51 protein-coding genes and 1 riboswitch (1 of these 52 running past the window's edge) are annotated in these 57671 nt (G+C 56.0%); of the genes, 22 read left to right on the top strand and 29 right to left on the bottom strand.

Annotated features, from left to right (window positions below; all coding sequences use genetic code 11):
* The 3 genes in view from glnD to PHD76_05020 are tightly spaced (at most 33 nt apart) and all read left to right on the top strand, a layout consistent with a single transcriptional unit that may run on beyond the window.
* Positions 1 to 138: the 3' end of a [protein-PII] uridylyltransferase gene (gene glnD / locus PHD76_05030; GenBank protein MDD5261195.1), read on the top strand. 2628 nt of this gene lie to the left of the window's left edge; 138 of the gene's 2766 nt are visible here — the last part of the coding sequence; its start codon lies beyond the left edge, outside the window; the stop codon is at positions 136 to 138.
* A 17-nt stretch (positions 139 to 155) separates the two neighbouring features.
* A complete protein-coding gene (locus PHD76_05025) occupies positions 156 to 1826 on the top strand; it encodes a GAF domain-containing protein (GenBank protein MDD5261194.1) in 1671 nt (556 codons plus the stop codon).
* Positions 1827 to 1859: 33 nt separating this feature from the next.
* Entirely contained in the window at positions 1860 to 3590 is a 1731-nt protein-coding gene (locus PHD76_05020; protein ID MDD5261193.1) for a sialate O-acetylesterase, read from the top strand.
* Positions 3591 to 3953: 363 nt separating this feature from the next.
* Here PHD76_05020 and PHD76_05015 read toward each other — a convergent pair whose 3' ends face one another.
* Positions 3954 to 5702, bottom strand: a complete 1749-nt coding sequence (locus PHD76_05015) for a tetratricopeptide repeat protein (protein ID MDD5261192.1) — start codon at positions 5700 to 5702, stop codon at positions 3954 to 3956.
* A 220-nt stretch (positions 5703 to 5922) separates the two neighbouring features.
* On the opposite strand from PHD76_05015, the gene PHD76_05010 reads away from it, so the two are divergent.
* The 4 genes from PHD76_05010 (at position 5923) to PHD76_04995 (ending at position 10558) form a co-directional block, all read left to right on the top strand.
* Positions 5923 to 6477: an HNH endonuclease gene (locus tag PHD76_05010; GenBank protein ID MDD5261191.1), complete on the top strand. Its 555-nt coding sequence runs from the start codon at positions 5923 to 5925 to the stop codon at positions 6475 to 6477.
* A 60-nt stretch (positions 6478 to 6537) separates the two neighbouring features.
* Entirely contained in the window at positions 6538 to 7761 is a 1224-nt protein-coding gene (gene nifS, locus PHD76_05005) for a cysteine desulfurase NifS (GenBank protein MDD5261190.1), read from the top strand.
* A gap of 13 nt (positions 7762 to 7774) precedes the next feature.
* Positions 7775 to 8956, top strand: a complete 1182-nt coding sequence (locus PHD76_05000; GenBank protein MDD5261189.1) for an aminotransferase class V-fold PLP-dependent enzyme — start codon at positions 7775 to 7777, stop codon at positions 8954 to 8956.
* A 273-nt stretch (positions 8957 to 9229) separates the two neighbouring features.
* Positions 9230 to 10558 carry a hemolysin family protein gene (locus PHD76_04995; GenBank protein MDD5261188.1) on the top strand — a complete coding sequence of 443 codons (1329 nt, stop codon included), beginning with the start codon at positions 9230 to 9232 and terminating at the stop codon, positions 10556 to 10558.
* On the opposite strand, the gene PHD76_04990 is transcribed toward PHD76_04995, so the two are convergent.
* The 5 genes from PHD76_04990 to PHD76_04970 all read right to left on the bottom strand — a co-directional run bounded on the left by PHD76_04990 (position 10559) and on the right by PHD76_04970 (position 14010).
* Positions 10559 to 10726 (bottom strand): DUF86 domain-containing protein, encoded by a 168-nt coding sequence (locus tag PHD76_04990; GenBank protein ID MDD5261187.1) that lies wholly within the window; start codon positions 10724 to 10726, stop codon positions 10559 to 10561. It lies immediately after the preceding gene.
* A 17-nt stretch (positions 10727 to 10743) separates the two neighbouring features.
* A complete protein-coding gene (locus PHD76_04985; GenBank protein ID MDD5261186.1) occupies positions 10744 to 10902 on the bottom strand; it encodes a hypothetical protein in 159 nt (52 codons plus the stop codon).
* Positions 10889 to 11200 (bottom strand): nucleotidyltransferase domain-containing protein, encoded by a 312-nt coding sequence (locus PHD76_04980; protein ID MDD5261185.1) that lies wholly within the window; start codon positions 11198 to 11200, stop codon positions 10889 to 10891. The genes PHD76_04985 and PHD76_04980 overlap by 14 nt, the downstream gene beginning before the upstream one ends.
* 120 nt (positions 11201 to 11320) lie before the next feature.
* A complete protein-coding gene (locus PHD76_04975) occupies positions 11321 to 11686 on the bottom strand; it encodes a GxxExxY protein (protein ID MDD5261184.1) in 366 nt (121 codons plus the stop codon).
* A gap of 299 nt (positions 11687 to 11985) precedes the next feature.
* A complete protein-coding gene (locus tag PHD76_04970; protein ID MDD5261183.1) occupies positions 11986 to 14010 on the bottom strand; it encodes a TonB-dependent receptor in 2025 nt (674 codons plus the stop codon).
* A gap of 128 nt (positions 14011 to 14138) precedes the next feature.
* A riboswitch (cobalamin riboswitch) is annotated at positions 14139 to 14380 on the bottom strand.
* A 105-nt stretch (positions 14381 to 14485) separates the two neighbouring features.
* Between PHD76_04970 and PHD76_04965 the strand changes: the two genes are divergently transcribed.
* On the top strand, positions 14486 to 15523 hold the full coding sequence (locus PHD76_04965; GenBank protein MDD5261182.1) for an aspartate-semialdehyde dehydrogenase: 1038 nt from the start codon (positions 14486 to 14488) through the stop codon (positions 15521 to 15523).
* Between the two features lie 25 nt (positions 15524 to 15548).
* Here PHD76_04965 and PHD76_04960 read toward each other — a convergent pair whose 3' ends face one another.
* From PHD76_04960 to PHD76_04950, 3 genes are all read right to left on the bottom strand, one after another.
* Entirely contained in the window at positions 15549 to 15722 is a 174-nt protein-coding gene (locus PHD76_04960; GenBank protein MDD5261181.1) for a hypothetical protein, read from the bottom strand.
* Positions 15723 to 15761: 39 nt separating this feature from the next.
* A complete protein-coding gene (locus tag PHD76_04955; protein ID MDD5261180.1) occupies positions 15762 to 16517 on the bottom strand; it encodes a hypothetical protein in 756 nt (251 codons plus the stop codon).
* 200 nt (positions 16518 to 16717) lie between these two features.
* Complete coding sequence (locus tag PHD76_04950; GenBank protein MDD5261179.1) at positions 16718 to 17167, bottom strand: NYN domain-containing protein; 450 nt, start codon at positions 17165 to 17167, stop codon at positions 16718 to 16720.
* A gap of 74 nt (positions 17168 to 17241) precedes the next feature.
* Here PHD76_04950 and PHD76_04945 point away from each other — a divergent pair, with 74 nt between their 5' ends.
* From PHD76_04945 to hisH, 5 genes are all read left to right on the top strand, one after another.
* Positions 17242 to 17823 (top strand): hypothetical protein, encoded by a 582-nt coding sequence (locus PHD76_04945; protein ID MDD5261178.1) that lies wholly within the window; start codon positions 17242 to 17244, stop codon positions 17821 to 17823.
* 9 nt (positions 17824 to 17832) lie between these two features.
* Complete coding sequence (locus PHD76_04940; protein ID MDD5261177.1) at positions 17833 to 18279, top strand: metallophosphoesterase family protein; 447 nt, start codon at positions 17833 to 17835, stop codon at positions 18277 to 18279.
* A 165-nt stretch (positions 18280 to 18444) separates the two neighbouring features.
* Positions 18445 to 19710, top strand: coding sequence for a histidinol dehydrogenase (hisD, locus tag PHD76_04935; GenBank protein ID MDD5261176.1), 1266 nt, complete (start codon positions 18445 to 18447; stop codon positions 19708 to 19710).
* Positions 19711 to 19774: 64 nt separating this feature from the next.
* Positions 19775 to 20359, top strand: a complete 585-nt coding sequence (hisB, locus tag PHD76_04930; protein MDD5261175.1) for an imidazoleglycerol-phosphate dehydratase HisB — start codon at positions 19775 to 19777, stop codon at positions 20357 to 20359.
* 63 nt (positions 20360 to 20422) lie between these two features.
* A complete protein-coding gene (gene hisH / locus PHD76_04925; protein ID MDD5261174.1) occupies positions 20423 to 21064 on the top strand; it encodes an imidazole glycerol phosphate synthase subunit HisH in 642 nt (213 codons plus the stop codon).
* Between the two features lie 248 nt (positions 21065 to 21312).
* On the opposite strand, the gene PHD76_04920 is transcribed toward hisH, so the two are convergent.
* The 3 genes from PHD76_04920 to PHD76_04910 all read right to left on the bottom strand — a co-directional run bounded on the left by PHD76_04920 (position 21313) and on the right by PHD76_04910 (position 23509).
* Complete coding sequence (locus PHD76_04920) at positions 21313 to 22194, bottom strand: nucleoside hydrolase (protein ID MDD5261173.1); 882 nt, start codon at positions 22192 to 22194, stop codon at positions 21313 to 21315.
* Positions 22195 to 22265: 71 nt separating this feature from the next.
* Positions 22266 to 23201: an energy-coupling factor ABC transporter permease gene (locus PHD76_04915; protein MDD5261172.1), complete on the bottom strand. Its 936-nt coding sequence runs from the start codon at positions 23199 to 23201 to the stop codon at positions 22266 to 22268.
* Between the two features lie 128 nt (positions 23202 to 23329).
* The gene (locus PHD76_04910; protein MDD5261171.1) at positions 23330 to 23509 is read right to left on the bottom strand and encodes a hypothetical protein; all 180 of its coding nucleotides are present in this window, start codon (positions 23507 to 23509) and stop codon (positions 23330 to 23332) included.
* A gap of 91 nt (positions 23510 to 23600) precedes the next feature.
* Between PHD76_04910 and PHD76_04905 the strand changes: the two genes are divergently transcribed.
* The 3 genes from PHD76_04905 to PHD76_04895 all read left to right on the top strand — a co-directional run bounded on the left by PHD76_04905 (position 23601) and on the right by PHD76_04895 (position 28237).
* The gene (locus tag PHD76_04905; GenBank protein MDD5261170.1) at positions 23601 to 24653 is read left to right on the top strand and encodes an SAM-dependent methyltransferase; all 1053 of its coding nucleotides are present in this window, start codon (positions 23601 to 23603) and stop codon (positions 24651 to 24653) included.
* Positions 24654 to 24813: 160 nt separating this feature from the next.
* A complete protein-coding gene (locus PHD76_04900) occupies positions 24814 to 27000 on the top strand; it encodes a sodium-translocating pyrophosphatase (protein MDD5261169.1) in 2187 nt (728 codons plus the stop codon).
* A gap of 40 nt (positions 27001 to 27040) precedes the next feature.
* Positions 27041 to 28237, top strand: coding sequence for a metallophosphoesterase (locus tag PHD76_04895; GenBank protein MDD5261168.1), 1197 nt, complete (start codon positions 27041 to 27043; stop codon positions 28235 to 28237).
* Positions 28238 to 28256: 19 nt separating this feature from the next.
* Here PHD76_04895 and PHD76_04890 read toward each other — a convergent pair whose 3' ends face one another.
* Together PHD76_04890 and PHD76_04885 are read right to left on the bottom strand one after the other, a co-directional pair.
* Complete coding sequence (locus PHD76_04890) at positions 28257 to 28784, bottom strand: hypothetical protein (protein MDD5261167.1); 528 nt, start codon at positions 28782 to 28784, stop codon at positions 28257 to 28259.
* 154 nt (positions 28785 to 28938) lie between these two features.
* A complete protein-coding gene (locus tag PHD76_04885; GenBank protein ID MDD5261166.1) occupies positions 28939 to 29871 on the bottom strand; it encodes a class I SAM-dependent methyltransferase in 933 nt (310 codons plus the stop codon).
* Between the two features lie 686 nt (positions 29872 to 30557).
* On the opposite strand from PHD76_04885, the gene PHD76_04880 reads away from it, so the two are divergent.
* Both PHD76_04880 and PHD76_04875 read left to right on the top strand, forming a co-directional pair.
* The gene (locus tag PHD76_04880; GenBank protein ID MDD5261165.1) at positions 30558 to 33410 is read left to right on the top strand and encodes a PD-(D/E)XK nuclease family protein; all 2853 of its coding nucleotides are present in this window, start codon (positions 30558 to 30560) and stop codon (positions 33408 to 33410) included.
* Positions 33407 to 36451 (top strand): UvrD-helicase domain-containing protein, encoded by a 3045-nt coding sequence (locus tag PHD76_04875; GenBank protein ID MDD5261164.1) that lies wholly within the window; start codon positions 33407 to 33409, stop codon positions 36449 to 36451. The genes PHD76_04880 and PHD76_04875 overlap by 4 nt, the downstream gene beginning before the upstream one ends.
* Positions 36452 to 37076: 625 nt before the next feature.
* Here PHD76_04875 and PHD76_04870 read toward each other — a convergent pair.
* The 12 genes from PHD76_04870 to PHD76_04815 form a co-directional block, all read right to left on the bottom strand.
* A complete protein-coding gene (locus PHD76_04870; GenBank protein ID MDD5261163.1) occupies positions 37077 to 38177 on the bottom strand; it encodes a serine hydrolase in 1101 nt (366 codons plus the stop codon).
* 281 nt (positions 38178 to 38458) lie between these two features.
* Positions 38459 to 38914, bottom strand: a complete 456-nt coding sequence (locus PHD76_04865; GenBank protein MDD5261162.1) for a tRNA (cytidine(34)-2'-O)-methyltransferase — start codon at positions 38912 to 38914, stop codon at positions 38459 to 38461.
* Positions 38907 to 39674 carry a tRNA pseudouridine(38-40) synthase TruA gene (gene truA / locus PHD76_04860; protein ID MDD5261161.1) on the bottom strand — a complete coding sequence of 256 codons (768 nt, stop codon included), beginning with the start codon at positions 39672 to 39674 and terminating at the stop codon, positions 38907 to 38909. The genes PHD76_04865 and truA overlap by 8 nt, the downstream gene beginning before the upstream one ends.
* 218 nt (positions 39675 to 39892) lie before the next feature.
* Positions 39893 to 40564: an acyloxyacyl hydrolase gene (locus PHD76_04855; GenBank protein ID MDD5261160.1), complete on the bottom strand. Its 672-nt coding sequence runs from the start codon at positions 40562 to 40564 to the stop codon at positions 39893 to 39895.
* Between the two features lie 13 nt (positions 40565 to 40577).
* Positions 40578 to 41000: a Holliday junction resolvase RuvX gene (gene ruvX, locus PHD76_04850; protein ID MDD5261159.1), complete on the bottom strand. Its 423-nt coding sequence runs from the start codon at positions 40998 to 41000 to the stop codon at positions 40578 to 40580.
* Complete coding sequence (trpA, locus tag PHD76_04845) at positions 40997 to 41791, bottom strand: tryptophan synthase subunit alpha (GenBank protein MDD5261158.1); 795 nt, start codon at positions 41789 to 41791, stop codon at positions 40997 to 40999. The genes ruvX and trpA overlap by 4 nt, the downstream gene beginning before the upstream one ends.
* A 30-nt stretch (positions 41792 to 41821) precedes the next feature.
* A complete protein-coding gene (locus PHD76_04840; protein MDD5261157.1) occupies positions 41822 to 43258 on the bottom strand; it encodes an ATP-binding protein in 1437 nt (478 codons plus the stop codon).
* 79 nt (positions 43259 to 43337) lie between these two features.
* On the bottom strand, positions 43338 to 44138 hold the full coding sequence (locus PHD76_04835) for a type III pantothenate kinase (protein ID MDD5261156.1): 801 nt from the start codon (positions 44136 to 44138) through the stop codon (positions 43338 to 43340).
* 7 nt (positions 44139 to 44145) lie between these two features.
* On the bottom strand, positions 44146 to 45108 hold the full coding sequence (locus PHD76_04830; GenBank protein ID MDD5261155.1) for a biotin--[acetyl-CoA-carboxylase] ligase: 963 nt from the start codon (positions 45106 to 45108) through the stop codon (positions 44146 to 44148).
* A gap of 124 nt (positions 45109 to 45232) precedes the next feature.
* Positions 45233 to 47179, bottom strand: a complete 1947-nt coding sequence (locus PHD76_04825) for an SUMF1/EgtB/PvdO family nonheme iron enzyme (GenBank protein ID MDD5261154.1) — start codon at positions 47177 to 47179, stop codon at positions 45233 to 45235.
* Positions 47176 to 47892 (bottom strand): nickel pincer cofactor biosynthesis protein LarB, encoded by a 717-nt coding sequence (larB, locus tag PHD76_04820; GenBank protein MDD5261153.1) that lies wholly within the window; start codon positions 47890 to 47892, stop codon positions 47176 to 47178. Before larB ends, PHD76_04825 begins: the two co-directional genes overlap by 4 nt.
* A 36-nt stretch (positions 47893 to 47928) precedes the next feature.
* Entirely contained in the window at positions 47929 to 49305 is a 1377-nt protein-coding gene (locus PHD76_04815; GenBank protein ID MDD5261152.1) for a glycine--tRNA ligase, read from the bottom strand.
* 202 nt (positions 49306 to 49507) lie between these two features.
* Here PHD76_04815 and PHD76_04810 point away from each other — a divergent pair, with 202 nt between their 5' ends.
* The 4 genes from PHD76_04810 (at position 49508) to PHD76_04795 (ending at position 55560) form a co-directional block, all read left to right on the top strand.
* A complete protein-coding gene (locus PHD76_04810; protein MDD5261151.1) occupies positions 49508 to 51820 on the top strand; it encodes an AsmA-like C-terminal region-containing protein in 2313 nt (770 codons plus the stop codon).
* Positions 51821 to 51960: 140 nt separating this feature from the next.
* On the top strand, positions 51961 to 53181 hold the full coding sequence (locus tag PHD76_04805) for a class I SAM-dependent methyltransferase (GenBank protein ID MDD5261150.1): 1221 nt from the start codon (positions 51961 to 51963) through the stop codon (positions 53179 to 53181).
* A gap of 694 nt (positions 53182 to 53875) precedes the next feature.
* On the top strand, positions 53876 to 54940 hold the full coding sequence (locus PHD76_04800) for a TIGR02597 family protein (protein ID MDD5261149.1): 1065 nt from the start codon (positions 53876 to 53878) through the stop codon (positions 54938 to 54940).
* Positions 54941 to 54966: 26 nt separating this feature from the next.
* Complete coding sequence (locus PHD76_04795; protein ID MDD5261148.1) at positions 54967 to 55560, top strand: hypothetical protein; 594 nt, start codon at positions 54967 to 54969, stop codon at positions 55558 to 55560.
* Positions 55561 to 55645: 85 nt separating this feature from the next.
* On the opposite strand, the gene PHD76_04790 is transcribed toward PHD76_04795, so the two are convergent.
* From PHD76_04790 to PHD76_04780, 3 genes are all read right to left on the bottom strand, one after another.
* Positions 55646 to 55831 (bottom strand): hypothetical protein, encoded by a 186-nt coding sequence (locus PHD76_04790; protein MDD5261147.1) that lies wholly within the window; start codon positions 55829 to 55831, stop codon positions 55646 to 55648.
* Complete coding sequence (locus tag PHD76_04785) at positions 55828 to 56463, bottom strand: lysophospholipid acyltransferase family protein (GenBank protein MDD5261146.1); 636 nt, start codon at positions 56461 to 56463, stop codon at positions 55828 to 55830. Before PHD76_04785 ends, PHD76_04790 begins: the two co-directional genes overlap by 4 nt.
* Positions 56460 to 57671 (bottom strand): MFS transporter (locus PHD76_04780; GenBank protein MDD5261145.1); only part of this gene is annotated, 1212 nt, incomplete at its 5' end. The genes PHD76_04780 and PHD76_04785, both read right to left, overlap by 4 nt.

Here is a 57671-nt window from a genome sequence, read left to right as displayed (position 1 = left end):
GCCCGGATCACAACGGAGAAAGGCGCCGCGCTGGATGCGTTTTACCTGACCGATGTGGTCGGACGGAAATTGATTGACGTGGAACAGCAGCGAAATGTCCTCCGGGCGGTGAAACGGGCCCTTTGGACCGAGGAATAAGGAATCGGGTCGCAAACATGAAAAATGCGCTTCCCAACAAGAATTTGGAAGTTTTGCTTAACCCGCAAAATCTGCTGTGCCGGGTGCTGGATATGTCGGTCAAACTGGTCTCAGCCGACCGGGGTTCACTCATGCTGTTGAATCCAAATACCGGTTCCCTGGACATCGAGGCATCCGTTGGACTGAGCGCCATGGCAAAGCGCACCAAATTGCGGATTGGAGAGGGTATTACCGGCTGGGTGGCCAGCACGGGGCTGCCGTATCGGACGGGCAATGTACATGAGGAAAAGCGTTACGTCGAATTGGATTCCAAGATCCAGTCCGAGCTGGCCGTCCCTCTGGATCTCAAGGGGCAGGTGATCGGGATTCTCAACGTCGATAGTACACGTCGGGACGCCTTTACGCAGGAGCATGAGAAGCTGTTGCTCCAGCTCGCAAGGGACGCATCTGACTGGATCCGCATGGCCTGGGAAATCAACCAGCTCCGCGTCAAGGGCGAGCAACTGGAGACCCTGGTCGACATGGGCCAGGTCATCATTTCGGAGGAGCATCCGGAAAGTGTTCTCCAGAGCATTGCCAGGGATGCCTGCCGCCTGATGAAAGCCAGGCTGTGTTCGCTGATGTTGCTTTCGGAAAACGGGGAAGAACTTGTTTTGAAAGCCTGGGAAGGCGCTTCAAAGGCCTACGTCAGAAAGCCCAACCTGCTGGTTTCGGAATCATTGTTAGGCGTGGTCGTCAAGCGCCAGAAACCCCTGACGGTTTTGAACGTGCAGGCGCACGAGCGCTTTCAGCACATGGAACTGGCGCGGCGCGAACGGCTGTTCTCGCTGCTTTCGGTTCCGCTGATTTTTGAGGGCCGCTCGCTTGGGGTCCTTTCTGTTTATACCGAGCAACTGCACCGTTTTTCCAACGAGGAAATCCGGCTCTTGAGCGCCATGGCGGGATTGTCTGCCGTGGCCATTGCCAAGGTCCGCTTGCTTGAGCGTGTGGTGCAGGTCGAGGAAGACCTGCGCGCCTCGGAACGGCTATCGGCGCTGGGCTGGCTGGCTGCGGAGATCGCCCATGAAATCCGGAATCCGTTGACCGTTGTGCAGATGCTGTTTCATTCCATGCTGAGCGAGATGAAGCTGGAGGGAGGCCTCGCGCGTGATGCGGCCTTGATTGAAACCAAAATGAAACAAATGAACCGCATTCTGGACCAGGTTCTTACGTTTGCGAGGTCTTCGGAGCCGTCTATGGAGGAAATTGACGCCACAAGTTTGTTGGCGGATGTCGCACTCCTGATCCGCCACACATTGGCTGAACGCAGGATCGAGATAAAAATGCAGATGTCGTCCGGGCCGTTGCGCATCCGGGGTGATCGCGCGCAATTGGAGCAGGCGATCCTGAATTTGGTTCTCAACGCATGCCAGGCAATGCCGGAGGGCGGCATTTTGACGTTGTCCGCGCGCTATGTCCGGTCCGGCAAACAGCGGATGGTGGGGGTGGGGGTCCGCGACACGGGCGAGGGAATGAGCCGGAAACGACAGGAGGAATTGTTCCAGCCTTTTCTCAGCCATAAAAAAGGCGGCACGGGTCTGGGGCTGGCGCTGGTGTACAAGACCGTGGAAAACCATCAGGGCAGGATTTCGGTCAAATCGAAGCTCGGCCAGGGCACGCTTTTTCAGATGACATTTGCGGCGGCGTAGATGTAACTTTTACAACAATCACCCGCAAAAAATATGATCTCCCGTTTTATCAAACTTTTCTTATCAATCAGCAGTGTCTTTTTATTTGCGAATCTTCAGCCGACAACCGCGGAAGTCAAAATGCCGGCGATCTTTGGGGACCACATGGTGCTCCAGCAGGAAGCCAAAATTCCGGTCTGGGGTTGGGCTGCGCCGGGGGAAAACGTAAAAGTCACGTTGGGCGCGCAGACGGCAACGGCCACCGCCGACGCCAACGGCGACTGGCGTGTCGATCTCGCGCCGTTGCCTGCGAACGGGACAGTGGCGGCGCCGCAGGTTCTGACGATTGCGGGTGCCAATACCCTGACTTTTCAGGATGTTCTTGTTGGCGATGTTTGGATCGCTTCCGGCCAGTCCAACATGGAATTCGGCCTGGCTCATCTTGGACAGCCTGATGTCATCGCCAAAGCCGATGAACCGCAACTGCGGCTTTTCACCGTACCCAAGGCCTTCTACGCGACTCCACAAAAGGATATCGGTCCTGTTCCCGCGGACAGTTTGTTGGGCAAGTGGCAGGTTTGTACGCCGGAGACCGTGGCCAAGGATGGCAGTTGGCAGGGTTTTTCGGCCGTTGCCTACTTTTTTGGCCGTGAGATCCAGCATTCAATCGGGCGTCCCGTCGGCTTGATCAGCACATCCTGGGGCGGGACTCCCGCACAGTCCTGGACGAGTTTGGATGGATTGCAAAAAGATGCCGTGCTTGCGCATTACGTGGAAGCTTGCCAAAAAAATGCCGTCAACTTCCCGCAGGCGTACTCTGATTTTTTAAAGCAGGCGGCCGAATATGAGGAGGCGAAAAAATTGTGGGACCAGGAAGTGGGCGATCCGCTGAAGCTTCAGATGGAGGCCTGGGCCAAACAATCCGCTGAAGCCGCTGCCAACAGCAAGCCAGAGCCGCCAAAGCCGGCTGCTTCACGCCCGGCGCCGAAGCCGCCGGTCGCCCCGGGTGGCGGGGCGTATGGGCCTACCAACCTATACAACGCCATGATCGCCCCTCTCGTGCCCTACGCAATCAAGGGCGCCATTTGGTACCAGGGCGAAGCCAACGCGGGAAGCAAGCAGAGCGGCGAAGAATACGCCATTCTTTTCCCGCGGATGATCAACGACTGGCGCGAGAAATGGAGCCAGGGCGAGTTTCCCTTTCTCTTTGTGCAACTGGCAAATTTCACGGCGCCGGCCAAGCTGCCTTGCGAAGGGACATGGCCCTGGCTGCGTGAAGCGCAGACCAAGACACTGGCTCTGCCCAATACCGGCATGGCCGTCACCATCGACATCGGAAACACAACCGACATTCATCCGAAGGACAAACTTGATGTCGGCCTTCGCCTTGCGCTCGCGGCCAGGCATATTGCGTATGGGCAGGACCTGGTTTATTCAGGCCCGATCTACGATTCCATGAAGGTTGAGGGCAACAAGATCATCATCAGTTTCACGAATGTCGGCGGTGGCCTGAAAATTGGCGGGCCTCCCTGGAGCCAAAAGATACCGGCTGAATTGACCGGCTTTGCGATTGCCGGGGATGACAAGAATTGGCTTTGGGCCAGGGCCGAGATTGATGGCGACAAAGTGGTCGTAACGAGCGATCAAGTTCCCGCGCCGGTGGCTGTCCGTTACGGTTGGGCAAATTCCCCGCCTGTTGATCTGTACAACAAGGAAGGTCTGCCTGCTTCCCCCTTCCGGACGGATACCTGGCAGGACGCTCCGCCCGCACCTGCGCCGAAGTAGGGCCGTCACGACCTGCGGCGCTGCAAGCGAGTGTTCAGTTGCAAGATTGAATCATGAACAGATCCTGAAATCCGTTTTGCGCCAAGATCGCAAAGCCCGCCAGGCAAGGCGGGTTCTCTCACGGAGCCACACAGCCACAGAGGGAAACTGTTCTTGGTTCTTAACTGCCGGACTCTCGCGGATATCTCTTAGCGTCTTCGTGTGAAAACGTGGTTTTTGCATCACGTGGCGTTTCTTTGCGATCTTGGCGCGAGGAATGTGTTGCTTGCGGAGAACACAAACCCCCTTTTCTTCCCCCTTATCAGGGGGATCTTTCAAACAAAGGACGCCGACGCGTGGGTAAACAATAGTTTGTTCCCCTTGTCAGGGCTTTTCGGGTTTTTCCTTGGAGTAAACCAGTTTCTCCAATTGCGGGTCGCGCGGAACGCCGAGTTCCAGAGCCCGTTCGTAATGGCGGCGGGCGAGCTCGCGGGAGGGCGGGCGTTGGGTCGAATAGATTACAGCCAGGTTGAAATGGGCGTCGCCATATTGGGGATCCAATTCAATCGCCTTGCGGCATTCCTGTTCCGCGGCTTCCTGCCAGCCCTTTTGCGAGGCCGAAATGCCCAGGTAATTGTGCGTCTTGGGATCGTTCGGTTCCAAGGCCACGGCGCGGGTCAGGATTTGCACGGCGTCGTCGTATTTGCCCTGTTGGTACAGGGCGATTCCCAGGATCGAATGCGAAAAGGCGTCCTGCGGGGCCTGTTTCACCGCTTTGCGGAGAAATTCTTCTGCCAGCGCGTATTTGCCCTGTTGGAAACGCACCACACCCAGGTTGGACAGGGCATACAGCGAATCGGGATAGGCATTCAAAATCGACTGATATTTGGCCGCGGCATCATCAAATTTTTGTTGTGCGAAGAGATCGTTGGCTTCCTTGGCGGTGTCCTTCAGCTCCGGCGGGACTTTCGGGCGCGTGGAATAGTCCGTTGCGCCGAGATCATCCTTTTTCATCGAAAAATTGCCGCTGTTGTCGGTTTCGAGGGCTACGGCGGCGGGTTCTTTCAACAGATCCTTTTCTTCGGGCGAGAGTTGAATAAGCGGTGAGCCGAGCAGGGTGATCTGGGTTTTGAGTTTCTCCGAATCAATGGCCAGGCCTTCGAGCTCTTCCATGGCGATGCGTTTGGCCACTTCGCGGCGGGTCTGTTCGGCCATTTCGCGTTTCAGGATATCGCGGAGGACGCTATTTTCCTTCTGCAGCGGATTATCTTTTGGAATGGCGGCCAGCTTGGCGTTGGCATCGTCCAGATTCTTCTGCGCCTCTTCCATCTTTTTCTTATATTCGTCGCTGGTCTGGCGAAGCGCCGTGTTTTCCTGCTTCGCAAGTTCAAGCTGGTCCTGGATCTTTTTCAACTGCTCCTGCATGGTGGTCAGCGACTCTGGCGAACTGCCGTTCTGCAGGTTGGAAGCCAGCGTTTCAGCGGAAACAAGTTTTTCCTTCAACTGCCTGTTTTCTTCCATCAGGGCGGTGACTTTTTCATCCGGGGTGCCTTCGCGGGCGCTCTTCACGGCGGCTTCCAATTCGGTCACCTTGGTGCGGAGAGTGGCTGCCTCGAGTTGAGCCTGTTCAAGTCGTTCTTTCGTGTCGCTGAGTTGGCTTTCCAGATCGTTGATGCGTTTTTTCAGGACGGCCGGGTCATCCGATGCATTGGAAGGATTGGTGGAAGAAGGGGTCTCAATTGTGGGCGCCAAGGCCGCAGGCGCCGGTTGAGCAGGGGCGGGAGCGGGTTGGGCAGGCGGAGTCGTTCCCAGATCGGGCGGAATGGGCGGGACGTTGTCGCTGGGATTTTCATCCTTGGCATCGGCCAGCTTTTCAATTTTATCTTTGCAATAACGGATGCGGTAATTGACGATGGTCGGTTCCCAGTCTTTCGGGAGTTTCTCCAGGCGATCCTGGCTGACGGTGTAGCGTTCGCGAGCGGAGGCCTTTTGGCCTGCAAGTTCCAGTTTTTCAGCCTCTTGAATCAGAAGGTAGATTTGCAGGTATTGATCCTGTGGCGAGGTTTCGGAAAGGACCTGTGAGGCCAAACCGGACATCAAAAGCAAGAATACGGCTAAGAGGAACCGAGTCATGGGAGGCATTTAACATATTTATGAGTAAAAACGCAATCTCTATTCAGCTAAGTTACTCACTAAAAAAAATTTAGCTTTTTGGCGATTCGGCCTGATTTTCTTCCTAAGTTGACCCCGAAAGCGACTTGTGGTAGCAATTTGCGTCCTTTTTTACCGAGGCAACCAGGTGGATACGATCTTAAATCGCCCTGTTTTAGTGTTAAACAGGCTTTGGCAGGCTGTGAGTGTTTGCACAGTGCGGCGGGCTTTTTCCCTGCTGTATCTGGGGCATGCCCAAGTGGTTAATGCGTCCAATGGCGAATATTTGACCCTGGATTTTTCCGAATGGAGCGATTTTTCCCAGCAATCCCATGACGAGGAATGCCTGCGCAGCGTGAATTTCAGGATCCGCGTCCCGCAGATTATTGTGCTTCTCATGTTTGACCGCCTGCCGCGCAAAGAGGTGAAGTTGACCCGCAATAACATTTTCGAGCGGGACAGTTTTACCTGCCAGTATTGCGCCAAGCCGTTTGAACGCAAAGACTTGAACATCGACCACGTCATGCCGCGCGACCGCGGCGGGCGGACGACTTGGGAGAATGTGGTGGCCTCCTGTGTTCCCTGCAACACCCGGAAAGGCAACCGTTTGCCCCATGAGGCGAGCATGGTTTTGTTACGCAAGCCCAAGAAGCCCAAGCTCCGGACTTTCATCAACATCCAGATCTCCACGGTCCCGCATGATTCCTGGAAGCACTTCCTTGATGTTGCTTATTGGAATGTTGAGTTAAGCGACTGATCTGATATCCTATCCCTTCAACCTGCGAACCGAAAGGCCCCGCGGGTGGAGAGTGAAATCATGACAAAGCGGAAAACCATCTATTTTGACAACAATGCCACGACGCAGATCAGCCCTTCGGTCTTCGAGGCCATGGTGCCATATCTGACGCAGTACTACGGCAATCCCTCCAGCGCATACCAAATCGGGCGCGAGGTGAATGATGCGGTGCAGCGGGCCCGCGAACAGACCGCCGCGTTGCTGGGCTGCGATGCCAGGGAAGTGATTTTTACAAGCTGCGGGACGGAGTCGGACAACACCGCGATCCTTTCCGCACTCCAGACCACCGGGCACCGGCATGTCATTACCAGCGCCACCGAACATTCGGCGGTGAAAAACCAAGCCGAGCACTTGGAACGCCTGGGCTACGGCGTCACCATTTTACCGGTGGCGGCGGACGGCACGTTGCAGGCGCGGCAGGTGGAGGAGGCGTTGCGTCCCGACACCGCGATTGTTTCGCTCATGTGGGCGAACAATGAAACCGGCGTGTTGTTTCCAGTGGAGGAGATCGGAGAACTTTGCCGCGCGCGCGGCGTACTGTTCCATACAGATGCGGTGCAGGCTGTGGGAAAAATTCCGATCCGGCTCAACGATCTGAAAATTGATTTTCTATCCGTCTCGGGACACAAGCTTCATGCGCCGAAGGGCGTGGGCGTGCTTTATGTGCGGCGCCGGGCCAAGTTTGTGCCGATGCTGCTGGGCGGGCATCAGGAGAAGGGCAAGCGCGGCGGCACGGAAAATGTGGCGTCGATTGTGGGGTTGGGTCAGGCGGCGGACGAGGCCCGGGAAAACATGAGTGACGAAGACACGCGGGTGCGCGGGCTGCGGGACAAGTTTGAGAACGCCGTGCTGTCGTCCATTCCGGGCACGCAACGGAACGGGCATGCGGAAAAGCGCCTGCCCAACACCACTAACATTTCCTTCAGCGGAGTGGAGGCTGAAGCCCTGCTGATCATGCTCGACCAGTATGGAATTTGCGCCTCGGCCGGTTCCGCATGCACGACGGGCTCGCTTGAGCCTTCGCATGTGCTGCGCGCGATGGGCGTGCCGAAGGAACTGGCGCTGACTGCCCTGCGTTTTTCCTTCAGCGTGTATAATACGGAGCAGGAAGTGGACCGCGTGCTGGCCGTCCTGCCCGGCATCGTGGCCAGGCTCAGGGCCGAAACCCCCTCGGCAGCCGTGCTCAAATCCCGGGTGGATTCGGGGGAAGACATCACAGCCGGATTGGCCGTGGACGTCCTTTGATTCCCCGCAGGCCATGAACACGCTCACCGAAGTGCTTCGCAACGAAGAGCTGCGCCGCCGACTTTTTCCGGTGGCCAAGAGCCGCGCTTTTTTCGCGCATGCGGGCGTCACGGCCTTACCTCAACCGGCTTGTGAAGCCCTGCGTTGGTTTGCGGATCAGGCCTGTGAGGACCAGCAGGAAGGTCCGGCGGTCTGGATGCGGGTGCAGCGGGCGCGCAAGACTGCGGCAAACCTGATCGGCGCGAAGGACTCCGAAATTGCGCTGCTGGGCCCCACCGCGCTGGGATTGAATCTTGTCGCAGACGGGTTGTCTTGGCAGGCGGGCGATGAGGTGATTTGTTATCAGGATGATTACCCGGCCAATGTCTATCCGTGGATCAAGCTGAGAGCGCGCGGAGTGGTGGTGCGGTTTCTCCAGCCGGGCGAGCCCGGAAAAATCACCTGGGAAACGCTGCGCAAAGAGCTTTCACCGAAAACAAAGCTGGTGGCGCTGGCCACGGCGAATTTTATCAGCGGCTACCGGATCGATGCGGAGGGGATTGGGAAAAAGCTGCATGAGCGCGGAGTTTTGTTCTGCCTGGACGGCATCCAGACGCTGGGGGCGTTCCCGCTTTCGGTGGAGCATGTGGATTTTCTCAGCGCGGATTCACACAAATGGTTGTTAGGTCCGCTCGGAGCGGGGATTTTTTATGTAAAGGAGGAACACTTCGGCCGCCTGCGGCCAGCCCTGCTCGGGTCCTGGAACGTGCAATCGCCCAACTTCATCGCCCAGGACACCATTGAGTTTTACGAAGGCGCCCGGCGCTATGAGCCGGGCAGTTTGAATGTCCCCGGCATCCTGGCCATGCAGGCTTCCATGGAATTTCTGTTGGAAATCGGGGTGAATGCGGTGGCAGCGCGGCTTCTGGAACTGCGGCGTTATCTGGTTCCACGTCTGACGGCGCTGGGTTTTGACCTCTATGGCATGCGCGACATTTCCGAGAATGAGTGCTCCGGAATCCTGACGTTTTATTTTCCCAAACAATGCGACCGGAAGGGCCTGATGTCGCGGTTGCAGGAGAAGAAAATTTCTGTTTCACTCCGGCACAACCGCGCGGGAGAGGAGCTTTTCAGGGTTTCACCGCATTTTTACAACACCGAACAGGAGCTTGACCAATTGGTCGAGACCTGTGCGGAATACGCTTCAGGACGCTGAAAAACCATTAACGCAAAGGGCATAAGACGCCAGGGCGCAAAGTTTGGCCACAGAGAAAACACGGAGATTTTTTACCACGGATGGACACGGATAAACGCGGATGAGAAAACCGACAAACATCCCCCTGAAAAGGGGGAAGACAAGGGGGTTTGTTAGCCGCAAAATACGCAAAAGTGGATAGGATTTGGAAAAGCAGCCACGGGTTAAGAAAATGAACCGAGATGAATATCTGAAGCTTAAAACTTTAAACTTAAGACTTAAAACTTTGTAACCATGTCAAAAATAGCCATTGAGATTATTTTCATCGCCGTGCTCCTCGTGGGCAACGGCTTGTTCGCCATGGCGGAAATGGCGCTGGTGGCCTCTCGCAAGAGTCGTCTCCAGGCCATGGCGGAGGATGGGGAGCCGGGCGCCAAACTGGCCTCGGAACTGGCCAATGCGCCGGGACGTTTCCTTTCCACGGTCCAGGTGGGCATCACATTGATCAACGTGCTTGCGGGCGCGATCGGTACGTCCGCGTTGCCTGAAGCCCTCGGCGCCGTTTTTCAGCCCCTGCCGTTTTTGGGGCGCTACGCCCATGACATCAGTCTGGCCATCATTGTGGCACTGATTACGTTCTTTTCGGTGCTGATCGGGGAATTGGTTCCGAAACGTCTGGCACTCAATCACCCGGAGACCATTGCCAAATTCATGGCCGGCCCGATGGACGCCATGTCGCGCTCCGTTTCCTATATCGTGAATTTTTTGAACGCCTGCAGCGACATTTTGCTGGCATTGATGGGTGTTAAAAAGGCGGAGCATTCTCCGGTTTCGGAAGAAGAGGTGCGGGTGTTGATCGACCAGGGTCTGACGGCCGGCGTTTTCAAGAAATCCGAGAAGGAGATGGTGGAAGGCGTCCTGAATCTGGACGAACAGACGGTCGATGACCTGATGACGCCGCGCGCCCAGGTCATCTGGCTGAATATCGGCGACGAGCCCGAAAACAACTGGCGCAAGATCGCCGGCAGCGGCCACTCGCATTTCCCGGTTTATCAGGGTACTCGCGACAACGTGGTGGGCCTGGTCTCTGTGAAATCGCTCTGGGCGAACATTTCACTGACGGGGAATGTGGATCTCAAAAGCGTGGTGACCGCGCCATTGTATGTTCCGACGACGATGCCCGCCGGGAAGTTGATCGAGGAATTCAAGAAAACGCGGAGCCACATTGCGCTGGCCGTGGATGAATTCGGATCCGTCCAGGGCGTGGCCACTCTCAAGGATGTGATGGAAGCCATCGTGGGACAATTGCCGGAAAAGGAACTTCGGAACAAACCGCAGGCGCGCAAGCGCGACGACGGCACCTGGCTTGTGGATGCCATGATGGAGACCGACGACGCGAAAGCAGCGCTTGGAATCCGGGAATTGAGCGGCGAGGACGAGGGAGACTACCAGACCCTGGGCGGTTTTGTGCTGCAGCAACTCGGGCACATTCCCGCCGAAGGCGAAACGGTGAAGTGGAAAAATTTCCAGTTTGAAATTCTCGACATGGACCGCCAGCGGATTGACAAGATCCTGGTCAAAAAGCTTCCGCCGCCCGGGCCGGAATCAGAACCGGTGATTTGATTACTTCAAATCTTTGAGCATCAGTTCGACCGTGATGAGCAATCCGGGCACACGCGTTTCCACCGCCTGCCACAAAAGACCATAATCAATTGTATCATAACCATGGCTGACCCGGTCACGCATCCCTGCGATGCCGCGCCAATCCACTGCTGGATATCGAGCCGTCAAGTCAGCAGGCAGTCGTTTTACGGCTTGCCCAGAACTTCCATGACGCGCTCAAACGCCGCCCGTTTTTGCCAGTCGGCGAGGATTTGAGGCAACTTATTCTGTGCACAAAGTTCCTGAGCCTGCCGCGCATGATCGGCCACCTGCCGTAGCGTTATTTTGGGATCATGCCTGCTCATAAACAGTCATTGCTTCCCGCAACACTTCATCGCGGAAATACTGGCTTAAACTATTGGGTGTGTGCAGGTCCACCTTGCGTCCAATGATGGGAGCCAGGTCTTCATGCCACCCGAAGAACTCCCAGCCGGGCCGCGCACTGGGCAGCAATTCTGCCAACACGTCCACATCGCTTCGCGCCGGGTCGAAGTCATCTCGCAACACCGAACCGAACAAGCTCAATTTGCGGATGCCACGGGCGCGGCAAAACTCCGCGATCTTCTCGCGGTCAATCCGGATGGGCAATTCGGCCACGTTCATGGCGTTTATCATCACCTAAACCGCTTCTGCCTGCAATCCTGATTCAGCCATGCCGGAATCAGATCCGGTGGTTTGAATTGAACCACGGATAAACACGGATGGACGCGGATTTTTTAGTTTTTATGAAGCAGTGTTCACCACACGCTTCCATTCAAGACGGGGGCGTTGGAAATTGAGGATGAGACCAACAGGATGACCTGTGATTTTGAGGTAGTTGAGCATCTGGCCCAGTTCATGGTTGGTGATGCGCTCAATGACCTTGGCGTCCACCACTACGTTCCCGAAAGCGATAAGATCGGGCACATATTCGCCAACTTTAACAGTTTTGTAGAGGACATCGTAACGCCGCTGTTGCTCACATGGAATAGCTCGCAAACCCAGCTCGACGACGAGGGCATTTTCGTATGGCTTTTCCAACAGCCCGTGACCGAGCCCATTCAGTACCTCAAAAGCACAGGAGATAATAGTCTCAGTTTCGCTCTTCAACCATAATCCGTGTTTATCCGTGTCCACCCGCTCGCGACGGATGTCGGAGTCCGTGGTTCAACTGCTTCGAATTTTCCCCGGTATTGGAGGAAAATCCGTGGCGAGAACGTGAAGAATACGAAAAAGTTTCCTGATGGCAGCATGGCTCCATTTGCTGGTTCTTGCTCGGAGCCAGGTTACAAGACATGTGGAACCGCGGATAAACACGGATGGACGCGGATATTCTCTGCGTTTCTCGAATCCGTGTTTATCGGTCTGCACGTGCCCGCGCCGAATTTCGGAGCCAGCGGTTCAGTTTTTTAATACGTCAGCTTGAAGCCGGCATAGGCCGCCTGGCCCAATGCGGGAAAGCCGCGCACCTCTTCGTAGGATTCGTTCAGCAGGTTTTCGATCCGGCCGAAGACTTCCAGATGCGGATTAACCTTATATGAGGCGGCAAAGCGCATAACAAAATAATCCTCAATCGGGGTGGGATTGAAGCCGTCCGTCCGGTCCGCAACCCAGAGTCCGCCCAAGTTCAGCACAACCGCAGAACATGGCTTTCCAATCACATTGAAGGACATCTGGTTGCGCGGGCGTCTCGCCAGCGGCTGGTTGTTCGAGAGATCCCAGGCGTCGAGATAGGTGTAATTGGCTGACAGTGTCAATTCCTGAATCGGCGAAACGGAGAGGCCGAATTCACCGCCCTGGGTCCGGGCCTGCCCGATGTTGTGCAGCGTGAACATGCTGTCAAAGATGATCAGGTTGCTGATGTCGTTGTGGAAGTAGGTGGCCGAGGCCTTGATTCTGTTGTCCCAGAAAGGCTGTTCGATGCCCGCGTCATAGCCTTTGCTAAGCTCAGGCGTGAGCATGGGATTTCCGCCGAAGGCCAATGCGGTGTCCTGCGGAGTCGGAGGAGAAAATGCCGTACCGTAACTCGCATGCACGAGGGAACGGGTGACCGGAACGCGATAACTGCCGCCCGTACGCCAGGTGATGTAGTCTCCAAAGTCGGATTCATGATCGAGTCGGATGGAGGACGTGACGTTCAAATCGTGAACAATCTCCCATTGGCTTTGCAGAAAGCCGGCGCTGTTGGTGAGATTATTTTGAACATCTGTTGTACCGGCAGGTGTAGCGGGGAAGTTGAACTCATTTGGCACATCAATCTTGCGGTAATACCGGGCATCGGTCATGGAAAATCCCGCGCTCAATTTCCATGGCTGCGCAATCTGGAAATCGCTCTGGTAATCCACCTGGTCGGTATCGACCTGTACCCGGTTGTCTTGCCCGAAATTGAGAGTAGCGGGGGGCGGAAAAAAGTTGGCGGCTTGCTTGAAGTCTGAAGCCACCTGGCGCTGCTGGCTGTGGCTGTAATAAACCTTTTGTTCCCACCAATCGGTTGTTTTGTAGTCGAGTCCCGGTGAAATCATCCAGGTTTCGCGCAACAAGCTGGCAATTGGTTCCGGATCGCTCACGCTGTTAGGCGTGCCGACGTCGGCCAGATTGTAAAAGAAAAGCAGATCGGCATACAACTGATCGTTGATCTGGTAGCCTTCCTTGGTGGTGACGTTGGTCAGGCGGTATTGATTGTTAGGACGCTCGTTGTCGGTGTCAAGCCTGCCCGCCTGGACGCTGTAGTCAAACGGCCCGCAGGCGCCGCGGGCGCTGGCCAGTTCGTGAAAGGTCTGAAAGGAGCCGGCTTCAAATCCACCGGTGAATTCCGGTTTATCGAGGCCTTTGCCGCTGCGGGTGATGATGTTAATGACGCCGCCGATGGCCGGGCCGCCCTGCACGGAGCTGAGCGGGCCGCGCACGACCTCAATGCGTTCCACGTCGTCGAGCGCGAGGTTTTCCACGCCGAAACTGCCGGCCAGGTTGAAGGGGATGCGGCGTCCATCAATGATGACCTGGGTGCTCTCGGTTTTTGTCCCGCGAATAAAGAGGCCGGTGACCTGCCCGGGAGTTCCAGACTGGGCAACAGCCACGCCCGGAACTTCCTCCAAGGCTTCCGCGACCGTGTGCAGTTGCTGGTCTTCAATTTGCTGGCGTGTAATTACTGTGGTCGAAGCGCCCGTTTTCGAAACAGGCGTTTCGGTACGCGTCGCGGTGACTACGATTTCATCGGAGTCCTGCTCCTTCTTTTTTTCTTTCTTCGACTCTTTTTTTGAGTCTTCCGAAGAAGCGGACTGGGTGCTATCGGGCTGGACCGGGGTGGCGGCCTGCGCGGGTTGTGTTTTGTTTTCCTGGGGGGCTTCCTCGGCTTGGCAATGGCCTGATGAGAGGGCGAACGCCGCAAATGCGGCCGTTGCCAATAATAATAGGCGGGAACGGGTCTTCAACATGTTCTACTCCTGTTTTGTGGCAAGAGCAGAACAGGCCGGGTTGCGATTTGGGTCCGGCTTGACCTGCTCTCACGCTTCATTTCAGCGATGAAGTTTATCGTCCGGCCTTTTCCTTTCGGCATGGGCTGGACGCATGAGGATCAACAGGCAGATATTCGGACTCCGGGTTCTGGGATTTGAAATTTCAAATTTGAGATTCCAAGATCCCGCCTCACTCCCGCCTTCACCCCCGAAGGGATTGGCTCTGCTCCGGCTGATTTCAGCCGAATGGAAGTTTGTCACCCGATACCGCAGCGCAACTGTAGCCGGTTCTCACGGCATTCCCTGTCACTGCTGATCGTTCCGCGCAAACGGTGCGCGGTTTATTTCTCGCAAAGAACTGTCCGATTCATTAGTCGGGATTATTCCTCTTGGCAATCGTTTTTTATTCTCCGCTTGCGAAGGCGCCCGGAAAATCCTAGGCTTTTTCCCCTTTATGAAGGCAAACGGATACCATGTGGCCGTGGTGGGCGCCACCGGAGCGGTCGGAGTGGAAATCTTGCGTGTGATGGAACGGCGCAAGTTCCCTGTCTCGCAGCTCAGGCTGCTGGCCTCGGCGCGTTCGGCTGGGAAGCATCTCCAATTTCAGGAAAAGTCGTGGCCGGTGGAAGAACTCAAGAGCGGGGTTTTCAAGGGTATCGACTTTGCGTTTTTCAGCGCCGGGGCAACCCGTTCCCGGCAATTTGTTTCCGAGGCCATTGAGGCCGGCGCGGTGGTCATTGACAATTCATCGGCCTTTCGCATGCAGCCGGGAACTCCTTTGGTCGTGCCGGAGGTCAATCCCGGGGACCTGGATTCACACAAGGGCCTGATTGCCAACCCGAACTGCTGCGCTGCGATCCTGGCCGTGGCCATCGGGCCGCTGCACCGGGAATTTGGGATCAAGCGGATCGTGGTTTCAACCTATCAATCCGCCAGCGGAGCGGGGGCCCAGGCCATGGCCGAGCTGGAAGATCAGGTGGAGGCCCATGTCGAAAAGCGTCCGATTGAAAAAAAGGTTTTTCCGCACCAGATCGCCTTCAATCTGTTTTCGCATAACACAAAAGTAGCCGCCAACGGATACAACGAGGAGGAAAACAAGCTGATCGAGGAAATCCGGAAGATATTCCACCTGCCGGAGCTTGAAATTATTCCGACCTGCATCCGTGTGCCCGTTCTGCGGGCGCATTCGGAGTCCGTGTTGATCGAGACGGAAAAGCCGGTTTCGGTCGAGCGGGCGAGAAAGGTTTTGTCCGGGGCGGCCGGGGTGCGGCTGGTGGATGACGCCGAAAAGAACCATTTTCCAATGCCGTTGGAAGCCACCGGGGACCTGGATGTGCTGGTGGGCCGCATCCGCAGGGACCCTTCGCGCGAAAACAGCCTGGCTTTGTTTATCAGCGGGGATCAACTGCTGAAGGGGGCCGCCTGGAATGCGGTGCAGATTGCGGAAGCTCTTTTAACAGGGAAGAAGTCAGAAGTCAGAAGTCAGAATTAAAAATTCCGCATTCCACACTCTGCTTTTATTGCATCATTCCGCCGAGAACGCCTTTGCCTTCCCAGGATTCGGGCCTGTTCCACGGGACTGTGGAAGTGGGTTCGTGGTCGGAATTGGCTGTATTTTTATCGGGAGAGGCGCAGCCGCTGAACGAGGCCAGCAGAAGGAAGCCTGCAAAAACAAGAAATAAGCGGTTCATGCGCTGCATGGTGTAAATATATAACGCAGCAGGCGGAATTCAATAAAGTACTTTGTCGCCCACCTGGATTTCGGTTTTGGTCCAGTCAGGAAGGATATCGGCTATGGCGGTGGTGGCATCCACGGAGACGGTCCTGACTTTCCCGATCAACTGGTCGCCGCGATAAACAGCCAGATCGATGCCTTCATTCAGCTTGTTGTCCTTGCCCAGATCCAGCACGACAAAGTTCCAGGATTTGTTGATGGCGACCACCTTGCCGCTCAAATCCATGGGCGCGGCGTGGTTTTTGGCCAATTGTTCCAGTTCCTGGTATTTTTTCAACTCGGCAGTACTCTTGGCGAGGCTGTCTTCGATGATTTTTTTCTCAGCACTGAGAACTTTGGAATCTTCCGTCGTTTTCTTCAATTCATCCAGGATATCGGATAATTTGCGTCCGCCCAATTGGTCTTTAAAATCCTTCAACTCGGTTTGGGCAGCCTGGAGATTCGTGGTGGTTTCGGTAAGCTGGGTGGTTTTGGACTCCAAATCCTTTTTGGTCGAGGTCACTTCCGTGGTCAACTTTTGGACTTGCGACTGGGATTCGGAGAGTTGGCCTGTGGATTCCGTCAATTTAGCCTGTGTGGCGTCCAAATCATCCTTGGTTTTTTTGAGAATACCGGCGGCTTTTTGAACCGTTGCAGCGGGCTCGTCCGGATTATTCTTGAAATCAGACTGGTAGCTGACGTTGGGAGTTTTTCGAAGCTGATCTTCCACAGCCCCTAACTGTTTGGCGTAGCCGGACTTTTTAGTGGCCAAAAGAAACCCAAGTGCAGCTGAAGCGAGCGAAGCAATGACCGCTATGACACAAAATAGTTTTCCCAACTTTGACATTAGTAACTCCTGTAGAGCACCTGATTATTAACAAGTTATAAAATAGAGCCCCAAATAAATTAAGTCGCAATGATAGAGTGCCTCATCAGAGAAAAACCAGTAAAAAATATCAAAATGATGATTTTTTACCATTTAGCCTTTTTATGCACATCCTTAAGCGCCTGTTGCCATTGCCCTGTATTTTGTTCGATTTCGCCCGCCAACCAGTCTGGTGAATAGACAAATGCGCCAGCGGCTTCCACGGTGATCCGTTCGGCTTCGTCCGCCGTCACCACATAAACAAGCGAGGGATCATTGGCCTGTCCCACCAACCGCTCGATAATGCTGTCTGCGGTTTGTCCTTCCTGGCTGTAGATCACGGCCATGGCACCGGGCCGTGCGGGTTCGTTCGGCCCGGTCTTGCCGTCGAAGACCAGAGTGACCAGCCAGTTGGAGGTGTCATGCAAGGTTCCAAGCAGCGCGGTGAGCGCAGCCCGGCATTTTGAAGGATTTTGAGAATGCAAACGGCGCAGTTCGGGCCATTGAAAAATGACGCTGTGCCCGTCAATCAACAGGAATTTTTTTTGAGTTGTCATTTATCCTTGGTTTTGGGATGGGGTTGAAAATTGAGTTTGCCATTGTAAACTTTGGAACGTAACATCGGTCTTATATGATTCTATGGCTTGCACTTTTGGTTCTGGCAGTGGTTTACCGCATTTCGGCGCCCTTTGTCGATTGGCTTCCGAACTTTGCCCCGATTATGGCGATTGCCTTTTGCGGCGCGCTTTATTCCCGCAAAAAGCTGGCCGTGCTGGTTCCTTTGCTGGCTTTGATGATTTCCGACATCATTCTGAATGTCCACTACGGTGTGTCGTTGTTTCGGGGTGAAATGCTCGCAGGCTATGGTTGCTACGCGGTTGCGTCGTTTTTTGGCGTCTGGGTGGCCCGTCATAAGAATTGGAAAACCCTGGCCGGCGGGGCTCTCGGTTCCTCGTTGTTGTTTTATGTGGTGACCAATTCGGCCTCATGGCTTGGGAATCCCGCGTATGCGCAAACCATGGCCGGTTGGGTGCAATCCCTGACGATTGGCGAACCCGGCTATCCTTCGACGATTTACTTCTTCCGCAACACCCTTCTGGGGGATGTGGCCTTTACCTGCTTCTTTGTATTTTGCATGGAGTGGAGTGTCGCCCAGTCGGGACTTCCGAGCATGCTGCCGTCCCGCTTTCAGAAAGCGCACAGCGCGGCCTAGGTTCCGGGCATGCGTATCGGTGTGGTGGCGGACACGCACGACCGGTTGGCTGAGGAAGTGTTGGCTGGCCTGGCCGGGGTGGATGAACTCTGGCATCTGGGCGATGTCGTAAGTCCCTTCATTTTGGATCGTTTTCACGTTTTAGGCGTGCCCATCCGCGTCGTTCGCGGGAATTGCGACACCGAATCCGCCTGGCCGCCGGTGCTGGATTTGAACCGCTGTGGAATCCGTTTCCGGCTCCAACACATTCCTCCCCACGCCCTGCCGGAAAATACGGATGTTTGTTTGCACGGCCACACGCATGTGCCGCGGGATGAAACCATTGGTGGGGTGCGTTTTCTGAATCCGGGCACTGTCGGCAAGCCCAACAAAGGTGTTCCATCCGGCTATGCCATTTTGACCCTGCAGCCGGGCGCTGAATTGTTATGGGAACAGCGGAAGCTTAAAAAGCTGTAACAATCCGGTTTTAACATTCATTTTTCCTGTTCTTCGCGATCTCTTTGTAAAAAGTGTTTTGCGTTTTTTCAGCTCAATAATCCTGCTTTCCATTTGCTGGAAGGCTGTTAAAATCAAACGCTTACATAGCGGAGCCGTTGCTCTGCGGCGAAGCAAGGAACCTCTGTGAAATATTTATCGTACGAGCAATCTGATTTCAGCGCCCGAGTTGCCGAGTTGAAACGAATGTCGGATACGCCACCCGAGGTTGTGTTGCAGGTGCGCCAAATTTTGAACCGGGTGCAGAAAGAAGGCGACCGCGCCGTCGTCGAGATCACCAACCAATTTGCCAGCACATCGGTCACCCGGGAGCAGTTGGCTTTGACTTCAAAGCCGCCCGCGCCGAAGTCCGAAATCAAGGAGGCCTTGCGCAAAGCGCATCGGAACATTGTAAAATTTTACCGCCCCTGCCTTCCAAAATCGTGGCTGGGTAAAAATCATGAAGGCGCGCAGGTCGGCGAAATTTACCAACCGTTGGAGCGTGTCGGCATTTATGTGCCGGGCGGTACGGCTCCGTTGGTGTCTTCGGCTCTGATGACGATCACGCTCGCAAAGACCGCAGGGGTGGAGTCGATTGTGGTTTGTACACCGCCGCCGGTCAACCCGGTGTTGCATTATGCGATCAAACTGGCGGGCGCGACTGAAATTTACCAGGTGGGCGGCGCACAGGCGATAGCGGCGATGGCGTACGGGACTGAATCGATCAAGGCGGTGCACAAAGTGTACGGACCCGGCAATGCGTTTGTGGTTGAAGCCAAGCGGCAGATCTTTGGGCGCGTGGGGGTGGACCTCATCCCGGGGCCGAGCGAGGTTGCCGTGCTCGCGGATAAATCCGCCAAACCGGCGTTCGTGGCCGCGGATCTGCTGGCCCAGGCGGAGCACGGGCCGGGGAGCCAGATTTTTCTTATCAGCACGGAAAAAAAATTGATCGAGGCGGTGAAAGAGGAAATCGAGCGGCAAATTGTCGCGCATCCGCGCATCCAATATTTGCGTGAAACGCTCAATCTGGGATGCACCTTGCTGCTCGTGAAAAATCTCAAACAGGGAGTCCAGATAGTCGAGGCGATAGCGCCTGAACATCTCTCGCTGGTTTGCGCGGGCGCCAAGGATCTCGGGAAAAAAATACGGAATTGCGGCGGGATTTTCATCGGGGATTATTCACCGGTGGCAGCGGGGGATTATGCCGCGGGGCCGAGCCATGAATATCCGACCAACGGCTCCGCCCGGAGCTTCAGCGGCCTGACGATCGATCAGTTTGTACGCAAGACGAGTTTTGTCCGCTATGAAAAGGACGCCTTGAAGAGGGGGCGCAAGACGATTGAAACCCTGGCGGAGGTGGAGGGGATGACGGCGCATAAAGCGTCCGTGGCGGTCCGCTTTGCGAAGAAATAATGCCGGGCGGGATCTGGAGTGCTGCGGCTGCTCCCGGATGCGCCGGATATGAATTTATTGTCCTATGAGAAGAAGCACAATCACACGCAATACAAACGAGACCAGGATCCGGCTCAAGCTGAATTTGGACGGGCAGGGAAAGTCAAAAATTTCCACGGGCATCGGTTTTTTCGACCACATGCTGGCCTTGTTTGCCAAGCACTCGCTTTTTGATCTCGAGATTGAAGCCAGGGGCGATCTGGAGGTGGATTATCATCATACGGTCGAGGATGCGGGCATTGTGCTTGGAATGGCGCTCAAGGATGCGTTAGGCGACAAACGGGGGATCAACCGTTACGGCCACGCCTATCTTCCGATGGATGAAACCCTGAGCCGCGTGGTCGTGGATTTGAGCAACCGGCCCTACCTGGAATTCCGCGTGCCCGCGCAACGCCGGAAGGCGGGGGATTTTCCGCTGCAGTTGCTGGAGGAATTCATGCGCGCCCTGGCGGTGAACGCGGGCATGAACCTGCACATTGAATTGCTCTACGGGCGGGATGCGCACCATATTGCGGAATCCATTTTCAAGGGGCTGGCCAAGGCGCTCGACATGGCGTGCCGCAAGGATTCCCGGGTGAAGGGCTTGCCCAGCACCAAGGGCAGGTTATAGTTTTCCGTTTCAAGCCCGGAAGCAAAACTGCCTGGATTGAAATTTTTTCAAAATGGCTGAGACATGCAGGCTAAGACAGTGAAAATCGGATTGATCGACTACGGACGTGGGAACCTGCGCAGCGTTGAAAAGGCCCTGCAAACTCTGGGGGCCGATGTCCGCCGCGTGGCTTGCGCGGAGGAGCTGGTTGGTTTTGATTCCATCGTGCTGCCGGGCGTGGGGGCCTTTGGCGATGCGATGAACAACTTGAGCGAACGCGGCCTGGCGGCGCCTGTTTTGGATTGGCTGAAGTCCGGCAAACCCTTTCTCGGCATTTGTTTGGGGTATCAATTGTTGTTTGAAGAAAGCGAGGAATCTCCCGGAGTGGCGGGGCTGGGCTGGATACGGGGCAAAGTCAGGCGCTTTCCGGACTCCGTGGGCAAGGTGCCCCACATGGGATGGAATGAAGTCAGGCCGGTGAACGAAGGGAAGGAACTGTTTCAGGAGCTGCCGGAGAAGTCATATTTTTACCACGTGCATTCCTATTATCCCGAGCCCGAGGATAAAGGGTTGGCGGCCTGCATGACCGACTATGGCATTTCATTTGCCAGCGGGATCAGCATGGGAAATCTGGCGGCGTTCCAGTTTCACCCGGAAAAGAGCCAGTCCAACGGGCTGCGGCTCATGGGCAATTTTTTAAAGCGGATACAAACAGTTCACCGCTGATTTAGAGCAAATTGAACAAGATGTTGAAAGATAGGATGTTAGCTAAAACGCCAACGGCGTTTCGTCCTTCAGTTCATTCCCGCTCAAAACATCTGCTTGAAAGGTTTGGGTTCTCGCAATAACGCATGAACATGCGGCAGAATAAATACAACATGCTTTAGTGTCCGTTGATGTGGTCCTGTAAAATCGCCCAGGGCTTGATTTCCAAAAATATCTTTTCCCAAGCCCGAGACAAACCCGGCTTTTCTCTATTTGAAAAAACTGAAGTAATGATCGAAGAACCGGGAGGGATTGACCGTGGTTGCGATTTCGTGGTGTCCCGCCGGGTCCTTGGGATACCAAAGCGTGGCGCCGGTCGCATGGTCGCTCTTTAACTCGACTTCAACCCGGCCCGGTTCAAAACCGCAGATCGTGTCATCAAAAAGGGTCGTTGCCGCCAGAGGATCGTGAAATGTGATCATCCTGGCATGTTCAAACCAGACTTCGGCAAAATCGAGTACCGGCCTGAGCAACGGAGCTTGGAATTTCTTGCGCACCTCGTCCGCAGGCATCGTCACTTGGTTCGTCACATCGAGGCCGATTGAGCGGTGAAACGGCGGCGCGGCTCGGTACACAAGGGCGGTCGCCGTGGGGTCCAGCATGGCGTTCCATTCCAGCGCTGAATTGTGTTGAGAGAATACCCCGCACATCAACACCAGCCCTTTCAGCAGTCTGGGGATTTCCTCATCGGCGGCGAAAAGCGCGGCGATGTTGCTCATGGGGCCGATGCCGAACAAGATCACTTCACCCGGGCGGGCCCGGATGGTTTGGCGCATAAATTCGATGGCCTCGCCCTGGCTGAAATCGGTGTCGTGATCCCATCGATCCAGGGCCGCAGCCTGGGGGACGTGAGGCTGTTTTTGTTCTATGAGCAGAGGCTGCCGCCTGCCCGGGTGGATGGGGATGCGTTTCCCGGCGATCTTGCAGAGGACCGAAGCCATGCTGGCTCGTTTGACCGTATCGCCGGTCACCGTCGTGATTCCAAGCAGCTCGCAGGCGGGATTGGCCAGAAGATAGGCCAGGCAAACGGCGTCGTCGATATCCGAACCTATATCAGTGTCGAGAAGGACAGGGATGCGTTTTGAAGACATGGGCAAACTTAACTTTTGGTGCTGTTTCCTGCAATGAAAAGAGCGGCTTTAAATTTGCACTTTTAAAATTGTCAACGCTTTGTGCTTGTCCGGGGCGTGGCCGCGAATTGTTTGCGCGTCTGCAGGAATTGGCCCAAAACCCAGGCTGCCAGGAAGCAGATGCCGGCGCCGATCAGAGCGGCCAAACCGGTTGAAACGAACGGATGCGCAATGCCCGGCACTGTATAATTGGCCAATGGTGCGACAAACGACGGAGCACTGTTGTGCAGGAAATGACAGCGGGCGGCCACCCATTCCAAACCATCCGGATAACTGCTGGCGAAGGGGCTGAGCAAAAGCCCGATGAGCGCGGCGGCTGTGAGGACGGGCCACGCTTTTTGCGGTACGGTATGGGCCTTGTTTTCTTCAAGGCTGGAGAACAACCAGAAAGCGGCGGCTGTGATCAGGGCTTCGCCGATGCCTATCAAAGCATGAGAGCCAAGCATGGCGGGCGCGGCCTCGGTGAAGGAGGTTGTGCCACCCAACGCGAGTTCGGCGGAGCAGGCAAGAGACGCCAGCAGCACGGAAACCCACGAGGCGAGGGCAAGAACCGGGAGGTTTGAAAGATTCCGGGCCCGGGATTTCAGGAATTGTGCAAAGAGGCCGCCGAGTCCGGCGCCGATGAGGGACATGTTGAGGACGTTGGCGCCGAGAGTCGCAAGGCCGCCATCGGAGAAGGCGAGGCTTTGCACGGCCAGCACAAGCGCAAGGGAAAGGATGCCGAAAGGCAGTCCGAGAAGGGCGGTTGCGAGCACGCCGCCGAGCAGATGGCCGGAAGTACCGTTCTGGACCGGAAAGTTGAGCATCTGGGCTGCGAAAATAAAGGCTGTCACGGCGCCGAAATGGGCGGGGGAAGCTTTTTCCCGGGCCTGGGCCGCGAGGGCTGCGGTGGCTGTTAATCCAATGGCGCTAACTGCCGCGGTCACCGGGCAAACCGCCCCATGAAGCATGCTGCTGGGTATATGCATGCTTCCACTAAAGCGCCGCGAGGGGTGCGCAGTCCAGCCGAAACTCAAGCTGAGTTTGGGCCGACTTATTTCACGGCAACCATTCCCAAGGGCTGTCGCCGCGAATAAAGTTTCAACCGCCGCTTATTTTACGAATAAGGGTGTTTGCGCTCGTAATCCGATTCGCCGCTGGCGAGCCGCGCCGAATGTTCCTCTGATTTGCTCAGAAAAAATTGTGCCAGCAGGGTTGCGGTCAGAGTAACCACCACGGTCCCGACTGCAAAAGTCAGGACGGTGGCCAGATTATTTTTATGTTTGTTCGGTTCCATATCCTGCCGTGAATTTAACATCCGGGGGTTGCTGTGCGAGAGATTTTGCAGGGTATTTGATTGTTTTTGGTGAATAGTGCAGGCTTTGGCCATGCCGGATTTTCGGGACTGGTTGAAGGCTAAGGGGGGTAAAGTTTCGTTTGAAACTTTCATGGAAGCGGCGCTGGGCGACCCTCACTTCGGTTATTATACCAGCGCCGTGAAGAATGTCGGGCCCCGGGGCGACTTCTCCACATCGGCCACCATTCATCCGGTTTTGGCTTGGGCCATTGCGCGCTGGCTTGAAGAAAATGCGCCCCGCGTTTTTGGCCACAAAAGCTGGCATATTATAGAAGTGGGGGCCGGAACAGGCGCCATGGCGCGAAATGTACTCCGCTCAATGCCGCTATGGAGGTCCTGGTTTACACATGTCCACTTGGTTGAGATGTCGCCTTCCCTGCGGGCAAAGCAGCGCCGCAGATTGCGCGGATTCCGCTGCTCCTGGCATGATTCCATTGAGCAGGCGCTGGAAAAATGCGGAGGCAAGGCCTTGATTTATTCGAATGAATTCGTGGATGCCTTTCCTTGCATCCAGATTGTTTGGAAAAACGGGGCCTGGAAGGAAGTTGTTCTGGAGTTGGCGGGCGATGTGGTCCGGGAACAACTGGTGGATTTTGGCCCGGAACGCCTGGACCCGGGCCAATTCTCCATTTTTTCCACCCTGGCCAATCCGGTGGAAGGCCAGCGCTGTGAACTTCATGGCTCGTACCGCAGTTGGCTGTCGGGGTGGGCGGGATTGTTGAAGTGCGGGGCGATTTTGACCGTTGATTACGGTGAATTGGCCGGAGATTTGTATGAGCGCCGCCCGTCCGGCACGATACGCGCCTATTTTCAGCATCAGGTTTTGCAGGGCCTCCAGGTTTATCAGAGGTTTGGAAGGCAGGATTTGACGGCGGATGTGAATTTTACCGATCTCATAAATTGGGGTGAGGCGGAGGGGTTCCAGACGGAATTTTACACCACCCAGCGAGACTTTATCAAAGCGCATGTCTCAACTGCGAGCGAGACGGTGGATGAGATGTTGCGCATCCGGCAGTTGACCGATGAGACTGGCGCGGGGGGGTCGTTCAAGGTATTGTGCCAATCCGTGGGATTGGAAGGGTGAAATCGGGTGAAGGTTCCGGGTTAATGGGGGTATAAAGAGACTGAATATAGTGCCTAAAAAAAAGTTGCGCGGATATGCTGAAACCATAACTTAATCCACCCGCATAATTGCCGTTTACGGCATACCGGGCTGAAACCGTTTATTTAGGAAAATATTACTTATGGGTTCAATATTGCAGGATTTTGGAGCATACGGAGTGCAGATTTCACTTGTGGCGTCTTTCATCGGCTTGGCCTTTGCGCTTGCCTTGATTTGCTGGGTGCGCAAGCAAGAGCCGGGCAACAAACGCATGTGCGAAATTGCGCTGGCCATCCAGCAGGGTGCGCGGGCTTATCTGAACCGCCAAGTGGCAACCATCAGTGTGATATCCGTCATACTTTTTATTCTGCTCTGGATCTTGCGCAAAGATATCGTCGTCAGCCTGGGCTTTTTGCTGGGTGCGGCGTGCAGCCTGCTTGCGGGGTACCTGGGCATGCGCGTTGCTGTGATCGCGAACGTTCGCACAACCTTTGCCGCGCAGACCAGCCGCGCCAAGGCGCTTCGTGTCGCCTTTAGCGGTGGAGCGGTCACGGGCATGCTCGTCGTCGGCCTTGCGCTGTTGAGCGTGGGTGTTTTTTATCTGACGGTTACACATTTTCTCGGCATTCCAGAGGCGATCAACAGCCTCGTGGGCCTGGCTTTGGGCAGCAGCCTCATCAGTGTTTTCGCCCGTTTGGGCGGCGGTATTTATACCAAGGCCGCGGATGTGGGGGCGGATCTGGTGGGCAAAATCGAAAGCAATCTGGACGAGGACGATCCGCGCAACCCGGCTACAATTGCCGACAACGTGGGTGATAATGTGGGCGATTGCGCCGGCATGGCGGCGGATGTGTTTGAGACCTATGTGGTTAGTCTGATTGGCGCCGTGCTGACGGCGTACTTGATGCTGGGTGAAAAAGCGGGGATCGGCAGCGTCCTTCAGCAGGCCGCCATCGCGTGTCCGTTCATTATTTCCGCAATTTCAGTGATAGGCGGGATTGCCGGGATTCTGTATGTGAATTTGAAAAATGACCGTCCCGCCCGCCTGTTGCGCGGAGGGGTGCTGGTCAGCGCAGTTGTCACAGCGGTATTGCTGTTGCCGGTGACGCTCGCCCTGTTTCCGGCTTCGTTTGAGCTTGGAGGTGCGCAGCGCAGCGCGTGGTCGATCTATTTTTCGGCCCTGGCCGGACTGGTGATGAGCTTTGTGGTCGTCGTGATCACCAATTATTATACGGCGACCGAACACCGGCCTGTTCAAAAAATCGCCGAAGCGTCTGAAACGGGCCATGCCACCAATATTATTGCCGGGCTGGCGGTGGGCCAGCATGCCACGGCGCTGCCCGTCGGCTGCATCGGCATCGCCATTCTTTGCACGTACCAACTGGCCGGGCTTTACGGCATCGCCATTGCGGTCATGGCCATGTTGAGCATGGCCGGGATCATCATTTCGCTGGACGCATTCGGCCCCATTACCGACAACGCGGGAGGCATCGCCGTGATGGCCAAGCTGCCGAAGAAAGTGCGGGCAATCACGGACGAACTGGACGCGGTCGGCAACACCATGAAAGCAGTGACCAAGGGGTATGCCATCGCCTCGGCCGGTCTGGCGGCGCTGGTGCTGTTCGGCGCCTATGTCCACGAATTGCAGATTTATGTGCCGGGCGAGGTTTTTGTATTTTCACTGGAGCAACCGAAAGTGATTATCGGGCTGTTCCTGGGCGGCCTGCTGCCGTTTGTCTTCACCGCGCACAGCATGGATGCCGTCGGGAAGGCTGCGGGCGCCGTGGTGCGGGAAGTGCGCCGGCAACTTGCGGAAAGCCCCGGCATTTTGACGGGCAAGGTCAAGGCCGATTACGGGACTTGCGTGGACATCGTGACCAAGGCTGCGCTGCGCGAAATGATTTTACCCGCTTTGCTTCCCATAGTCATGGTTGTGGTCGTAGCTGGATTTAATCATGTGTTAGGCCCTGTCGTTCTGGGTGGATTGTTGGTGGGAACCATCGTGACCGGACTGTTTGTCGCCATTGCCATGACCTCCAGCGGCGGCGCCTGGGACAATGCCAAAAAATATATCGAGGAAGGCCACTTTGGAGGCAAGGGATCACCCGCCCATGCGGCTTCGGTGACCGGAGACACGGTGGGCGACCCCTATAAGGACACGGCTGGGCCCGCGATCAATCCCATGATCAAGGTGACCAACATCATGGCGATCCTGATCATTCCGATCTTTTTTGCACCGTTGAAGGCCGACAGCCAGGCAGCCAAAGCACCGGAAGCGCAGGCGGCGCATGAATTGAAAGTTTCAGCAGGCGATGTGAGGCGGAATTGAACTCAACCAACAGATACTGGGCCGGGTCGGGCGGTTTGCCATGAGAGTCTTCATTCTCGCGATCCTGCTTTATTTTCCGTTTGTTAATTTGTTGGCCTGTTTTTTGACTCTCTCCGTCCTTCGGCGCCTTTCCCTGCTCACGCCGCAGGTGAGGATTGGCTTGTGGATATGGTTTGTGGCTGTAATCGGATTTTTGGCGCTTCAGCTTGGCGCGCCGCCGGGCTGGCGGCCCTTTTTGCAGCACTGGTTTTATGCTGAGTTTGCGATCGGAATGTTTTGGAACCTCATTTTGATGCCGCCGATTGCGGTCATCGCCCTGCTGGCTTGGCTGGCGCTCAAGATCAGGGATTTTTGCCGTGAAAAATCCGGACGTGCCGCCTGTGATAAAGCGGCGCTTTCGGAAGGGATTACACGCCGCAAGTTTCTTTATTACGCCACCTTTGGCGCGGCGCCTGCAGCGGCCCTCGGCGCCGGCGTTCATGGTACAATCACCCGCAACGATCTTCGCGTGCGCGAGTTGAAAATTCCCGTCCCCGGCCTTCCGGCGGCGATGGAGGGCTTCACCATCACCCACATGAGCGATCTTCACTCGGGGCTTTTTTGCGGCCCCGAAAAATTGCGTGTCATATCGGACACGGCCAACGAACTCAAATCGGACCTGGTGGTTGTGACGGGCGACTTGATTAACGATTCGGTGACGGAACTTCCGGCGGCCATGGCTTGCATCAAGCGCGTTGAGTCCCGTTACGGGATCTTTATATGCGAAGGCAACCACGACTATTTTGCGGGCCAGGGCGCGCTGCCGGGCGCCTGCGCCAAAGCCGGGCTGCCTTATCTTCATAATTCCAACAAGGTGCTCCAGATCCGGGGTTGCAACTTGTACATGGCGGGCCTTCCTTGGTTTGGAAGCCATTACAGGAGGGAAGAGGTGCGAATGGATCGGCTTTTCCCGGCAGTACGGGAAAAGACGGATGTCCGCATTCTTCTGGCGCATCATCCCCATCTTTTTGATTCCGCCTTGGGAAGCGCCGACCTGGTGTTGTCAGGCCATACGCATGGGGGCCAGTTGATGTTTGGGAATGTGGGATGCGGGCCGTTGTTTTTCAGGTATTGGAGCGGCCTTTATCAAAAGGAGCGCTCTTCACTTGTGGTGTCGAATGGCTGTGGCGACTGGTTCCCGTGCCGGATAGGCGCCCCTGCGGAGCTTCTTCGCCTGACCCTCACAAGTGCGGGTTAGTAGGAAGCCAACAAGGGGGTCAAAAATGGATTTTCTTTTTGGCGTCCTCGAGATTTTTTTCAACAGCAGCCGGCGTCGCGGGCTTGTCATTGTACCGCGGCTTGACAATGGTATGCACGCCGTAAACCAGCACGAGCGCCACAAGGAGGGCAATAATCCAGGAGCCGAGGCTGGTTGCATAACTTGCGCGGAATAAGGCGCGGGTGAAGGGAACGATCATGAGCAGGAACGCGGCAATCACGCAGCCGTTGACAATGGTGATGTTCAAGTCCGGGTTATTGACGAGCGGCAGGACGTATCTGTTAGCCAAGGTTGCGGTTCCAAGCAGGCCGATGGAGGAGATCAGAGTAACGAACAGCCCCGCAAAGAGAGAGCCGCGTGCCGCATTGCCCAGGCTATGTACCTGGGCCAAGCAGATCGTGATGGAAAGAAAGGCGGTCAAAAAGGCGATGATGAAGATACGGGCCGATTCGGGATGCAGAAGGACGATTTGCAAATAATCCCAAAAAATCCTTCTCATTGCCACGCTGTCAACGAGATCGAACATGCCTTATTTTTGCCTATTTAAAGCCGATGTCAAACCGCAATCCCCTCTATTCAGAGGGGCGGAAAGGTCCCCGCGACGACCGCTTCGGGGTGTGTTGTTTCTGGCCGTGGCGATCCATGTGTGCTCATTCCACTTGCGATGACTGTCGGGGTTGTCATTTCCCTTCCCTGGCCAGCAACCACAGCGTTGCGGGCATGGCGGATGGCGGGAACCCGGGCGGCGGCGGTTCCTGGTGGAATGATGCGGATATCTGACAAGTTGCAAGAGCTGATCTGGCCATGGGCAGGAGCGCGCCCTGGTTGATCTGGCGGGAATTGGTCGAGGCCAGCAGCGAGCCGCCGGAAGAAAGGCAGGCCAGCGCCTGCCGGATCAACGCCTCCATTTCATCTTCGACCTGGAAGACTTTTCCCTTGTGGGATCGGGCGAAGGTGGGAGGGTCCAGGATGATGCAATCGAAGCGTTCTTTTCTCCGAGCCAGACGCGCGAGGGCTTCCCGCACATCATCCGCAAAGAAACGATGCCCGGCAGGTTCGATGCCGTTGAGCTCGAAATTGGAGCGGCCCCATTCGAGGGCTTTTTTGGAAATATCCACGCTGGTTGTTTCGGCGCCAAGTGCGGCGGCGGCGACGGAAAAGGCGCAGGTATAGGAAAAGCAGTTCAGAAGGCGCCGGGGCCGGAGCCTTTGTAAATAACGGCGGTTTTGAGTTTGATCGATGAACAGACCGATGGAGTATCCCGCGCTGAGATCGATTTTAAAGCGGAGCCCCGATTCCAAGACATTGAAGCTGGTGGGGGCATCCGGCGGGCCGTCGAGCTGTTCCGGGGCTGTTTGGCCGGACTGGGTTTTGGCCAGGAGCCGGCCAAAGACCGGGCCGACGCTCAATTTCAGGGCCTGGCACAAATCCAGGGCGGCGCTTTTCAAGGGCCAAAAGTCCGGCTTGGCGGTCGCGGAAAGAAGTACGGTGCCGGCATAATATTCGGCCCAACCGCCTGGCCCTGTGAGCAGGCGGAAGGCGTTGGTTTCGACTGCTTGAAGCCCTGCATATTCGTCCGGAGTGAGCGAATGGAACTGGGATGATGTTTTCATCAACTTCCGGAAAATGCTAATGTGGCGTTATCTAAATAGCTTGCAAAAACTGCGGGATAAAATTCTGGATTGCCGCGTCGTCCCGATACCCGCCAAAGGCGGTGGGATCGGGACTCCTTGCAATGATGCTGCGCGTGAGGTCTTGTGCCAACAATGCATGCTGACCTGGGCTGTTCGTCATCGCGAGAACCCAAACCTTTCAAGAAGGTGTTTTGAGCGGGAATGAACTGGAGGCCTACCCCGAAAGCTTTCGGGGTAGCGTCTGTTTCATGCAATCGCCGGAACCACTTTCAGGGTTCGGGATGATTTTTTGATTTTACCCAGGGTAGATCCTCGACAAGCTCGGATCAACCCTGGGCTGAAGGACGAAACGCCGTTGGCGTTTTAGCTAACATTCTATCTTTCAACATCTTGTCACATCTGTTCATTAGGAGGCCCATCTGGAACACTCGCGACGCATGTCGGAGCTGGGCCGTGGCGATCCATGTGCTTGCGTATTCACTTTAAATTGTCTTTGCCCGGCTCCTCTCAATGAGGCAAAACAGGTTTTATTCCGGAAAGAACGGGTTTTGACAGCGTGGGTGATGTGGCATTAAATCATGCAGTAGCCTGCATAGGCTCAGTGCGAGTCTTTCCACTGTTGTGCCACGGTACTAACTGGTTGATCATTAAAATGAGTATGAAATATGCAGGCTAAACCTTCCTCACACCATGCCATCCGGCTGTTTCGCTTTGCGGAGGACGCATGGCAAGGCGGTTTGAAGGACTGGCTGCAAGCGCAGGCGTCGGTTTGTCTCGCAGGGGAGGAGGCATGGCTGGTCGCCGCCGACACGGCTCAGGCCGCATGGATACGCCGCCGGGCGGGGTTGGAAGGCTTGTCCCTGCTCGGAATCCGTTTTCTTACCGCAGGTTCGCTGAGAAAGGAACTGAGTCGATTGTTAGGTTCCGAAACACGGCTTCTGGGCCGGGAGAGCCTGGAATTTCTACTGAAACTGGAGGCATTGAAACATGACAGCGCCGAGGCGCGCGCCGTAGCCTTGAATCCCGGCCCCTGCCTGCAGGCATTGGATGATCTGGGACGGGCTGGTTGGTCCGGCGATGAAACCGACATGGGAGAAGTTCCGTCCCCCATCGGGCGATGGCTGAAGGTTCTCACCGCCAGCAAGGCATGGACCTCGGCCATCGACACGGACTTGCTGGCCCGGGCGCGCAAGCCGGTTTCCGCCCCGCTCCACCTTTGCTTTTGGGCGTGGGACGCCGGATTTTATCCTGAAAAACTGCTCTTGGAAGCTGCGCTGCGCGCCGCGGCAAGTTCTGAATTGTATGTTCCGTTGCCCATCGCAGATCCTGACATGGCCTGGGTCGAGGAGCTGGAGCGCGTCTGCGGAGTCGGGCATGATGTTTGCCCGGCTTCGGATTATCGCTCCACCAACGAGGCGTTGGTTGAACATCTGTTTCGACGGGGCGAAGGCGAATCCGTTCCGGCGGCGCCGGTTTTGATGACAGGCGCCACCCAGGAAGATCAAGTGGATCTTGCGGAACGTCAGGTTCTGAAATGGCTTCCGGATTGCGGACGCGAGGATCGGATCGGCGTGGTGGCGCCCCCGTCAAGCCCGACAGGCCGCCTGTTGTTGCGACGATTGCTGGAGGCCGGGATTCCTGTGCAGGATGAAGCGGGTGGACGTGTGCCGCCGGATGCTTCGGCAGTGCTGCAAAAATGCCTGGCCCGATATTATCTCTCCGGGGAAATGGTCGAAGAATTTCTTTCGCTGCTGGCGGCCGCGCAGCAAATACCGGGTGCAGCCAGGTTGCCCGACCCGGTCCGTTTGAGAGCGGGGCTGCATGATATTTTTGGCGGATGCCCGACCCGGCGGGTGCCGTTATTGATGGAGAAAATCGGCCCGGATGCAGGCCCCGTTTTGCAGGCAGCCCGAAAATTGGCGGAAGGCCTGGGCGCATGGCCGCAGGAAGCCGGCTGGGCGGAACTGAAAACAAAATGGCAGGCCGCGTGCGACTGCCTGGGCGTCGGCGTGGAGTGCCTGGAACCCCTGTGGTCGCGTCTGGATGCCGTACTGGCGGATCGCAGGGTCCAGGGCCGCGCCTTTCTGGAGTATGTAAATGAGTTGCTGGAGTCCGCGCGCTTTGCGCGGGATGAAGAAGCCGTCCATCCCTTTGCCAAGGTGGCGCTGGTTACTTTAGCGAAAGCAAGTTATCAGTCATGGAAACATCTGATTTTTTTGGATTCAAATGAAGGAGTTTGGCCGATCTCGAGGGATGAAAATCCCTTTTTGGATGACGGGCTCAGAAGGAGCCTGAATCAAAAGCGGGGTCCGGGCTATGGCCGCCTGCTGGCGACGCTCGATCTCGCGCGGCTGGAACAGAAACGGCTCATGGATCTGTTGGAAAATTGCCGTGGCGAAGCCGCCCTGCTGGCGCAGGGATTCGACACGTTGAATCCTGTCCAGCCGCTTTACCCAAACGAACTTTTCTTGCAGTGCCTGATGCTCGAGGCCGGAGACAAACCCGTCTTGAAACTTTGGGAGGATCGGATTCAGAGTGACGCCAGGCCGACGTTGTCGGCCGGTTGTGATGCCATATTGGCGGGGAAAGAGGCCAGACATCTGGCGGAAGTGCGCCGCCGTCGCATGGATCCGGCGCTTCCGTTTGACGAATACAGCTTTTGCTATCCGCCCGGCAGCGGTGGGAACCGGAGCTGGTCGGTGACGGGATTGGAGAAAGCCTGTGAATATCCGGCCACCTTTGCCCTTCGCCAGCTCTTTCGCGCGGAAAGCGCGCAGGAACAAAATTTTGAGCGCAACGAACGCTGGATCACCGGGATTCTTGCGCATGAGTGGATACGCCGCTGTTTGAAGGATGGCCTGCCCGGCGCCGCGGAATTGGAAAAACGACGACAGGAAGTGGAGCGGCAACTTCGGGAGGAATTTCTCGCAACGCGTACGCTTTGGCGGGAAACGGTTTTTCAGTCCTGCCGCTGGGCCGTTCGCGAGTGTCTGTCGAGGCTGTGCCGGCAGGATGCCGGGAGATGGGAAATTGTCAAATCGGAAGAGCCTATAGAAGGGCATGTCACGACGGAAGGCGGCATTCTGGCATTGCGCGGCAGGATGGATCTGGTTCTTCGAAATAGGGCAGAGTGGAGCGGGTCGGACGCCTGGATTGTGGATTTCAAAACCAGCCGCCGCCAGACACCCACGCCGCAGCAATTGGAACGCGGGGAAGGGCTGCAATTTGCGGGCTATTTATTGCTCGCGCTTGAGCAGGGGGCCAAGACCGTGTCCGTACAGTGCCTGAGCCCGCGGACTTCCGGCGGGTGCAACCTGACCGGCGAACACGCGGAATCGGCCCGGCGCGGCCTGGCGCTGGCGGCACGCTTGCTGGCGAGCTGTCGGTTTGGCATGAAGGGGGCCTTGTTCGATGACTATAAGAGGACTGAGATGCTGCCCATGGCGACAGTGCCGGTGGACCTTCAAATTCTGGAAGCAAAGGCGGCCTTGACGCACGAACGGGAGAGCGTGAAATGAAAGCGCTGGCTGATTCAAATGACCGCGAGAGATTTGTCAAGGAACTGGGTCTCAACTTTTGCGTTTCCGCCAGCGCGGGCGCGGGCAAGACCACGGCGATCGTCCAAAGAATCGTCGCGCTGGCCTGCCGGGAGGAAGCTCGGATTCTCCGCGGCGAACCCAGTTGCCTGCCGCGCCTGGCCGTGGTGACGTATGGTGTGCTGGCGGCGGAAGAGCTGCGGGTGCGGACGCGCCAGGAGATGTTCCGTCATTTGTCAGGCGATGCCGGCCGGCGGCAACAGGTGCTGGGGGAATTCAACCGGGCTTATTTCGGCACCATCCACAGTTTTTGTTTGAGGCTGTTGCGGGAGGAAGGCAGGCATTTGGGTCTGCCGTCCAGCGTTCAATTGCTGGAGGAAGACGATGAGCGGCTTTGGTACCGCTTTGTGGAAACGGATTATGCCTGGCCGGAAACGGTGGACCCGGAAATTCCGGCCCGTGTGTTGCGGCATTATACCTTTGAGCAAATCCTCAAGCTCGCCAGGGAAATGCCGCCGGATGCCGCTGAGGCAATCGCCGGGCGGGCGCCGGCCCGGTCCGGCCCGGTGTTGGATTTAAGCGGCGCATTTGAAGCGAAGACGCGCGGCAAAGCCGTCGAGACGCTGGCCCGGCACCAGGAACATCTCCGGCAATGGCTGAAAGATTATGAGTCGGATGACGGTTATCTCGAACTGCCGCATTATGAGCAGGGCGGGAAGGAGTTTGCTGAAGCCGTTCGGAATGGGTTCCAGCCGTATGTCAGTTGGCTGAACACCTGCGCCTCCCATCTCGCGGCCCTGGTGGCGTTGTGTTATCGCGATTACCGGGTTGCCCAGGGCTATCTGACCTACGACGACATGGTGGCATGGGCGAAAAAACTGCTCGATAACAAAAAGGTGCTGCAGCGGTTGCGGGAGCGGGATTTTATCGTGATTCTGGACGAGGCCCAGGATACCGATTCCAGCATGTTCGCCATCCTCACAGAACTCACGCGCCCGGGAGCGGCGGAGCTATATGAGTGGCCGACAAAGACGGAGGCCGCTCCGCCCCGCCCCGGATCGTTTTGTTTTGTGGGAGACGACCAGCAAACCATCTACAGCAAGCGGGCGGACCTGGCCCAATATCACAAGTTTGTCAGTGCCTTTCAAAGCGGGAAGGGGGGGCAGGTCCTGAATTTTTCCGTGACAATGAGATGCCCGCAGGCCGTGATCCGCGCGGTCAACACGGTTTTTCCAGGAAGATTGGACCAGCCTTTGGTGCATTTTAGGAGACTGGAGCCGCGACCCGATGCGCCGGAAGGAGGGGTTCGTATCTTGAATTTGAAAGCGCCGGAGGACGGCAAGGTCGCAGAATTGTTTCGCGAGGAGGCGAGGCAGGTGTCGGCGTGGATGGCGGAGCAGGGACTGAAGGGACTTGGAATTTCAAGTTGGTCGGAGGCTGCCGTGCTCTGTCCCCGCATTGACTGGTTGTCGGTCATGTCGTCAGAACTCAAAACCGCCGGGCTGCCGGTCCGGATGGTTTCATCCAAGGAGCAGCGCTCCGAATTGCCGGGTTACAGTTGGCCCGTGGCCTTGTTATGGGTTTTGCTGCACCCGTCTGACCGCTTCGAGTTGATAGGTGTTTTGCGGGAAATTTACGGAATTGCGGATGACGAATTGCTGCGGGTGCATCAGGAGCGCCCGGAAGGATTGAATTTGAATTCGGCGGCCATGTGTTTTGAGCGGACCGCGAAGGCGCTTGCGGAGCTTCGAGAGCTGCGAGGAGAATGGCTTAAGCAACAAGCTGACGGCATATTTCGGTTGAGCCGTTTTATTGAGCTGCTGCTGGAACGGATGGCGTTGGAGAAAAGGATTCTGGCCATTGGCGAGGAAGCGGAGCCGTTGCAGGAATTGCGCCGCGCCGCGTTGATTGCGGAAGCTGAAGGGGTCGATTTTTTGGATTGGGTTGATGGATTGAAAAATGAGCTGGGCAAATCGCCGCGGATTGCCACGGGCGGGTCGGCTGAAATCCAGTTGCTGACTTCGATGAAGGCAAAGGGGCTCGAATGGCCGGTGGTGGTGGCGCCCGGTTTGGGAAGAATGATCGGACAGCACAGAACCGAGTATCCGTTGATTGAAAAGTTAGAGGGGCGACTGCAGGCGCATTTTAATCCGCTGACGATGACTGAGGAGAACAAAACCCGAAGACAGGAAGCGCGCGACCTGGAATTCCAGCGCTTGTTTTATGTCATGATGACGCGGGCGCGGCGATTGCTGGTACTGCCGGACAGCCAGGGCTTTTACAAACGCAGCACCCCCAGTTTTTTGGGTTTGATCCGCAGGGAGGAAGTGGATTGGAAAGACTCGATTGGGGAGACGGATTTTATGCCTGAAGCCGGGATCGGCACGGAGCGCGGCGTGGAGCCGGCGCTTGATGCGGATTTGATCCGGAAGGCCGTTGATTCCGCCAAACAGATTGTCAGGATGGTGCTTCCCCATAAACTGGCGGCTCACGGGGACGGGAATGAGTTCCGCGTTGAGGCCGGGATGGAGACAGTTGTGGGCGGAATGGAGTATGGCACCTGGTGGCATGAAGTTATGGAACAGTTCCCGTGGAAGTCGTCTCAGGGCGGGCATGGGGATTATTTGCGCGAAAAATGCGCGCTCGCGCCGGCTGGATTTCGGGAAAGAGGTTTCAAGGAGATGGAATTGTTTCTTGCCGGACCGTTTTACAAGGAATTGCTGGGGTCCGAATCGGTTTTCCTGAGCGAAATCCCGTTTTCGGCCCCGCTGTCGCCCGAGGCAATAATGGAAGGCGTCATCGACCTTATTGTGGTGGATGCAGAAGGAAAATGCGGGGTGGTGGATTGGAAAACAAATCGCTGCAAGCCGGACGAAACGGAAAAGGATTTTGCGGCGAGGTTGAAGTCGATTTATGCGGCGCAGTTGTCGGCGTATGGGGACATGCTGGAAAAGCGGCTGGGGCGCAGTGTGACGCGCCGGATTTTGTACAGCACCGCGACCGGGCAGCGGATTGAGGTTTGATTTCTCGCGCAAAGATGCCAAGCCGCGAAGTTTTGGCCACAGAACACAGAGGAAAACATTTTAACCACGGATAACGCGGATGGATACGGATAGGAAAGAGACACAAAGCAAAACACATTTTTGACAGGATTAACAGGATGAGAGGCGATTGGATGTGGAGTGCGGTGGCAAGTCGGGCAGCCACCCGACCGACACCGCTTTGGGTTTCGGCTTTCCTCCAGTGTCTGGACGTAATAGCCTTTCGGAAGTATCAAAATCCTTATCAATTATAACACATGAAGAATATATTGATATGTTATATGCTGCTTATGGCTTTCTACTCTCCAAATTGCTTTCCGAAATTAACGAGACGGCATTGCAGATATCGGCCACATGGCCTCTGGACTGCCGCGTCGGGCAAGCCTTCCTCGCAGTGACACGGGTGCGTGGGGTGTAGTGCCGGCGAAGTATGCAGACTCGATCTGTTCGTCATCGCGAGGCCCATCATGGGCCGTGGCGATCCAGTACTTGTGTATAGCGGAGAGCTGATAAGGGGGATATTTTCCGTTTTTTTTTCATCTGTGTTTATCCGCGTCCATCTGCGGTTAAAAATGATTTGCTTTGCGGCTTTGCGCGAGAACCCGTGCTATTGCAGTGACTGGGGATTCCCGAAGAGGCATTGGAGGAACTCGGAGTCCTTGAAATGGCTGTCGCGGGAGAGGCGGACGACGACAAGATTCCTGGACGGGACGACGTAGAGCCGCTGCCCCGCCGAACCGATGCTGGCAAACAGATCGGGCGGCGCGGCTAGCGACAGCACGGCATGACTCCAGTTCTGCCGGTACCAATCGAGTTCCAGCATTTCCTCGATATCGACTTCATTGGCATCCGGAGCCGTGACCGCATGGTTGTTCCAGAAACCAAGGCTGTACGCCGGGTTGACGCTGCTGCCCCGTAAAGCCGGTGTCAGGGAATTGTTTGCGAGGATTGGCCAGCCCCGATGGAGAAGGCAGCGCCCCATCGCCGCCCATTCGCGAGCGGTAATCATAAAACCCGATGCGATGAGAGGGTTGTTGTCGCTGTCGGGCAGGTAGCGTTGCGGGCCGAGCCCGAGCGGGTACAGAACGCGGCGCTCGAGGTATTCAGTGGGCGTTTCGTTCCAATCCGCCAGGCGGTGCTTGAGGACTTCATGAAAAACCTGCATGGCGGCAGGCCCGTAGATAAAAGCCTGGCCGCGTGGCGCGAGTATTTTGTCCCGCATGGCGCGGGTGTCGCGATTGGAGCCATCGATCCCGTGAAGCGGAAAATCGGGTTCCAAGCCGCTGGTAAAATTGAGCAGTTCGCAGAGGCACAGAGGCGCCTTTCTGGGATCGACATACCACTGGGGGAGAGTATCGGCAACGGGTTCATTGAGATGAAGCAGTCCGTCCTCGGTCGCCGCGAGGCCGGCCAGAGTCCAGAATCCTTTTGTGCCGCTGTAGATCCGGTGTTTGACGTCCTGCCCGCTTCCCTCCTGGTAGTCTTCAAGCAGGATGCGGTTGTTTTGAATGACGAGGAGGGCGAGTCCGCGATGCCGGATCGAATAGGTGTCGGCGGCTTTCAGGGCCTGCGGGGGCAGATCGGGGACGGGCGGGACATGTTTTTTGGCGGCAGTGACAGGTTTGATTTTGGGCGTGACTTCGGACCACGCCGGGGCGGGCATTGAAAGCATTCCAAGCAGGGCCGCGCAGCCGAGTACACGGATCATGGCTGTATTTTCGGCACAACAGGCTGCGGAGTCAATGACGGGTTCGGCGCGGAGGCGCCGTAAAAAACAGGATTTAACGCAAAGGGCATAAGACGCAAAGGCGCGGGAACACCAAAAGACATTTTTCGGCGAGTGAAAAAATTAAATAGAGTCGCATAGGAACGGAAAGAATTCAAAAAATGCAATCTGTGAAAATCCTCATAATCTGCGGATAAAGTCTTTGTGTCCTTCATTGTAAATAACAAAGGTTATCTGCGCCTTGGCTTCTTATGCCCTCTGCGTTAAATCTTTCCTGTCTGGCGGAGGGCTTCGTAGAGAACGATGCCTGCGGAGGTGGAGAGGTTCAGGCTCCGGGCTTCGGGGTTGGGCATGGGGATTGTCAGGCATTGGCCGGGGTGGGCGGCCAGCAGGCTTTCCGGCAGGCCCCGGGTTTCAGGGCCGAAAATCAGATAATCGCCATCCTGAAAGCGGGCGCTGGCGTAGGATGTTTTGGCTTTGGTGCTCAACAGGAAAAAGCGCCGCCCCGTGATCGATTCAAAAAAGGTCGGCCAATCGGGCCAGGTTTTCCAATCCACATGCTCCCAGTAGTCCATTCCGGCGCGTTTCAATTGCTTTTCGTCGAGGGAAAATCCGAGGGGCTCGATGAGATGGAGACGGCTGCGGGTGGCGGCGCAAAGCCGGGCAATGTTCCCGGTGTTCGGCGGGATCTCAGGCTTGAGAAGCACGATGTTAAACATAGCGGTCCGTGTAAAAAACCTTTTCCAGATAAAGGCCGCAGGCGGGCGCGGTGTTGGGAGCGGCGCTGCGGCTGTGGGCCTCCAGGATTTTTTTCAGTTCCTGCTGCGTGATGCGTCCGTGGCCGATCTTGACAAGGGCGCCGACAAGGTTCCTGACCATTCGGTAGAGAAACCCTTCCCCGCGGAAGGAGATGGCGAGGATCGTTCCCTGTTGCTGGAAGCGGACGCTGCGGATGCTGCGGACGGTTGTTTCGCGCTTGTAGCCGGGATTGCTGGTAAAGGACGCGAAGTCATGGGTTCCGACGAACAATTGCCCGGCTTTTTCCATGGCGTCGATATCCAGCTTGCGCGGCACATGCCAGGCGCGGTTGATTTCAAAAGGGTCCAGAAACGGCACTTGGGCGATCCGATAGCGGTATTCCTTGCCCTTGGCGGAAAACCGGGAGTGAAAGGTTTCGGGGGCGTATTTGGCCTGCAGAATTCGAATTTCGCGGGGGAGATAAAAATTGAGGGCGGATTGCAGGGAGGAGAAATCGCGAAATTTGGGTTCGGCACGGAAATGGGCAACCTGGCCGTGTGCGTGAACTCCGGCGTCGGTGCGTCCCGATCCGTAGAGGGTGACGTGATGCCCCCAACAGCGGGCCAGAACCTGTTCCAGATGGCCCTGGACGGTTGGCTTTTTCCCCTGGATTTGCCAGCCGGCAAAGGGGGTGCCATCGTAGGCGATCAACAGTTTGTGGTTCCTGAGCGTCTTTATCACATAAGAAGCATAAATGCGGATTGCAGGATTGGAATCTGTAAAAATCAGCCGACAATCCTTGTGTTTGGCAGTTGCTCCGACTGCAACAATTTTAGCAGCGAGACGCTGTTGAAACCCGCAGCCGGGACGGCCGTGCTACATCCGCACGCCGGGCTGCGGCGACACAAAAAAGGCGCACGGGAATTCCGCGCGCCTTTTTGTAAACGGGATTTTTCTTATTATTGCCAGAGCCTGTCGAAAAAGTAGCTAAAGCCGACCTGGCCGCCGATTGCGTTGACGCCCAGGTTACGGGAATAAATGCCGGCATTTGAAATGTGTTCAAAATCAGCTTCCAGATCCACCGACCAGTTGTTGTTGAGGAGGCAACGAATGCCGACGCCTGCCTGGGGCGTGAATTCAATGCATCCGCCAAGGGCGCGCTGCGAGCTGGTTTGATAGCCGTCGGAATAGACAATACCGGCGCCGCCCTGCACGTAGGGCACCACTTTCCAGCCGGGTTGGACGAAATTGTAACGCACCAAACCAGTGGGGCCGACGTGGACGTTTCCGAAGCCGCTGAAGACGAAGTTGGTGGAAATTTCCATCACGGCTTCAAAGTTGCCGTCGTACCAACTGCCGTCGCCTGCCGGTGTGTCCAGCATCCAGCCCAGGCGGAGGGTGGTTTTTGCGTAATCATAGGTTGGTATGCTCGGCCCGATGTCGTTTTGTGAAAACAAGGCGCCCTGCATGGCCTGGAATTCAATCCGGTCTTCCGTGAAGAGCGGAGCTACGGGCTCGACCTTGGTCAGAACCTGTTTCGATAAATCACCCGCACCGGCCCAAGCGCTGAGCGTCATGCAAAAGAGTCCCGCTGCCGATACACCAATGAGTTTGCCTATTCCGTTTTTCATAACTGCTAGATTGCTAGATGAAATTTGATTTAGCGTCAAGGTAGCTTTGCAACATAATTCGGGCCGCATTGCTGTCGATAATGGCTTTTTGATCTTTTGCCTTTTTGCCCGATTCCCGCAACCGGCGGGAGGCTTCGACGGTACTGAGCCGTTCATCGACGGTTACTATCGGAACGACCAGGATTTCCTTGAGGCGGAGGACGAATTCCTGGGCTTTTGCCGCCGCCGGGCCATAGGAGCCGTCCATGTTACGGGGGATGCCGATGACAATCAGCGTAACTTCTTTTTCCAGGATTATTTTTTTTAATTGACTGATAAACGGCTTGAACGGAAAGGCTTCGATAAAGGGCATGGGAGTGGCCAGCGTCAGGCTTTCATCCGAGGCCGCAACCCCGATGCGTTTGGTCCCAAAGTCCAGGCAAAGATAACGGCTCATACGGCGTGAGTGGCTTCGGCCAAAGGTTGTACAAAGGCGCGCAGTTGGGCGGGTAATTCCGGGCTCTTGCCCCATTCTGCGATCCGGTTCACAATCGCGCTGCCCACCACGACGCCATCGGCCAACGCGGCTGTAGCGGCGGCTTGTTCGGGGTTGGAAATGCCGAATCCCACGCAAATCGGGAGCTTCGTGTGCGCGCGAATGGCGGAGATTTGGGCCGGGATACCCGAAGCCAATTTGTCCTGCATGCCCGTGACGCCCTCCCTTGAGACATAATAAATGAAACCGGAGCTGCTTTTTGCAATTTGGCGAATGCGGTCTTCCGGAGTGGTGGGTGCGATCAGGGAAATACGCTTGAGCGCGGACTCGGCGGGCCATTCGGCCTTCGCCTCCTCGGGTGGCAAATCCAGGATGAGCACGCCGTCGATGCCGGATTCCGACGCCTGGCGGGCAAATTCGGCGACCCCAAGATGGAAAATGGGATTATAGTAGGTAAAGAGAACGAGGGGGATCTGGCTTTCCTTGCGGATTTTCTTCACGGCCTCAAACAAGCCTTTGACTGTGGCGCCGGCCTCGAGCGCGCGTTGGGAGCCGAGTTGGTTGACGGCACCGTCTGCGAGAGGGTCGGAAAAGGGGAGGCCAAGCTCAATGATGTCGGCCCCGGCTTTTTCAAGCGCCAGGACAATGCCGTGCGTTTTGGAAGGGTGGGGGTCGCCGGCCACGACGTAGGCCACGAAAGCCTTCTTATTTTCCGCGGCCAACTGCTTAAAACATGTGTCAATCCGATTCATGGGGATGGATTATATTCAAACCTGTAATCTTTAGCCACCTTCAACTTCGGAACGACCCAGCCAGTAACATGCAAGGGGGGCTGGAATTTTTAGGATATGCGTAGGAACGCCGGTCTTTGGCAGGGGCATGACTGAAAAATCTGTGATTTGCTTGGTGATCACATAACCCTGTTCCACCCCTTTTGCCGCGCAAAATTCCTGCATGCCCTTCAGGTCGCCGGCCCCCGTGTCCTGTGCGCGGTATTTTATTTCGAAGGGCACAAGACGCTGTTCAACTGATGCGATGATATCCACTTCGTGGTCTTTCTTTCCCCGCCAATAGGAAAATCCGATGCTTCGGTCATAGTAGCGCGTGTAAACATGTTTGAAGAATGCCGTTTCAACCGCCACACCCAGCGCAGCCGGATCTTCGAGCAGTGATTTTCCCTTTAACATCACACTAGGGGCAATGGCGGCGTCTGCCAGATACAACTTATAGCGGGCGCGCAGGATCTCCTTGCCGTAGCCAAATGGCGGCAGGCGGTGAATCAGATGGGTTGATTCCAACAACGCGATAAAGTTGTTTGCAGTCGGCTTCTTGACTTGGAGATTTTTGCACAGATCGGGTATATCGAGCAGCCCGCCGTCGTGCAGGCATAGATAAAGAAAAGTTTGCTCGAGTTCCAACACCCGGCGCACGCCAAACAAGGCGGTCATGTCGCGCTTCAGGACTTTGTCCACGATGTCTTCCCGCAGCAATTTCTGAGCCTGGGCAATACTTTCCACCTGGGCGCTCTGCGGAAATCCGCCCCGCAGCAGGTACTCATGAAAATCCGCAACAAGAGGGCGCGCTTGGGCGGACACTTCAGAAAAATGCCGGGGGCTCCAGGTAAACAAAGACTGGAGTGATTGCACCACGGGAAGCTCCGGTACCGCAATTTGCTTGATTTGCAGGTATTCGTAAAAAGACAGTGTTGCCAGACGCAGAGTATGCCAGCGGCCTACTCCTGATTCCTGTCCCTCGGCCGCGAGTGGCGTGGCGGATCCCGTTACTATAATCTGCCGTTTTTTAAAAAAATCAACCTGATGCTTGAGCCAGGTTTGCCAGTCTTTGGTGTATTGAATTTCGTCAAGGAACAGATACTCCGTTCCATTACGCTCAGGTTCCAGTTCCCGCCATAAATCAAGAAGTCCGTCCAAGCCTGCCAGCTTCAACAGTGGGTGGTCAAAGGTTGCATATAAAATCTTGGCCGGTGGTACGCCACTTTCAATCAGGGCTTCGATGGCCTGGAGCAACAGGGTCGTCTTCCCAATCTGTCGCGCGCCGCTGAGCAGGAGAGCACGGTGAGCCGGTGGATTCTTGATCCAATTCAACATTTGATGAAAAGCCGCGCGTTTCCATTTTGGCAGATCAACCAACCGGGTATCCTGCCACCATGGATTGTATTGGCGTAGAATGGCCAAAAGCTCAGTTTTTGTGGCCAACATGGTTGAATAAATGCCAAAAATTGAATATAAGGCAAGTGTATTTTATCTAAATTATATTTATAAGCATATTCCAGGATTATCAGAGCGCTTTTTTAGCCCGGTGCCTTATGCTGGACTTGCTTTCAGGTAGAGGTGACTTATTAGAATAGTTTTCCGCTATGAACTGAAGTCCCTGCAGAGTCAACAGGGGATTTACGATTTGAATGAATGGGGCGTGGCGCGCAATCAAAGCGCTGTGTCCGCCGGTGGCGACGACTGTCAGGTGCCTGGCCCGCATTTGTTTTTGGATGGCATCCAGCACGGCCTGAATAAGCCCGCGATAGCCGGTGACAGCTCCCACACGCATGGCCTCGATCGTGCTTTTGCCGATGGCGTGGCGGGGTTCCCGGATTGTGATTTTGGGCAGGAGCGCCGTTTTTTCGTGAAGGTAATCGGTCATGGCGTTCAACCCCGGGGCGATGACGCCGCCGAGATATTCGCGTTTTGCGGAAACAATGTCGAAGGTGACGGCGGTCCCGAAATCGATGACGACGGCCGGGAGCGGGTAGAGCCGGGCGGTGGCCACAGCGTTGGCGATGCGGTCCGCGCCGATGCTGGCCGGGTTTGGATAACGCAAACGAATTGGCAGTTTTGTACGGTGGTCGAGCAGAACCAGGCGGCTTTTGGACCAGACCCGGCCGAGGATTTTACGGATGGAAGGCACGACCGAAGCGGCGACGACGAGATCCGGTTTGTGGCGCCGGTTGAGGCCGGAGAGGAAGCGCGGCGTGATTTCCGGAGTGGGCCGGCGGGCCAGGAATTGGAGCCGACTTCCGCGGGCAAGCGCAAACTTTGTCCACGAATTGCTCACATCAATGAGGAGCATTTTAGGTTGGGCCATAAACGGATCAGAATAAGACTTCGCCGGAATTTATCACCTCAATTTTACCGCTGGGCATTCGCAGCAGGAGGCTGCCGTCTTCCTCCAGGCCCGTCATCAGGCCTTCGAGCAGCCGGGCTTCGGTTTGCACACGAACCGGCTTGCCGATGCTGAGGCAAAGGGTTGTCCATTCCGCATGCACGGCCGGCCATGACAGGCGATAGAGGGTTTCGATTTCCTGCAGGAGCGCAACCAGAAGATCGGCACGGCGGAGTTCCGGCGAGGCGCCTTCCAGAACTAGAGAGGTGGCCCGTTCACGCAGATCCCCGGGAAAATCCTCACGGCGGTTCCTGAAGTTGCAGCCGATGCCTGCCACGGCGAATTCCAGCCGTGTTCCGGAACCGCGGGTTTCGGTCAAAATCCCGGCGAGTTTTTTCCCGGAGAGGAGGATGTCGTTCGGCCATTTAATGCCGCATCTCAGGCCGGTCAGCCGGAACACGGAGCGGCACAGCGCAACGCCGGCCATGTAGGTCAGGAACGAGGCGCGTTCCAGCGGCCAGTCAGGGCGGAACAGCAGGGAAAGCCAGATGCCATTTCCGGCGGGGGCATGCCAGACCCGGTGTTTCCTTCCGCGGGCATGGGTCTGCATTTCGGCCAGAACGGCAAATCCTTCCGCCGCACCCTCGTTTCCGGCCTTGAAAACAATATCATTGGTGGAACGGGTTTGGCGGTAAACGGCCAATTGGCGCGCAAAAACATTGCCGGGCAGGCGGGCGCGGATCTCGTCGGCAATGATTACGTCAGGGGATGATTTGAGGATGAAGCCGGAATAGGGCGTGCGTTCAATGATGTAGCCGAGCTGTTGGAGGCTTTCGATGCCGTGGAGGATTATCTCCGCCGGGAGGCCCAGCTTTTGCGAGAGGGCGTGGGGTTCCAGTACGCCTTTGAACAATGCGGACAGGATGGGCTCGTCGATGTTGTTAGCCTGCATATTTCATGCTCATTTCAATGATCAATCTGTTGGCACTGTGACACAACAGTGGAAAGAGACGCGCTGGATTTATGCAGGAGTTTTCAGAAGTGTGTGAAACATCCGGGTTAGGCGGTCGGCCATCTTATTCCACGGGTTTGTCGCTGACGCAGCGGAAGCCGACGGAAGGATCAAAGAAGTCGGACTGGACCTGGGCCCTGTGATATTGGTTGGGAAAGAGCCAAGGGTACGCAAAGTTGCCTCCGCGGATGTTTTTATAGCTGCTCTTAAACGGGCCAAATTCAAGGCTGGGTTCCACCCATTCACTCACATTTCCCGCCATGCCGATGACGCCGTAAGGGCTGCGGTCTGCGGGAGTGCCGTTGACCGGAGCCAGCCCGGGAAATCCATCCACACTTCCGGGGGGTGGGCCTGTTTTTGCGGATTTCCCCGTCCTGGGAATGTCCTTGCCGGTGTTGGTTTTATTGAAATCTGCAGTGTTGCCCCAGGGATATTTCAGATTTTGATCACCGGCGGCGGCCCGCTGCCATTCCAGCTCGGTCGGCAAACGCTTGTGTTTCCATTTGGCGTAGGCGTAAGCGTCGGCGTAATCCACATTGAAGATGGGGATGTCGCGCGTAAGAACCCCGCCCAGATAAATTCTTTTCAGTATCCCGGGTTTTAACGCTTTTTGAATGTTGTTCCAGTCGTAGGGTTCAAAATCGGTTTTATATCTTGCAAGATCGGGTGGCAACAGCTTTGCAGGGGTGGGCTTGTCCTTGAGAAATTTTTCATATTGGCCGATGGTGACTTCGTGTTCATCCATGTAGAATTCGCCCACATCCACCAGTTGTTCTCCGACAAAGGCCTTGCCGGCGGGAATGCGGCATTGTTTTCGAAAGTCCGTGCCGGGGGCGAAATCCAGGATCAGCTTGACCACAATGAAGCCGATCAGCGAGGCCATGCTGCCCGCGATGATGGCGGTGTACAGGAGGTAGTTCTTGCGGGCTTTTTTAATTTCCGCCGCCGCCTTGATGGCTTGTTCGCGCTGCGGCACAAATTTGACCGGGGCCAGGTCCAGATCGACCGCGTTGGCTGTATTGTAAATGGCCTGAAGGTTTGTCAGCCCCGCTGACATCATATTGAGGAGGGCGTCGAGGCGGGGATCGAGAGGGTCTGTCTTGGGGCAGAATTCACGGATGATATCGGCCAGTTCCGCAATCTCGGTGGGAATATCGGGAATGGGGGAAGTGGAGGGCAATGCGGTGTTATGCATTTTAATGACGCCGTCTCCCGCCAGCGTGATGTGGCTGCTGCGCAGGGGCTGATAAGGAATCCGGTTGGAATGCAAGTGGGACAGGACCGAGCTTGTGACGGTGAGAAGCTTGGCGATCAGGCGCGAGTCGAACGTCGCGTCCTGCAGGCTGAGTTGGAGCAGGCTGGGGGCTGTGACGGGCTCCTGGGCCGCAAAGGGACGGCCGTCGGCTTCACCTTCCTCATAAATCACATAAATCTGGGCGTGGATGTTGCGCGCACGCGCAGCCGCGATGGCCCGGAATTCCTGCCTTTCCTCCTCCGACGCCAGCAGGGGCAGCACCGTGAGATGGACATCGCGTTTGATGAGGGGTTGGTGGGCAAAATAGTTTCTTCCAAGGTAATTCTGGCCGGCAAAGTCGATGAGATGGTAGGGGCCGGCCTGTGTGCCCCTCAAATCCTCCGTCAGGGAGGATGCGAAATTCAGGATGAGATCGGTGCGGTCCACGCCCTGGACGTAGGGAATGGGAAAGTATTGGGGCAGGATCTGGCTGGTGTCAAAATTGGTGGCCACGAGAAAGGCGATGCGCGGGTAATTCAGGGCGAGGCTCAAAAGGACGTCGGAAGCGTCCTGTCCGTCCCACAGCAATTCGGAGATGACTATGGCCTTGTCGGAAACCGCGCCAAGTTGGTTGTAAAGGTCTGTCAGGGTCGGCGTCACGGTCACGTGGGCGTTCGTGTCCCATGACTGGATCAGCGCCTGGAGGTAGGCGGCGGTCTCGGCGTCGGGGTAAGCCACGAAATAGACATTGGAAACCATCAGGGAGTCTGTGCTCATAGGGGTCCTGCTTTCGGCTGCCGGGATTCGGCGGTTACAAGGCGGAGGATCTGGTTCGCCGCATAAGCGGCGCCGAAGCCGTTGTCGATGTTGACCACGGTCACGCCTGAGCCGCAGGAGGTCAGCATTCCCAGCAGGGCGGTAATGCCCCGCAGGTTGGCGCCGTACCCGACGCTGGTTGGCACGGCAATGACAGGACGGTCCACCAGGCCTGCAATCACGCTGGGCAGGGCGCCTTCCATCCCCGCCACCGCGATGATGACAAGGGAAGAGCGCAACAAATCCAGACGTCTAACTAAACGGTGTAGTCCAGCAACGCCGACGTCATAACAACGCTCGACATGATTGCCGAAAAATCCCGCCGTTACCGCGGCCTCTTCCGCAACCGGAAGGTCGCCGGTCCCGGCGGCGCAGACGCAGATCCGCCGCCTGGAGTCGGGTTTGGCGGGACGGTGGGCGATGATGGACGCTTGTTCGTGGAAGACGGAGCCCTTGAGGACGGTGCGAACGGCTTGATAGGCAAGGCGGTTGGTCCGCGTGATCAGCACGGGTTGGCCGGCCTTTTTCAGGACCGTGGCGATGGCGCGGATTTGCGCCGGTGTTTTTCCCATGCCCAGAATCACCTCCGCCGCACCGCAGCGTTTTTGCCGGTCCAGATCGACTTGGGCGAACTGAAGATCGGCGAGTTCAGGTTGCTGTTTGTTTTTGCTCACGGAATGAACCACGTGATCCGGCTTTTGAAATCCCCTTTACGAAATAGCCTGCCTCAACAGATTGGGCAAGTCGGCAATCCGCACGCGTTCCTGTTTCATGGAATCCCGGTGCCTGAGGGTGACCGTTTCCTTCTCACCCTGGTGGCTTCCATCACGGACTCCTTCAAGCGTTTCAAAATCGATGGTGATGCCGAAGGGTGTTCCGATTTCATCCTGGCGGCGGTAGCGCCGTCCGATGGCGCCGCCGTCATCATAGAAAACCGCCATCAGCGGGCGGAGCAGGGCTTCCACTTCCCGGGCCTTGGCCACCAGTTCGGGTTTGTTTTTGAGCAACGGGAAGATGCCGGCTTTGACCGGGGCGATGCAGGGCGCGAAGCGCAGAACGGTCCGGATTTCCTCATTGCCCTTTTCGTCGGTCACTTTTTCCTCCGCAAAAGCCTCGCATAACACTGCGAGCAAAGTGCGGTCCACGCCCGCGCTGGGTTCGACGACGTGCGGGATGAATTTGGTTTTGCTGTCTTCGTCGAAATATTCGAACGGTTTGCCGCTGGCATTCTGGTGCTGGGTGAGGTCGTAATCGGTGCGGTAGGCGATGCCTTCGAGTTCCTGGATGCCGAAGGGGAATTCGTACTCCAGATCATAAGTGCCCTTGGAATAAAAAGCGCGGTCCTGCTCCGGCACGTCCAGCACATGGATTTTTGCGCGCGGGATGCCGATGGCCTCATACCAGCGCAGGCGGTCCTCCAACCAGCGCTCCAGCCACGCCTTGCCTTCCCCGGGCCGGATGAAAAATTCCACTTCCATTTGCTCGAATTCACGGGACCGGAAAATGAAATTTTTCGGGTTGATCTCGTTGCGGAAGGCCTTGCCGATTTGGGCGATGCCGAAGGGCAGCTTTTTGCGGGAGATGTCCAGGATGTTTTTGAATTGCACGAACATCGACTGGGCGGTTTCGGGCCGCAGGTAGGTGATGTTGCCCTCGTCTTCCACCGGGCCGACGTAGGTTTTAAACATGAGGTTGAAACTGCGGGCCTCGGTCAATTCACAGGCGCCGCCCTGGCCTGCGCATTTGCTGGGCTTTTGCGGGCAGGGCGTGGAATCCAGTTGGTCGGCGCGAAAACGGCCCTTGCAGGTTTTGCAGTCGATCAACGGATCGCTGAAGGTGGCCTCGTGGCCGCTGGCTTTCCAGACATTGCGGTTCATGAGGATGGAGCCGTCCATGCCCACGATGTCGTCGCGCAACTGGGTCATGGTTTTCCACCAGTGGTCCTTGATGTTTTTTTTGAGCTGGCAGCCGACCGGGCCGAAGTCCCAGGCCCCGTTCAAGCCGCCATACACCTCGGAAGATTGAAAAATGAATCCGCGCCGCTTGCACAGGGCGACAATTTTCTCCATGATCGTTGTATCTGCCATATGTTCTTTTTTTACAGGTTCTTAAAAGGATACAGACTAGTGATCCCGCGGGAGGATGCACCCTTAAAATTCAACCCCGTAAATTTCCCGTGCAAACCACGCCTGATGCTCTGGATAAAGAAAGAGGCCCGGTTCAAATCCTTTGCGGGCTTGGCGTCCTTGGCGCGAAACGGGTTTTAAACCAGTCTTTAAAAATTGCAGAATGAAAATCAGCCTGACACGAATCATTGCCTACCCGCTGATCATCCTCGGATTGATGCTTGCCGGCGTGCTTTTGAGTTTCCGCTATTACGGGCTCCCCGAGCAGATCGGCCAGCGGATCGCCCTCGAGCTGAAGGCCCGCGGCATCACCATCCATTCCGGACGGCTCTATCTGGATCCTTTCGGCGGTGTGGTGGCGCAAAATCTGGTGATTTCGGAGACAAAAGATCAAATCACCCGGTCGCTCATGATCGAAAAGATCCGGTTTCGCTTCAATTGGATTTCCTGGTGGCGAAAGGAGCCGTTTCTGGAAGGTGCAACCCTTTCCAAGGCGGACCTGACGTTCCCGTTGGACAAGGAAACGGCGGTGGAATTAAACAATGTCAATGCGGAGATTTTATTTGCCCCGAACCTGTTGCAGGTCCGCTCGCTGGAGGGCGACTGGCTGAATCTGCACCTGCAGTTCCATGGCGTCGTCGATTTGGCCGGGTTTACCCCCCGCAGCCCGGCCAACCCGCCCGATTTTCAAAAACAGGCGGAATTGTACCGGACCTTGCTGAATATTGCATCCTATTGGTCTGCGCCCAGGCCGCTGCTGGTGGATGTCCAATTCAAGGCGCTGCCCGCCCGCCCGCTTGAAAGCGAAATCCATGTCCGGGTCCATGGCGTACATCAGGCCTGGAAAGGCGTCGTGGTGGAAGACATCAATCTGGATGCGGATTATGAGGACAGTGCGGCGCGGTTTCACAGCGAGGTGCAATTCCTCCGGGGTAAGATGACGTTTGACGGCAACTGGAAGGCGGGCGCGAAATCTGCGCTCCTGTCGTTTTATTCCGATGCGGACCTTTCCCTGCTTGCCAGCGGATTGCCAGGCAAGGCGGGTGATTTTTTGGCGGATGTCCGTTTCTTCAAGCTGCCGGTCAACGAAGGCCGGGTGGACTTGAATTGGGAGAACGGGTTCAAGTATCTGCTGCAAACCCGCTCCGATTGGCGCGATTTTTTGGTGCAGGACTCCCATATCGACTCACTGTATCTGCCGCTGTCGTTTGACGGGCGCCGGATCATGGTTTCGGACATGGCGATCAAGGCTGATGGCGGCGACGCGGCGTTCAACCTGTTTTATGACGGCGGCCAGGTGCTGAAGGCGCATTTGACGAGCTCCGTGGACCCCACCGCGTTCAAAAAACTTTTCGGCGAAGGCGCCCGGCCGTTTTTCGACAGCCTGTCGTTTTCCACTCCGCCCGAGGTGGATTGTGTTGCGACGGGAACCGGACTCGCCCCGGAACTGCTCGCACTTACGGGTACCATGCGGGCCCGGGATTTTTCGTACAAAAAAGTGCCGCTCGCGGAGCTGAAAAGCTCGTTTGAATTCAAGGAGAACGAATTGCACCTGCCGGATCTTTATGTGAAAAGAACGGAAGGGGAGGGCCGGGCGGAAGTCTGGGACAATTTCAAAACGAAGCAGGTTCGCATCAAGGGCGCGAAAGGCACCCTGAACCTCCAGGACACCGCAATCATCCTTGGAAACAAGATGGCTGAATATGCGGCCCCCTACGGATTTTTAGCTCCATCGACTTTTTCCGCCGATGGGCAGGTGGATTTGGACACGCAGCAAAATACCGATCTCCACGCCCGCATTCAATGCCCGCAGGGCATGAGGTATGTCTTTCTGAAAAAAATGCTGACCCTTTCGGACCTGGATACAAACCTCGTACTCAAGGGCCCCCATCTGTCGCTCAAGCCGAACAAGCCGATCCGCTTGTTCGGCGGCCAGTTGAACGGCACGCTCGACATGCAATTGCTGAAGCGAACGACCTACAACGCCGACGCAACGCTGACCGATGAGGATTTTGGCCTTTTGATGAAAACATTCTTCGGAAATGACGATGTCAAGGGAAGCGTCAGCGGCGTCATCAAGGTGCGGGGCCTGCTCGATGACATGAAAACCATGACAGGAGACGGCGACTTTACCGTTACCAACGGCGTTTTGTATAACATCCCGGTGTTTGGCGGGTTGTCCCAGATACTGAACTCGATCATCCCCAACCTCGGTTACAGCGAAGCCCGCTCGGCCAAGGCCGCTTTCATCATCAAGGATGGAGTCATCAATGTGAGCAAGGTCGATGTCGCTTCCTCGGGCTTTGCCCTGATCGGGTATGGCACTTATGATATCATTGAGGACAAGGTCGATATGAGCATGCGTGTGAACATGCGCGGCATCCTGGGCGTCCCGCTCTTTTTTGTGAGCAAGCTCTTCGAGTATGAGGGGACCGGAACATTGTCCAAAACCAAATGGGAGCCGAAAGTTTTTTGAAAGGCCGTTTGGATGTTAAAGCAGCAGCCAAAACATTCTCGCGCAAAGACGCAAAGACGCAGAGTGCTGCCTGCTAAACACGCCAAAATTGCGAAAAGAAAGGCAAAGACTTTTTTGCGTCATTTCGCGGGAACCCGCATTTGAAAACAAACCCTTCCTCTCCGACGCTCCGTGTTCGCCTGTCGTCCGTGGCTGAATCAAAAGTCCGGCAGGGGCATCCCTGGATTTTCAGCGACAGCATCCGCTCCCAAAACCGCGCAGGCGAACCAGGCGAACTGGCGGTTGCCTTCGACCACAAGGACCAGTTCCTGGCGATCGGGTTGTACGACCCGGAATCGCCGATTCGCATCCGTGTGCTGCATGCGGGCAAGCCGCAGGCCCTGGACGCGGCCTGGTGGGAAGAGCATTTGCGCAAAGCGTTGGCGGTTCGCGCGGGAGTGGCGGACGGCGAGACCAACGGCCTGCGCTGGATCAACGGGGAGAACGACGGCTGGCCCGGCCTGGTCGTGGACCAATACGCCGGTACGCTGGTCCTGAAGATTTATTCAAGCGCATGGTTTGCCCAGTTGGAGCGGGTGGCCGGATTGCTCGATGCGCGCTTGAAACCGGAGCGGATCGTGCTGCGCCTGAGCCGCAACATCATGGCTTCGCCGGCCAACCGGACCGGGTTGAAAGACGGCAGCGTTTTGTCAGGCAAGCCGTTGGACGGACCGGTGATTTTCCGCGAGTCCGGCCTTCGCTTTCTGGCGGACGTGGCGCGCGGGCAGAAGACGGGCTTTTTTCTGGACCAGCGCGACAACCGTCGGCGGGTGGAGCGGCTGGCGTCCGGCAGATCGGTGCTGAATCTGTTCAGTTTCACGGGGGGCTTTTCGCTCTATGCCGCGCGCGGTGGCGCGAAATCGGTCACCAGCGTCGATATCAGCAGTCATGCGCTGGCTGAGTTGAACAAGAACTGGGAGTTAAACAGGGAACTGCCCGGTGTTCGGGCTTGCAGGCATGAGGAAGTGCGGGCGGACGTGTTTGAATGGCTGGCCCAGGCAAAGGAAAAATACGATATGATCGTGATCGATCCCCCCTCGCTGGCGAAACGCGAACCGGAACGCCAGGGGGCCATCCGGGCTTATGAAAAACTGGCCTTGTCGGGGCTGGCGCGCTTGCAGTCCGGCGGAATTTTGGTGTGCGCCTCCTGCTCGGCGCATGTCTCGACCGATGAATTTGTCGGGGCCATCCGCCGCGCGGTCCTCGCGAGCGGGGGAAAGGCTCGGGAACTTGAAATCACCGGCCACGCCCCGGACCATCCGGCGACGGTTGAGGTACTGCGTTATTTGAAGGCGGTTTACCTGGAGGCCATTTCACGGTGAACGGACGCGGCTTTCGTCATCGCGAGAACCCAAACCTTTGAAAAAGGTGTTTTGAGCGGGAATGAACGGGAGCAAAGGCCACTGATTTTAACCATGTAGATAGATCATGAAGTTCATGGGGAGCGCATTTGGACAGGATTTACAGGATGAGGAATACGAAACTCTATTTTCTGCAATTTTATCCTGTGCATCCTGTCATCCGGTCTAAAAAATCTTCATGCTCTCAATGCTCTTCATGGCAAGAATGATTTTCTTATAATGTTCTGTATTTCAACATGTTGTCACAACTGTTCATTAGGAGGCGCATCCGCACCGTGGCGATCCATGTAGCTTCTGGATTGCCGTGACGGGTGAGCCCTCCTCGCCCGCCGTGGCGGAAAGCGGTTGCGGTAGGCTTGGGCACCGGCTTAATTTGCGTTGACTTTTTACGTATGTTAACATAATAAATAAGCTCATTAATGCAGAGGGTCCGCCAAAGGACGGATTCGTCCGGTGTGCGAACAAAAAACACAAGGAATGAGATACCAAGTAAGAACACTTTTTCTCTGCGTTCTCAGCGTCTCTGCGGTGAAAAATGGTATCCTCGTCCAAGGCTTTAAAATTGACATTGCGATCAGGTAATTGTAGGTACTGGAGGGTTATTTTAGATAAATGGGTCGAATACCAAGGAATCGAATCAATTAGGATTAATACTATGAACCGACTTTTTTTCTCCTTTATTCTGGGGCTGCTGGCCGTTCCCTTGGCGGCAAAAGCCCAGACCACCGTCACCACCACGCCGGTGGGGTATATCACCTACACGATTCCCGCCACGAACGGCGCTCAAACCACCACGACCTACATCTCCTTTCCCTTGCTGAATAATCCGGCCTATTCGGGCGCGGTGACGGCGCTGACCTCCAATACGCTGACGGTTGCCGGAACTCCCTGGACTGCCGGGCAATTTGCCGCAGCCGGTTCGCCTTTCTTTGTCAAAATTTCCTCGGGTCTGGAGGCAGGCCGCTTCCTGCTGGTGACCGCCAACACCGCCAATACCCTGACAGTGGATGTCACCGATCACAGCTCGCAAACGACGCCGCTGGACGGTTCGGGCTTTGCCGTGCAGGTCAACGACCGCATTGAAATAATTGCCGGAGACACACTGGCTTCGGTTCTTGGGGATGGCTCCATTAGCAATCCGGTACAGTTGGTCGGAGGAACGAGCGCATTTACTGCAGACGCAGTTTCAATTTATAACCCCAGTCTTGGTCGGTCATTTAGTTATTATTTTAATACGACCCGCAACGCATGGAATTCAGGGGCGTCCGGAGTTGTGAGCCAGAATGGATTGATCCTCTATCCGGACATGGCGATTGGCATTACCCGTCGTCCGAACCGTCCTGCTTTGGTTTTCCAGCTTCAGGGACGGGTGCCGGATGTGACTCCGTTGACTAAAACCACCGGGGGTTCCACTTCCGCCATTTACAGTTCCACCCGTTTCCCGGTGGACGTGACGCTTGCTTCTTTAAATATTCCCGGCTGGACCAAAAGTAACTCCGTTTTTACAGCGGACACAATCGCTGTTTGGGATCCGTCACTTGGACGGTGGTTTTCCTATTTTCAGCGCGCGGACAACAACCAATGGCGTAAGTCGGGAGATACGTTGACCGACCAAAGTAATTTTGTTATTCCAGCGGGCGCAGGGATCCAGATTCTGAAGCGATCCACTGTCAGTGGCCAGTCTTCCTTCATGGCGGTCAGCATGCCCTATACGCCTTAAAATCAAGCACTCTACTTTATACCACAATGAAAAAAATAGTTGTCATGAGCTTTCTGGCTGTTTTGCTCACTAGCACTGACAGTCTTTATGCTCAAACAATTTGGAATGATTCAGCGGGAGATGGAAGCTGGTCGAATAGCACCAACTGGAGTAATAATGTTCCAGGGGTGAACTCATCAGTTGTTCAAGTCGGTTTTATGCAATCGGGGGATACGGCAGTCGGAATAGATACTGGAATTAATGTAAGTGCTACAAGTTTTACATTTAATAACACGCTATCAACCGGCGTGCAAGTGCTCAACGATGGCTCAGGAGAGCAACTGACAGTTAATGGTGCTATTACCAATAATAGTTCCAGTTTGGATCAGTTTAGCGTAATCGTAAATGCAGGAGCTAATGCCATCTACACAGGCGGTTCTGGGGGTTTGTTGTTCAGCTTTTTGAATGTCAATACCAGGCAAATCCTGACATCTGGTTCATTAACTGTATCGTCTGGAGGTCAGTTAGTGTTTGACATTAACTCGCTGGCTTCGGTTGGCTCGATTGGCTCCATTAATGGTTACGGGCGCCGTAATCAATATTGCTGGAACCTATACCGGAAGTGCTGGAGACACCTTTGATTTGACCTCGGGCAGTTTTACAGGCGCCACTCTGGGTTCAACGCCCACTCTTGGTGCAGGCTTGTCCTGGGACACCTCCCAATTTTTATCCACCGGCCAGTTGACCGTTGTTGCCGTTCCCGAACCCGGTTCGGTCTCGCTGCTCCTCCTCGGCGGCTGCGGCTTCCTCCTCGCCCGCCGCCTCTTCAAACGCAAGACCGCCTGATCCTCCCGTCATCGCGAGATTTTGGAGTGCGTCGGCCGCGGCGGAACGCGGGTGCAGCTCCCTCATTCCCCCATTCTGCGCGCGAGTTCTTCCGCCATTTTCACAAAATCGTCATCCGCGCCCACGTGCAACGGTTCGCCCACCCGGATGTGGCAGCGGGCAAACGGCTTCGGGATTTGAAAACCGTCCCAACTGCTCATTTCCCATTTGGCCGACAGATGATAGGTCACCGGCAGGATGGAAAGCCCGCTGCTTTGGGCCAGTTGCAAAATTCCATGTTTGACCGTATAACACGGCCCGCGGGGCCCATCGGGCGTTACCGCCACGTCGGATCCCGCGCTTTTCAACTCCCGCACCAGTTGGATTTGAGCTCGCAAGCCGCTGCGCGACGAAGAACCCCGCGCCGCATGGATTCCAAAGTACTTCGCCATATCGGTTGACAACTGGCCGTCCCGGCTGGGGCTCGCCATCACCGTCAAATTCCGACCGCCCATGTATTTCCGGTAAAAATAAGGCATCAAAAAAATACGGTTGTGCCAGAACGCGAATAAAAACGGTTCCCTCTGCTCCTTGTTGCTCCTGACTCCGGGGATGTCTTCCACCGTCACCCGCAGGCTTGCGCCCAGCACTTTGATGATCGCGGCAATTAGGGGCGGGCCAAAGCGGCGAATCCATTTTCTGCCAAGCGCGCTTTTCAAGAAATGGACCTCCGGTTCAAAAGGCGGCTCCATGCGCGGGACGGCGTCTTGACGAATAATTCGTGAAAAAATTCCTCGGTGCTCAACGCCTGGGGCTCATGTATCCGGGCCAGGGTCGCATAGGAAAAAAGAACAAACAACGCGGAGACCGGGTACAGCAGGCTGAACGCATTCCCGTGCCATAACCCCCAATGCGCATGCCAGGGTTTGAGCGCATCCACCAGAATCCCCCAAAACACCGGGCACAGCCCAAGGACCAGATTTTGGGCCACGCTGAAAATGGCAAAAAAGTGGCTTCGTCCCAATCCGGGCACAATCGACATCACGAGGCGGGTATTGGCGAGTTGGAAGAGGGCAAACGCCACTCCCCAACTGGCCTGCTGGAAGCCCAAGCTCCACCAGGTAAACGGGATGATGTGAGCCCCAATCAAGCCCCAGCCGACCATGTGCAGTACCTGGACTGCAAGCGAGACATTCAACATCGGCAGGCTCCCCACCTTGTCCGCCAGCCCGCCCAAAATAAAAATGCTGACGATAAACACCACGCCGAACACCGCCTGCAAAAGCAGAAAACCCGTGTCCGTCATGGCAAATTGGTCGCGCAACATGGGGACATAAAAAACCCCGATCCCGGCCCATCCCACAAACAACACCATGTTAAAAACCAAAAAACGGTGGAACGGCTGGAACTTGATGATTTGAAGCCACGGCACCGGCTCCGCATTTCTTGAGGATTCGGACACCGGCACATCGGGAATCCGGCGCAGGAACACGAGGCTCGCCATGGCGGCGGCAAAACTTCCCAAAAACAAAACGCCGAAAGCGCGCACCCCGTCCGCCCATCTGAGATAAAAGGCCCAGAGCAGCGAGCCCGACACGATGGCCACAAAGCTGAACATCTGGTCGAAGGAAATATAGCGACCGCGCACCTGCTCCGGCACCAGTTGCGTCAACCACGGCAAAAAGCCGCATACGGAAAAACCCCGGCTAGCGTTGTAAAAAAAGAGGCAGCAAAGCGTCAGAACAATTTTTGTCGTGCTGTCGATCTGCGGCGGCAAAAAGGCAATCCCGGCAATGGCAATGATGAACACGCTCCGGAGCGACCACCCGCGCAGCACAAAACTCCGGTATCCCACCTGCTCCACATAGCGCGCCGCGGGAATCTGCAGGATGTTCAGCAGCGGGCCCAGCGCATTGACAATTCCGAG

The sequence above is a fragment of the Candidatus Methylacidiphilales bacterium genome (genome assembly GCA_028713655.1).
Classification (GTDB): domain Bacteria; phylum Verrucomicrobiota; class Verrucomicrobiia; order Methylacidiphilales; family JAAUTS01; genus JAQTNW01.
This window is presented reverse-complemented; position numbering and strand designations above follow the sequence as displayed.

Coding starts and splice junctions, on each gene's coding strand:
- PHD76_05025 (MDD5261194.1), top strand. CDS start 156: ATGAAAAATGCGCTTCCCAACAAGAATTTGGAAGTTTTGCTTAACCCG.
- PHD76_05020 (MDD5261193.1), top strand. CDS start 1,860: ATGATCTCCCGTTTTATCAAACTTTTCTTATCAATCAGCAGTGTCTTT.
- PHD76_05015 (MDD5261192.1), bottom strand. CDS start 5,702: ATGACTCGGTTCCTCTTAGCCGTATTCTTGCTTTTGATGTCCGGTTTG.
- nifS (MDD5261190.1), top strand. CDS start 6,538: ATGACAAAGCGGAAAACCATCTATTTTGACAACAATGCCACGACGCAG.
- PHD76_05000 (MDD5261189.1), top strand. CDS start 7,775: ATGAACACGCTCACCGAAGTGCTTCGCAACGAAGAGCTGCGCCGCCGA.
- PHD76_04995 (MDD5261188.1), top strand. CDS start 9,230: ATGTCAAAAATAGCCATTGAGATTATTTTCATCGCCGTGCTCCTCGTG.
- PHD76_04985 (MDD5261186.1), bottom strand. CDS start 10,902: ATGAGCAGGCATGATCCCAAAATAACGCTACGGCAGGTGGCCGATCAT.
- PHD76_04980 (MDD5261185.1), bottom strand. CDS start 11,200: ATGAACGTGGCCGAATTGCCCATCCGGATTGACCGCGAGAAGATCGCG.
- PHD76_04970 (MDD5261183.1), bottom strand. CDS start 14,010: ATGTTGAAGACCCGTTCCCGCCTATTATTATTGGCAACGGCCGCATTT.
- PHD76_04965 (MDD5261182.1), top strand. CDS start 14,486: ATGAAGGCAAACGGATACCATGTGGCCGTGGTGGGCGCCACCGGAGCG.
- PHD76_04960 (MDD5261181.1), bottom strand. CDS start 15,722: ATGAACCGCTTATTTCTTGTTTTTGCAGGCTTCCTTCTGCTGGCCTCG.
- PHD76_04950 (MDD5261179.1), bottom strand. CDS start 17,167: ATGACAACTCAAAAAAAATTCCTGTTGATTGACGGGCACAGCGTCATT.
- PHD76_04945 (MDD5261178.1), top strand. CDS start 17,242: ATGATTCTATGGCTTGCACTTTTGGTTCTGGCAGTGGTTTACCGCATT.
- PHD76_04940 (MDD5261177.1), top strand. CDS start 17,833: ATGCGTATCGGTGTGGTGGCGGACACGCACGACCGGTTGGCTGAGGAA.
- hisB (MDD5261175.1), top strand. CDS start 19,775: ATGAGAAGAAGCACAATCACACGCAATACAAACGAGACCAGGATCCGG.
- hisH (MDD5261174.1), top strand. CDS start 20,423: ATGCAGGCTAAGACAGTGAAAATCGGATTGATCGACTACGGACGTGGG.
- PHD76_04920 (MDD5261173.1), bottom strand. CDS start 22,194: ATGTCTTCAAAACGCATCCCTGTCCTTCTCGACACTGATATAGGTTCG.
- PHD76_04915 (MDD5261172.1), bottom strand. CDS start 23,201: ATGCATATACCCAGCAGCATGCTTCATGGGGCGGTTTGCCCGGTGACC.
- PHD76_04910 (MDD5261171.1), bottom strand. CDS start 23,509: ATGGAACCGAACAAACATAAAAATAATCTGGCCACCGTCCTGACTTTT.
- PHD76_04905 (MDD5261170.1), top strand. CDS start 23,601: ATGCCGGATTTTCGGGACTGGTTGAAGGCTAAGGGGGGTAAAGTTTCG.
- PHD76_04900 (MDD5261169.1), top strand. CDS start 24,814: ATGGGTTCAATATTGCAGGATTTTGGAGCATACGGAGTGCAGATTTCA.
- PHD76_04895 (MDD5261168.1), top strand. CDS start 27,041: ATGAGAGTCTTCATTCTCGCGATCCTGCTTTATTTTCCGTTTGTTAAT.
- PHD76_04890 (MDD5261167.1), bottom strand. CDS start 28,784: ATGTTCGATCTCGTTGACAGCGTGGCAATGAGAAGGATTTTTTGGGAT.
- PHD76_04885 (MDD5261166.1), bottom strand. CDS start 29,871: ATGAAAACATCATCCCAGTTCCATTCGCTCACTCCGGACGAATATGCA.
- PHD76_04880 (MDD5261165.1), top strand. CDS start 30,558: ATGCAGGCTAAACCTTCCTCACACCATGCCATCCGGCTGTTTCGCTTT.
- PHD76_04875 (MDD5261164.1), top strand. CDS start 33,407: ATGAAAGCGCTGGCTGATTCAAATGACCGCGAGAGATTTGTCAAGGAA.
- PHD76_04870 (MDD5261163.1), bottom strand. CDS start 38,177: ATGATCCGTGTACTCGGCTGCGCGGCCCTGCTTGGAATGCTTTCAATG.
- PHD76_04865 (MDD5261162.1), bottom strand. CDS start 38,914: ATGTTTAACATCGTGCTTCTCAAGCCTGAGATCCCGCCGAACACCGGG.
- PHD76_04855 (MDD5261160.1), bottom strand. CDS start 40,564: ATGAAAAACGGAATAGGCAAACTCATTGGTGTATCGGCAGCGGGACTC.
- ruvX (MDD5261159.1), bottom strand. CDS start 41,000: ATGAGCCGTTATCTTTGCCTGGACTTTGGGACCAAACGCATCGGGGTT.
- trpA (MDD5261158.1), bottom strand. CDS start 41,791: ATGAATCGGATTGACACATGTTTTAAGCAGTTGGCCGCGGAAAATAAG.
- PHD76_04840 (MDD5261157.1), bottom strand. CDS start 43,258: ATGTTGGCCACAAAAACTGAGCTTTTGGCCATTCTACGCCAATACAAT.
- PHD76_04835 (MDD5261156.1), bottom strand. CDS start 44,138: ATGGCCCAACCTAAAATGCTCCTCATTGATGTGAGCAATTCGTGGACA.
- PHD76_04830 (MDD5261155.1), bottom strand. CDS start 45,108: ATGCAGGCTAACAACATCGACGAGCCCATCCTGTCCGCATTGTTCAAA.
- PHD76_04825 (MDD5261154.1), bottom strand. CDS start 47,179: ATGAGCACAGACTCCCTGATGGTTTCCAATGTCTATTTCGTGGCTTAC.
- PHD76_04815 (MDD5261152.1), bottom strand. CDS start 49,305: ATGGCAGATACAACGATCATGGAGAAAATTGTCGCCCTGTGCAAGCGG.
- PHD76_04810 (MDD5261151.1), top strand. CDS start 49,508: ATGAAAATCAGCCTGACACGAATCATTGCCTACCCGCTGATCATCCTC.
- PHD76_04800 (MDD5261149.1), top strand. CDS start 53,876: ATGAACCGACTTTTTTTCTCCTTTATTCTGGGGCTGCTGGCCGTTCCC.
- PHD76_04795 (MDD5261148.1), top strand. CDS start 54,967: ATGAAAAAAATAGTTGTCATGAGCTTTCTGGCTGTTTTGCTCACTAGC.
- PHD76_04790 (MDD5261147.1), bottom strand. CDS start 55,831: ATGAGGGAGCTGCACCCGCGTTCCGCCGCGGCCGACGCACTCCAAAAT.